This window comes from Streptomyces sp. NRRL S-1022 (assembly GCF_000720135.1).
Taxonomy (GTDB): domain Bacteria; phylum Actinomycetota; class Actinomycetes; order Streptomycetales; family Streptomycetaceae; genus Streptomyces.
The window spans coordinates 112,232-165,769 of record NZ_JOIU01000027.1 but is presented as its reverse complement, the minus strand read 5'-3'; the positions used below and the strand labels follow the sequence as shown (position 1 = coordinate 165,769).

60 protein-coding genes, 1 tRNA gene and 1 riboswitch (2 of these 62 only partly in view) are annotated in these 53,538 nt (G+C 71.7%); of the genes, 37 read left to right on the top strand and 24 right to left on the bottom strand.

From position 1 onward, the window contains the following. Positions 1-722, top strand: partial view of an immune inhibitor A domain-containing protein gene (locus IG05_RS0133185; protein ID WP_030347765.1) — the 3' end only. 1,636 nt of this gene lie to the left of the window's left edge; 722 of the gene's 2,358 nt are visible here — the last part of the coding sequence; its start codon lies off the left edge, out of view; the stop codon is at positions 720-722. A 121-nt stretch (positions 723-843) separates the two neighbouring features. Further along, entirely contained in the window at positions 844-1,164 is a 321-nt protein-coding gene (locus IG05_RS0133180; RefSeq protein WP_030347764.1) for a hypothetical protein, read from the top strand. Positions 1,165-1,299: 135 nt separating this feature from the next. Here the strand turns inward: IG05_RS0133180 and IG05_RS0133175 are convergent, their stop codons facing one another. Beyond that, positions 1,300-1,893 carry an isochorismatase family protein gene (locus IG05_RS0133175; RefSeq protein WP_030347763.1) on the bottom strand — a complete coding sequence of 198 codons (594 nt, stop codon included), beginning with the start codon at positions 1,891-1,893 and terminating at the stop codon, positions 1,300-1,302. 95 nt (positions 1,894-1,988) lie between these two features. Further along, entirely contained in the window at positions 1,989-3,335 is a 1,347-nt protein-coding gene (locus tag IG05_RS0133170) for a nicotinate phosphoribosyltransferase (protein ID WP_030347762.1), read from the bottom strand. 57 nt (positions 3,336-3,392) lie between these two features. Here IG05_RS0133170 and clpS point away from each other — a divergent pair, with 57 nt between their 5' ends. The 8 genes from clpS to IG05_RS0133130 all read left to right on the top strand — a co-directional run bounded on the left by clpS (position 3,393) and on the right by IG05_RS0133130 (position 8,716). Further along, positions 3,393-3,710 carry an ATP-dependent Clp protease adapter ClpS gene (gene clpS, locus IG05_RS0133165; protein ID WP_030347761.1) on the top strand — a complete coding sequence of 106 codons (318 nt, stop codon included), beginning with the start codon at positions 3,393-3,395 and terminating at the stop codon, positions 3,708-3,710. A 10-nt stretch (positions 3,711-3,720) separates the two neighbouring features. Continuing rightward, the gene (locus IG05_RS0133160) at positions 3,721-4,326 is read left to right on the top strand and encodes a DUF2017 domain-containing protein (protein WP_030347760.1); all 606 of its coding nucleotides are present in this window, start codon (positions 3,721-3,723) and stop codon (positions 4,324-4,326) included. Positions 4,327-4,667: 341 nt separating this feature from the next. After that, positions 4,668-6,101 (top strand): amino acid permease, encoded by a 1,434-nt coding sequence (locus IG05_RS0133155; protein ID WP_030347759.1) that lies wholly within the window; start codon positions 4,668-4,670, stop codon positions 6,099-6,101. 137 nt (positions 6,102-6,238) lie between these two features. Beyond that, a complete protein-coding gene (locus IG05_RS0133150) occupies positions 6,239-6,661 on the top strand; it encodes a Mov34/MPN/PAD-1 family protein (protein ID WP_030347758.1) in 423 nt (140 codons plus the stop codon). 79 nt (positions 6,662-6,740) lie between these two features. Then, positions 6,741-6,836 (top strand): putative leader peptide, encoded by a 96-nt coding sequence (locus IG05_RS50330; RefSeq protein ID WP_019065921.1) that lies wholly within the window; start codon positions 6,741-6,743, stop codon positions 6,834-6,836. 101 nt (positions 6,837-6,937) lie between these two features. After that, positions 6,938-7,216 carry a MoaD/ThiS family protein gene (locus IG05_RS0133140; RefSeq protein ID WP_030347757.1) on the top strand — a complete coding sequence of 93 codons (279 nt, stop codon included), beginning with the start codon at positions 6,938-6,940 and terminating at the stop codon, positions 7,214-7,216. Between the two features lie 17 nt (positions 7,217-7,233). Next, entirely contained in the window at positions 7,234-8,184 is a 951-nt protein-coding gene (locus tag IG05_RS0133135) for a PLP-dependent cysteine synthase family protein (protein WP_030347756.1), read from the top strand. Positions 8,185-8,254: 70 nt separating this feature from the next. Further along, positions 8,255-8,716 carry a hypothetical protein gene (locus IG05_RS0133130; protein WP_030347755.1) on the top strand — a complete coding sequence of 154 codons (462 nt, stop codon included), beginning with the start codon at positions 8,255-8,257 and terminating at the stop codon, positions 8,714-8,716. Here IG05_RS0133130 and IG05_RS0133125 read toward each other — a convergent pair. Further along, positions 8,713-9,171, bottom strand: a complete 459-nt coding sequence (locus IG05_RS0133125; RefSeq protein ID WP_030347754.1) for a type II toxin-antitoxin system PemK/MazF family toxin — start codon at positions 9,169-9,171, stop codon at positions 8,713-8,715. The two genes, IG05_RS0133130 and IG05_RS0133125, sit on opposite strands and share 4 nt — an antisense overlap. Before the next feature lie 237 nt (positions 9,172-9,408). Here IG05_RS0133125 and IG05_RS0133120 point away from each other — a divergent pair, with 237 nt between their 5' ends. Then, a complete protein-coding gene (locus IG05_RS0133120; RefSeq protein WP_030347753.1) occupies positions 9,409-10,161 on the top strand; it encodes an MBL fold metallo-hydrolase in 753 nt (250 codons plus the stop codon). Positions 10,162-10,220: 59 nt separating this feature from the next. Here the strand turns inward: IG05_RS0133120 and IG05_RS0133115 are convergent, their stop codons facing one another. Together IG05_RS0133115 and IG05_RS0133110 are read right to left on the bottom strand one after the other, a co-directional pair. Beyond that, positions 10,221-11,486 carry a PTS transporter subunit EIIC gene (locus tag IG05_RS0133115; RefSeq protein WP_030347752.1) on the bottom strand — a complete coding sequence of 422 codons (1,266 nt, stop codon included), beginning with the start codon at positions 11,484-11,486 and terminating at the stop codon, positions 10,221-10,223. 177 nt (positions 11,487-11,663) lie between these two features. Next, on the bottom strand, positions 11,664-12,950 hold the full coding sequence (locus IG05_RS0133110) for a PTS transporter subunit EIIC (RefSeq protein ID WP_030347751.1): 1,287 nt from the start codon (positions 12,948-12,950) through the stop codon (positions 11,664-11,666). Positions 12,951-13,105: 155 nt separating this feature from the next. Here IG05_RS0133110 and IG05_RS0133105 point away from each other — a divergent pair, with 155 nt between their 5' ends. From IG05_RS0133105 to IG05_RS0133095, 3 genes are all read left to right on the top strand, one after another. Further along, positions 13,106-13,339, top strand: a complete 234-nt coding sequence (locus tag IG05_RS0133105; protein ID WP_030347750.1) for a glucose PTS transporter subunit EIIB — start codon at positions 13,106-13,108, stop codon at positions 13,337-13,339. Between the two features lie 76 nt (positions 13,340-13,415). After that, positions 13,416-14,150 (top strand): ribonuclease PH, encoded by a 735-nt coding sequence (gene rph, locus IG05_RS0133100; protein ID WP_030347749.1) that lies wholly within the window; start codon positions 13,416-13,418, stop codon positions 14,148-14,150. A gap of 115 nt (positions 14,151-14,265) precedes the next feature. Then, positions 14,266-14,664, top strand: coding sequence for a hypothetical protein (locus IG05_RS0133095; protein WP_030347748.1), 399 nt, complete (start codon positions 14,266-14,268; stop codon positions 14,662-14,664). Between the two features lie 348 nt (positions 14,665-15,012). Here IG05_RS0133095 and IG05_RS0133090 read toward each other — a convergent pair whose 3' ends face one another. Genes IG05_RS0133090 through IG05_RS0133075 form a run of 4 tightly spaced genes read right to left on the bottom strand, consistent with a single transcriptional unit; the run spans position 15,013 to position 18,330 of the window. Then, positions 15,013-15,717: a DUF1707 SHOCT-like domain-containing protein gene (locus tag IG05_RS0133090; RefSeq protein WP_030347747.1), complete on the bottom strand. Its 705-nt coding sequence runs from the start codon at positions 15,715-15,717 to the stop codon at positions 15,013-15,015. A gap of 9 nt (positions 15,718-15,726) precedes the next feature. Then, on the bottom strand, positions 15,727-16,707 hold the full coding sequence (locus IG05_RS0133085; RefSeq protein WP_051790523.1) for an ABC transporter ATP-binding protein: 981 nt from the start codon (positions 16,705-16,707) through the stop codon (positions 15,727-15,729). Between the two features lie 2 nt (positions 16,708-16,709). After that, positions 16,710-17,537 (bottom strand): ABC transporter permease, encoded by an 828-nt coding sequence (locus IG05_RS0133080; RefSeq protein ID WP_234336116.1) that lies wholly within the window; start codon positions 17,535-17,537, stop codon positions 16,710-16,712. Next, entirely contained in the window at positions 17,530-18,330 is an 801-nt protein-coding gene (locus IG05_RS0133075; RefSeq protein WP_030347744.1) for an ABC transporter permease, read from the bottom strand. Before IG05_RS0133075 ends, IG05_RS0133080 begins: the two co-directional genes overlap by 8 nt. Positions 18,331-19,317: 987 nt before the next feature. On the opposite strand from IG05_RS0133075, the gene IG05_RS0133070 reads away from it, so the two are divergent. Further along, the gene (locus IG05_RS0133070) at positions 19,318-22,188 is read left to right on the top strand and encodes a transglycosylase domain-containing protein (RefSeq protein WP_030347743.1); all 2,871 of its coding nucleotides are present in this window, start codon (positions 19,318-19,320) and stop codon (positions 22,186-22,188) included. Between the two features lie 14 nt (positions 22,189-22,202). On the opposite strand, the gene sugE is transcribed toward IG05_RS0133070, so the two are convergent. The 3 genes from sugE to IG05_RS0133055 form a co-directional block, all read right to left on the bottom strand. Then, positions 22,203-22,523, bottom strand: a complete 321-nt coding sequence (gene sugE, locus IG05_RS0133065; protein ID WP_030347742.1) for a quaternary ammonium compound efflux SMR transporter SugE — start codon at positions 22,521-22,523, stop codon at positions 22,203-22,205. 35 nt (positions 22,524-22,558) lie between these two features. Next, a riboswitch (guanidine-III (ykkC-III) riboswitch) is annotated at positions 22,559-22,629 on the bottom strand. Between the two features lie 50 nt (positions 22,630-22,679). Next, positions 22,680-23,039 (bottom strand): GroES family chaperonin, encoded by a 360-nt coding sequence (locus IG05_RS0133060; protein ID WP_014672972.1) that lies wholly within the window; start codon positions 23,037-23,039, stop codon positions 22,680-22,682. 22 nt (positions 23,040-23,061) lie between these two features. Further along, positions 23,062-23,391 carry a DUF3618 domain-containing protein gene (locus IG05_RS0133055; protein ID WP_030347741.1) on the bottom strand — a complete coding sequence of 110 codons (330 nt, stop codon included), beginning with the start codon at positions 23,389-23,391 and terminating at the stop codon, positions 23,062-23,064. Between the two features lie 92 nt (positions 23,392-23,483). On the opposite strand from IG05_RS0133055, the gene bcp reads away from it, so the two are divergent. The 4 genes from bcp (at position 23,484) to IG05_RS0133035 (ending at position 25,512) form a co-directional block, all read left to right on the top strand. Then, positions 23,484-23,951 (top strand): thioredoxin-dependent thiol peroxidase, encoded by a 468-nt coding sequence (bcp, locus tag IG05_RS0133050; protein ID WP_030347740.1) that lies wholly within the window; start codon positions 23,484-23,486, stop codon positions 23,949-23,951. Between the two features lie 141 nt (positions 23,952-24,092). After that, positions 24,093-24,758 (top strand): HNH endonuclease signature motif containing protein, encoded by a 666-nt coding sequence (locus tag IG05_RS0133045; protein WP_030347739.1) that lies wholly within the window; start codon positions 24,093-24,095, stop codon positions 24,756-24,758. Further along, positions 24,755-25,429, top strand: coding sequence for an HNH endonuclease (locus IG05_RS0133040; RefSeq protein ID WP_037815130.1), 675 nt, complete (start codon positions 24,755-24,757; stop codon positions 25,427-25,429). The genes IG05_RS0133045 and IG05_RS0133040 overlap by 4 nt, the downstream gene beginning before the upstream one ends. Beyond that, positions 25,429-25,512, top strand: a tRNA-Leu gene (locus IG05_RS0133035). Before IG05_RS0133040 ends, IG05_RS0133035 begins: the two co-directional genes overlap by 1 nt. A gap of 49 nt (positions 25,513-25,561) precedes the next feature. On the opposite strand, the gene rdgB is transcribed toward IG05_RS0133035, so the two are convergent. Further along, positions 25,562-26,164, bottom strand: coding sequence for an RdgB/HAM1 family non-canonical purine NTP pyrophosphatase (gene rdgB, locus IG05_RS0133030; protein ID WP_030347737.1), 603 nt, complete (start codon positions 26,162-26,164; stop codon positions 25,562-25,564). Between the two features lie 25 nt (positions 26,165-26,189). After that, complete coding sequence (locus IG05_RS0133025; RefSeq protein ID WP_030347736.1) at positions 26,190-27,524, bottom strand: SGNH/GDSL hydrolase family protein; 1,335 nt, start codon at positions 27,522-27,524, stop codon at positions 26,190-26,192. A gap of 195 nt (positions 27,525-27,719) precedes the next feature. Here IG05_RS0133025 and IG05_RS0133020 point away from each other — a divergent pair, with 195 nt between their 5' ends. Beyond that, positions 27,720-29,033: a DUF445 domain-containing protein gene (locus IG05_RS0133020; RefSeq protein ID WP_234336115.1), complete on the top strand. Its 1,314-nt coding sequence runs from the start codon at positions 27,720-27,722 to the stop codon at positions 29,031-29,033. 60 nt (positions 29,034-29,093) lie between these two features. Beyond that, a complete protein-coding gene (locus IG05_RS0133015) occupies positions 29,094-30,644 on the top strand; it encodes an MFS transporter (RefSeq protein WP_030347734.1) in 1,551 nt (516 codons plus the stop codon). A gap of 149 nt (positions 30,645-30,793) precedes the next feature. On the opposite strand, the gene IG05_RS0133010 is transcribed toward IG05_RS0133015, so the two are convergent. Continuing rightward, entirely contained in the window at positions 30,794-31,297 is a 504-nt protein-coding gene (locus tag IG05_RS0133010; RefSeq protein ID WP_030347733.1) for a membrane protein, read from the bottom strand. Positions 31,298-31,450: 153 nt separating this feature from the next. Here IG05_RS0133010 and IG05_RS0133005 point away from each other — a divergent pair, with 153 nt between their 5' ends. Then, the gene (locus IG05_RS0133005; protein ID WP_030347732.1) at positions 31,451-32,401 is read left to right on the top strand and encodes a GlxA family transcriptional regulator; all 951 of its coding nucleotides are present in this window, start codon (positions 31,451-31,453) and stop codon (positions 32,399-32,401) included. A 75-nt stretch (positions 32,402-32,476) separates the two neighbouring features. Here the strand turns inward: IG05_RS0133005 and IG05_RS0133000 are convergent, their stop codons facing one another. Beyond that, positions 32,477-32,782 (bottom strand): hypothetical protein, encoded by a 306-nt coding sequence (locus IG05_RS0133000; protein ID WP_030347731.1) that lies wholly within the window; start codon positions 32,780-32,782, stop codon positions 32,477-32,479. Between the two features lie 157 nt (positions 32,783-32,939). On the opposite strand from IG05_RS0133000, the gene IG05_RS0132995 reads away from it, so the two are divergent. The 3 genes from IG05_RS0132995 (at position 32,940) to IG05_RS0132985 (ending at position 35,365) form a co-directional block, all read left to right on the top strand. Continuing rightward, positions 32,940-33,365, top strand: coding sequence for an Hsp20/alpha crystallin family protein (locus tag IG05_RS0132995; RefSeq protein WP_030347730.1), 426 nt, complete (start codon positions 32,940-32,942; stop codon positions 33,363-33,365). A 275-nt stretch (positions 33,366-33,640) separates the two neighbouring features. Further along, entirely contained in the window at positions 33,641-34,129 is a 489-nt protein-coding gene (locus IG05_RS0132990) for a DUF2267 domain-containing protein (protein ID WP_030347729.1), read from the top strand. 429 nt (positions 34,130-34,558) lie between these two features. Beyond that, positions 34,559-35,365 (top strand): DUF6551 family protein, encoded by an 807-nt coding sequence (locus tag IG05_RS0132985; protein WP_030347728.1) that lies wholly within the window; start codon positions 34,559-34,561, stop codon positions 35,363-35,365. A 76-nt stretch (positions 35,366-35,441) separates the two neighbouring features. Here IG05_RS0132985 and IG05_RS0132980 read toward each other — a convergent pair whose 3' ends face one another. Both IG05_RS0132980 and IG05_RS0132975 read right to left on the bottom strand, forming a co-directional pair. Beyond that, positions 35,442-35,639, bottom strand: coding sequence for a DUF397 domain-containing protein (locus IG05_RS0132980; RefSeq protein ID WP_030347727.1), 198 nt, complete (start codon positions 35,637-35,639; stop codon positions 35,442-35,444). Further along, a complete protein-coding gene (locus IG05_RS0132975; RefSeq protein ID WP_030347726.1) occupies positions 35,639-36,484 on the bottom strand; it encodes a helix-turn-helix domain-containing protein in 846 nt (281 codons plus the stop codon). Before IG05_RS0132975 ends, IG05_RS0132980 begins: the two co-directional genes overlap by 1 nt. Positions 36,485-36,713: 229 nt before the next feature. Between IG05_RS0132975 and IG05_RS0132970 the strand changes: the two genes are divergently transcribed. Next, positions 36,714-37,346, top strand: a complete 633-nt coding sequence (locus IG05_RS0132970) for an ATP-binding protein (RefSeq protein WP_107051467.1) — start codon at positions 36,714-36,716, stop codon at positions 37,344-37,346. Positions 37,347-37,479: 133 nt separating this feature from the next. On the opposite strand, the gene IG05_RS0132965 is transcribed toward IG05_RS0132970, so the two are convergent. Beyond that, the gene (locus IG05_RS0132965) at positions 37,480-38,496 is read right to left on the bottom strand and encodes a tetratricopeptide repeat protein (protein ID WP_030347724.1); all 1,017 of its coding nucleotides are present in this window, start codon (positions 38,494-38,496) and stop codon (positions 37,480-37,482) included. A gap of 113 nt (positions 38,497-38,609) precedes the next feature. Here IG05_RS0132965 and IG05_RS0132960 point away from each other — a divergent pair, with 113 nt between their 5' ends. Both IG05_RS0132960 and IG05_RS0132955 read left to right on the top strand, forming a co-directional pair. Then, positions 38,610-39,626 carry a permease gene (locus IG05_RS0132960; RefSeq protein ID WP_030347723.1) on the top strand — a complete coding sequence of 339 codons (1,017 nt, stop codon included), beginning with the start codon at positions 38,610-38,612 and terminating at the stop codon, positions 39,624-39,626. Further along, positions 39,623-40,393 carry a TIGR03943 family putative permease subunit gene (locus IG05_RS0132955; RefSeq protein WP_234336114.1) on the top strand — a complete coding sequence of 257 codons (771 nt, stop codon included), beginning with the start codon at positions 39,623-39,625 and terminating at the stop codon, positions 40,391-40,393. The genes IG05_RS0132960 and IG05_RS0132955 overlap by 4 nt, the downstream gene beginning before the upstream one ends. Positions 40,394-40,402: 9 nt before the next feature. Here IG05_RS0132955 and IG05_RS0132950 read toward each other — a convergent pair whose 3' ends face one another. Next, on the bottom strand, positions 40,403-41,875 hold the full coding sequence (locus tag IG05_RS0132950) for a glycoside hydrolase (protein ID WP_030347721.1): 1,473 nt from the start codon (positions 41,873-41,875) through the stop codon (positions 40,403-40,405). Between the two features lie 239 nt (positions 41,876-42,114). On the opposite strand from IG05_RS0132950, the gene IG05_RS0132945 reads away from it, so the two are divergent. Then, positions 42,115-42,903 carry a class E sortase gene (locus IG05_RS0132945; protein WP_030347720.1) on the top strand — a complete coding sequence of 263 codons (789 nt, stop codon included), beginning with the start codon at positions 42,115-42,117 and terminating at the stop codon, positions 42,901-42,903. A 246-nt stretch (positions 42,904-43,149) separates the two neighbouring features. Here IG05_RS0132945 and IG05_RS0132940 read toward each other — a convergent pair whose 3' ends face one another. Continuing rightward, on the bottom strand, positions 43,150-44,541 hold the full coding sequence (locus IG05_RS0132940) for an MFS transporter (RefSeq protein WP_030347719.1): 1,392 nt from the start codon (positions 44,539-44,541) through the stop codon (positions 43,150-43,152). 147 nt (positions 44,542-44,688) lie between these two features. Between IG05_RS0132940 and IG05_RS0132935 the strand changes: the two genes are divergently transcribed. The 4 genes from IG05_RS0132935 to IG05_RS0132920 all read left to right on the top strand — a co-directional run bounded on the left by IG05_RS0132935 (position 44,689) and on the right by IG05_RS0132920 (position 47,424). Continuing rightward, positions 44,689-45,225, top strand: coding sequence for a winged helix-turn-helix transcriptional regulator (locus tag IG05_RS0132935; RefSeq protein ID WP_030347718.1), 537 nt, complete (start codon positions 44,689-44,691; stop codon positions 45,223-45,225). 74 nt (positions 45,226-45,299) lie between these two features. Continuing rightward, the gene (locus tag IG05_RS0132930; RefSeq protein WP_030347717.1) at positions 45,300-45,623 is read left to right on the top strand and encodes a DUF6412 domain-containing protein; all 324 of its coding nucleotides are present in this window, start codon (positions 45,300-45,302) and stop codon (positions 45,621-45,623) included. A 97-nt stretch (positions 45,624-45,720) separates the two neighbouring features. Next, on the top strand, positions 45,721-46,431 hold the full coding sequence (locus tag IG05_RS0132925; protein ID WP_030347716.1) for a YidC/Oxa1 family membrane protein insertase: 711 nt from the start codon (positions 45,721-45,723) through the stop codon (positions 46,429-46,431). Between the two features lie 135 nt (positions 46,432-46,566). Continuing rightward, a complete protein-coding gene (locus tag IG05_RS0132920) occupies positions 46,567-47,424 on the top strand; it encodes a fumarylacetoacetate hydrolase family protein (RefSeq protein ID WP_030347715.1) in 858 nt (285 codons plus the stop codon). Between the two features lie 49 nt (positions 47,425-47,473). Here the strand turns inward: IG05_RS0132920 and IG05_RS0132915 are convergent, their stop codons facing one another. From IG05_RS0132915 to IG05_RS0132905, 3 genes are all read right to left on the bottom strand, one after another. Continuing rightward, positions 47,474-48,340 carry an LLM class F420-dependent oxidoreductase gene (locus IG05_RS0132915; RefSeq protein WP_030347714.1) on the bottom strand — a complete coding sequence of 289 codons (867 nt, stop codon included), beginning with the start codon at positions 48,338-48,340 and terminating at the stop codon, positions 47,474-47,476. A gap of 96 nt (positions 48,341-48,436) precedes the next feature. Continuing rightward, complete coding sequence (locus IG05_RS0132910) at positions 48,437-48,934, bottom strand: heme-degrading domain-containing protein (RefSeq protein ID WP_030347713.1); 498 nt, start codon at positions 48,932-48,934, stop codon at positions 48,437-48,439. Further along, positions 48,934-50,007: a Gfo/Idh/MocA family oxidoreductase gene (locus IG05_RS0132905; RefSeq protein WP_030347712.1), complete on the bottom strand. Its 1,074-nt coding sequence runs from the start codon at positions 50,005-50,007 to the stop codon at positions 48,934-48,936. Before IG05_RS0132905 ends, IG05_RS0132910 begins: the two co-directional genes overlap by 1 nt. Between IG05_RS0132905 and IG05_RS0132900 the strand changes: the two genes are divergently transcribed. From IG05_RS0132900 to IG05_RS0132885, 4 genes are all read left to right on the top strand, one after another. Continuing rightward, positions 50,006-51,238, top strand: a complete 1,233-nt coding sequence (locus tag IG05_RS0132900; protein WP_420707645.1) for an ROK family transcriptional regulator — start codon at positions 50,006-50,008, stop codon at positions 51,236-51,238. The two genes, IG05_RS0132905 and IG05_RS0132900, sit on opposite strands and share 2 nt — an antisense overlap. A 123-nt stretch (positions 51,239-51,361) precedes the next feature. After that, entirely contained in the window at positions 51,362-52,339 is a 978-nt protein-coding gene (locus IG05_RS0132895; RefSeq protein ID WP_234336110.1) for a hypothetical protein, read from the top strand. Positions 52,340-52,630: 291 nt separating this feature from the next. After that, the gene (locus IG05_RS0132890; RefSeq protein ID WP_030347709.1) at positions 52,631-53,410 is read left to right on the top strand and encodes an HAD-IIA family hydrolase; all 780 of its coding nucleotides are present in this window, start codon (positions 52,631-52,633) and stop codon (positions 53,408-53,410) included. Positions 53,411-53,531: 121 nt separating this feature from the next. Next, on the top strand, positions 53,532-53,538 hold the 5' end (the start) of the coding sequence (locus IG05_RS0132885) for a hypothetical protein (RefSeq protein ID WP_030347708.1). It continues 554 nt past the right edge of the window; 7 of the gene's 561 nt are visible here — the first part of the coding sequence; its start codon is at positions 53,532-53,534; the stop codon falls past the right edge of the window.

The window sequence follows — 53,538 nt, the reverse complement described above, 5'->3', positions numbered from 1 at the left end:
ACGCCTACGCGGGCAAGAAGATCGACATCCGCTTCCGCTACGCCACCGACGGCGGTGTCGCGGAGAACGGCTTCACGGCCGACGAGATCACCGTGACCGCCGACGGCACCCCGCTGTTCTCGGACAACGCCGAGACCGCGGACGCCGGTTGGACCGCGGCGGGCTTCTCCCGCATCGGCGCGTCCTTCACCAAGGACTACAAGCAGTACTACCTCGCCGAGAACCGCCAGTACGTGTCGTACGACAAGACCCTCAAGGTCGGCCCGTACAACTTCGGCTTCGCGTCGCGTCCGGGCTGGGTGGAGCACTACCCGTACCAGAACGGCCTGCTGATCTGGAAGTGGGACACCTCCCAGGCGGACGACAACACCAACGCCACCAACGGTCACCCCGGCACCGGTCTGATCCTGCCGGTCGACTCGCACTTCAAGGCGCTCAAGTGGGCCGACGGCACGCTGCTGCGCAACCGTGTCCAGGCGTACGACTCCCCGTTCAGCCTGTACGGCACGGACGGCATCACGCTGCACAAGGCCGACGTCGCGCTCAAGATCAAGGGCTCGAAGGGTGTCCCGGTCTTCAACGACCACGCCAGCACCTACTACGACCCGTCGAACCCGACGGGCGGGGTGAAGGTCACTGACACCAACACCAAGATCACGATCGTCAAGGAGGCCAAGGACGGCTCCACGATCCAGCTCAAGGTCGGTCCCGCGGTGAAGTAGTCCGCATCACCGCAGGTCACAGGCGTATCGGCGGCAACCCCTTGGCGGGTTGCCGCCGGTCGTGTTTAGGTGCGTCCTATGGACCGCTTATTGACACCGACCGGAACGGGGATGTGACCGCATGGCCGCTGGAGGCTTCTGCAAGCTGCCGAACGGCACCGTGGTGGTGGCGCTGAACCTGCCCTACGGCTCCGCCGGGGTGCGGGTGCTGGTGCACGCCCAGAACCGGGCCCGGGCCCTGACCAGGCTCCGCAACCTCGGGCTGCGGGCGGTCTACCTCCGGGGCAACGCCGAGCCGCCCACACCGGACGAGATCACGGCGGTGCTGCACCATCCCGACGGCCTGATATGGCGCACGGCCCCCACCGACAACGGTGTCACCGTGAACGAGCTGTGGCACCCGATCCGGGCGTTGCTGCGCGGCCCCGCGCTGGTGCGGTAGGACGCCTCCGTGGGGGGTGGTGGCGCGGCTACGGCGACCGCGGGCGCATGGTGGCCGGTCGCGCGGATCCCCGCGGCCCGTCAGGCCGGCTGCCGCCCGGCCCGGAGCCGGCCGCGAGCCCCCCGCTCGGCGGCCCTACCCGCCGACCACCGGCTTGCCCGTCAGCTCCACGCCCGCCTGGCGCAGCTCCTCCAGGGCCCGCTCGGTGGTCTCGCCCGCCACCCCGGCCGTCAGGTCGAGGAGGACGTGCGTGCGGAAGCCCTCCCTCGCCGCGTCCAGGGCCGTGGCCCGTACACAGTGGTCCGTGGCGATGCCGGCCACGTCCACCTCGGTGATCTCCCGGGCGCGCAGCCAGTCGGCCAGCGGGACGCCGTTCTCGTCGGTGCCCTCGAAGCCGCTGTAGGCCGCCGAGTAGGCGCCCTTGTCGAACACCGCGTCCACCGCGCCGGAGGCGACCGCGGGGGCGAAGTTCGGGTGGAAGCCCACGCCCTCCGTGCCCGCGACGCAGTGCGCGGGCCAGGAGCGGACGTAGTCGGGGTTGTCCGCGAAGTGGCCGCCCGGCGCGATGTGGTGGTCGCGGGTGGCCACCACGTGCCGGTACCCCGTGCCCGCCGCCTGGCCGATCAGCTCGGTGATGGCGGCGGCCACGTCGGCACCGCCGGCCACCGCGAGGCTGCCCCCCTCGCAGAAGTCGTTCTGCACGTCTACGACGATCAAGGCGCGGCGCATGGTGGGTGTCCTTCGACTGAGAGTGAAGTAACTGAGCCTAGAGACTTCCGGGCCCGTGCGGGAGGGGGCGTTCGAGGGCGGACGGCGGTACCGCTCTAGCTACCCGAGCGCCCGTGTACGTACTCCGTCGGGAGGACGGGTTCCCCCCTGGACAGCTGCGTAGCGGACAGCGGCAGGTTCGCGCGGGCCGCGATGTGCCGGTCCCGGGTCACGTCCAGCGGCTCGCGGGCGACCACCTCGCCGCTCTTGACCAGCTGCACCAGCAACTGCCGGTCGGCCAGCTCGGCCGGCACCGGCCCGGTGCCGACGACCTCGGCCTCCGCGACACCGTCCGCGTCCAGCCGGCGCGCGGCCCACTTGCGCCCGCCGACGGAGACCTTGCCGCCGCTGGACTTCTTCGCCACCGGCACCATGGGCGCCTTCGGGTCGGCGGACTCGGCACGCGCGACCAGCTTGTAGACCATGGAGGAGGTCGGGTGCCCGGATCCGGTCACCAGCTGGGTACCGACGCCGTACGCGTCGACGGGCGCGGCGGCCAGCGAGGCGATGGCGTACTCGTCCAGGTCGGAGGTCACGACGATCTTCGTGCCGGTCGCGCCCAGCTCGTCCAGCTGCTGCCGCACCCGGTGCGCCACCAGCAGCAGGTCGCCGGAGTCGATGCGGACCGCGCCCAGCTCGGGGCCGGCCACCTCCACCGCGGTGCGGACGGCCTCGGCGACGTCGTAGGTGTCCACCAGGAGGGTGGTGCCCCGGCCGAGGGTGTCGACCTGGGCCTGGAAGGCGTCCCGCTCGCGGTCGTGCAGCAGGGTGAAGGCGTGGGCCGAGGTGCCGACGGTCGGGATGCCGTAGCGGAAGCCGGCCGCCAGGTCCGAGGTGGTCGCGAAGCCGCCGATGTAGGCGGCGCGGGCGGCGGCCACCGCCGACAGCTCGTGGGTGCGCCGGGCGCCCATCTCGATCAGCGGCCGGCCGCCGGCGGCGGAGGCCATCCGGGAGGCGGCGGCGGCGATCGCGGAGTCGTGGTTGAGGATGGAGAGGATCACCGTCTCCAGCAGGACGCACTCGGCGAAGCTGCCCTCGACCCGCATGACCGGCGAGCCCGGGAAGTACACCTCGCCCTCGGGGTAGCCCCAGATGTCGCCGCTGAAGCGGTAGCCGGCGAGCCACTCCAGTGTCTCCTCGTCGACGATCTCCCGCTCGCGCAGGAAGCCGAGCACGCCGGCGTCGAAGCGGAAGTTCTCGACCGCGTCCAGGACGCGGCCGGTGCCGGCCACCACGCCGTAGCGGCGCCCTTCCGGCAGCCGCCGGGTGAAGACCTCGAACACGCTCCGCCGTTCGGCCGTACCGGCTTTCAGCGCGGCGCGCAGCATCGTCAGCTCGTACTGGTCCGTGAAGAGCGCTGTCGAGGGAACGTCCACCGGCAGCCCAAGGTCCGCTGTGTTCATGACGAGGGATCGTACTCCCTTTTCGTCGGTGTGACGATTTATGGGGGCCGTGGCAGCATGGGCTGTGTGACGTCACCCGCGCCCGTAGAGATCGAACGCACCGAGTCGGCGGAGGAGGTCTTCGCCGTACCCGAGCCCGACGTCCCCTGGGTCACGATCGTGCACAACGACCCGGTCAACCTCATGAGCTACGTGACGTACGTCTTCCAGGCGTACTTCGGCTACTCCAAGGACAAGGCCACCAAGCTCATGCTCGACGTCCACCACAAGGGCCGGGCGGTCGTCTCCAGCGGCAGTCGCGAGGAGATGGAGCGCGACGTGCAGGCGATGCACGGCTACGGTCTGTGGGCCACCCTCCAGCAGGACCGGAAGTAAACGCATCCAGATGCCCGGACACTTCGAACCGCTCCCCGGCGGCGGCGCGGCCGTCGCCCTCGACGACGTCGAGATCTCCATCATCCGGTCGCTGGCCGTCCAGCTCCTGGAACTCATCGGTCCCGGCCCCGGCGCCGACACCCCGGAGGACCCGCTCGCCGAGCTGTTCGCCGAGGGGCCGAGCGAGCCGCCCGCCGACCCGGTGCTCCGAAGGCTCTTCCCCGACGCCTACAGCGACCCCGAGGAGGTGCCCTCCTCGACGGCCGAGGCCGAGGAGCGGCGGGCGCACTCCGCGGAGTTCCGCCGCTACACCGAGAACGACCTGCGGGCCGGCAAGCGGGAGAACGCGCTCGGCGTGATCCGCACCCTGGACGCCCTCGCCCCGGTGGACGAGGGCGGGGCGGTGCTCAAGCTGGCCCCGGAGGAGTCCCGGCAGTGGCTCGGCACCCTCAACGACCTGCGGCTGGCGATCGGCGCCCGGCTGGAGATCGCCGACGAGGACGACACCGACCTGCTCTACCGGCTCCCGGAGGAGGACCCGCGCAAGCCGATGGTGCTGGCCTATCTCTGGCTGGGCGGACTCCAGGAGACCCTGGTGACGACCCTGCTGCCGTAGCGGGGTGTCCGGTCCGTACGGGTTTGCCCCGATCGAGTGTTCGCTCAGAGGACGCTCAAATCCGGATAACGATCCCGTCACCTTTGTGGCCGGTTTTGGCGCATTTGGGCGCTCTTTGTCCGCTTCTTCCTGTGTGATGCGCCACATAGGCCCCCTGTGATCAGTATTGCGGCCGTGATAAATCTTCACGACCGCCCGGCCGACACCACCCATGTCCGGCCGGGTGCGCCACCGAGCCGACGACCGTCGGCCAGGCAGACAGCTCCAGTATCCGGGGGGATCGAGACCCGATCCGAGGCCGACGAAAGGCCCGGGTCGGCATGGAGAAAGGCGCACCACACATGACCTCAGCGCAGGTCGACCAGCATCGCGACGGCAACGAGGCCGCGCGGGCGGAGGGCAGCGAGGGCGAGGGGTATCAGCGCGGGCTCGGTGCCCGGCAGATCCAGATGATCGCCATCGGCGGTGCCATCGGCACCGGCCTGTTCCTGGGCGCGGGCAAGGGCATTTCCAAGGCCGGCCCCAGCCTGATCCTGGCGTACGCCATCGCGGGCCTGGTCATCTTCTTCATCATGCGGGCACTCGGCGAGCTGCTGATGTACCGCCCGGTGTCGGGTTCGTTCTCGGAGTACGCGCGCGAGTTCATCGGCCCGTTCGCCGGTTTCGTGACCGGATGGACGTACTGGCTGTTCTGGGTGGTCACGGGCATCACCGAGGTCACCGCGGCGGCCTCCTACATGACCTACTGGTTCGACACCCCGCAATGGGTGTCGGCGCTGGTCTTCACGGTCGTCCTGTACGGCGCCAACCTGATCTCCGTGAAGCTCTTCGGTGAGCTGGAGTTCTGGTTCTCCATGGTCAAGGTCACCGCCATCATCGGCATGATCCTGATCTGCGTCGGCATCCTCACCGTCGGCTTCTCCGACGCCGGCGACACGGCCTCCGTCAGCCACCTGTGGAACGACGGCGGCTTCTTCCCGCACGGTGTCGGCAACACGCTGATGACCCTGCAGATGGTCATGTTCGCCTTCCTCGCCGTCGAGCTGGTCGGTGTGACCGCGGGCGAGTCCAAGGACCCCAAGACCGTGCTGCCCAAGGCGATCAACACCGTGCCGTGGCGCATCGCCGTCTTCTACGTCGGCGCGCTGATCATGATCCTGTCGGTCGTGCCGTGGACGAACTTCCACCCGGGGGTGAGCCCCTTCGTGGCCGCCTTCGAGAAGATGGGCTTCGCCGCCGGCGCGGGCATCGTCAACTTCGTGGTGCTCACCGCCGCGCTGTCGTCCTGCAACTCCGGCATGTACTCCACCGGCCGCATGCTGCGCGACCTCGCGCTCAACAGCCAGGGCCCGAAGGTCTTCACCAAGCTGACGCCCAGCGGTACCCCGCTCGTCGGCACCTCGTTCTCCGCCGCGCTGATGCTGGTCGGCGTCTGGATCAACTACCAGTGGCCGGGCAAGGCGTTCGACTACGTGGTGTCCTTCGCGACCATCTCCGGCATGTGGGCGTGGATCGTCATCCTGCTCTGCCAGCTCCGCTACCGGGCCAAGGCCGACCGCGGCGAACTGCCCCGCTCGGAGTTCCGCACGCCGGGAGCCCCGTTCACCAGCTGGTTCGCGCTCGCCTTCATCGGCATGGTGATCGTGATGATGGGCATCGACAAGGACGCCCGGGTCTCCCTCTACTGCGCGCCGCTGTGGGCCCTGATCCTCGGCGTCGCCTACCTGGTGCTCAAGCGCCGCAACCCGGAGGCCGCGGCCTTCCGCAAGCGCTGACCGTCCCCCCGAAAGGACGTCCGGCCGCCGGGAGCACTCGTGGCGCCCCCGGCGGCCGCCGCTCAGGACGTCCGGCATGTGGGCCGTCCCGTACCACTCCTCGGTACGGGACGGCCCCTCTGCTTATCCTGACCCCCATGCTGACCATCACCCAGGCCCTGTACGACCAGATCGTCGCCCACGCGCGCAAGGACCACCCCGACGAGGCGTGCGGCGTGGTGGCGGGCCCGGCGGGCTCGGACCGCCCCGAGCGCTTCATCCCGATGCTGAACGCGGCGATGTCGCCCACCTTCTACGAGTTCGACTCGGGCGATCTGCTCAAGCTCTACCGCGAGCTGGACGACCGGGACGAGGACCCGGTGGTCATCTACCACTCCCACACCGCCACCGAGGCCTACCCCTCGCGCACCGACATCTCCTACGCCAACGAGCCCGGCGCCCATTACGTCCTCGTCTCCACCGCCGACACCGACGGCCTCGGCGACTTCCAGTTCCGCTCCTACCGGATCGTGGACGGCGCGGTCACGGAGGAGGAGGTCAAGGTCGTGCAGACCTACTGATCTCGCCCACCGGACGAAATCCGTCCGGCATGCGGAATCACACTCCGGGACGCGGGCCGGGAATCGATACGATGAGCCCATGGTTCTTCTCGACGTGAGCGACAAGGCGCCGGGCACGCTGCTCGTGGCGCGGCTGCACGTCGACCTGTGCAGGCTGAACAGCGCCATCTGTTGACCGACCCCGCTGCCGCCGTCCGGCCGTGAGCCCCGGCGCGCCGCCCGGTGCCGCGCGCGCCTGACCGAACCGACGACACCTTCCGACAGGAGCCCTGAGCCATGGCCATCGAGGTCCGCATCCCGACCATCCTCCGCCAGTACACCGACGGTCAGAAGGCGGTGGAGGGCAACGGCGACACCCTCGCCGAGCTGTTCGCCGACCTCGAATCCCGGCACGCCGGCATCCAGGCCCGCATCGTGGACGGCGAGCAGCTGCGCCGCTTCGTCAACGTGTACCTGAACGACGAGGACGTCCGTTTCCTGGACGGCATCAACACCAAGCTGTCCGACGGCGACAGCGTGACGATCCTGCCGGCCGTGGCCGGCGGCATGCGCTGATCGGTCACCGAGCAGCGATGCGCTACGACTCCCCGCTGGCCGCGGTGGGCAACACCCCCCTGGTGCGCCTGCCGCGGCTGTCGCCGTCCCCGGAGGTCCGGATCTGGGCCAAGCTGGAGGACCGCAACCCCACCGGCTCGGTCAAGGACCGCCCCGCCCTGCACATGATCGAGCAGGCGGAGAAGGACGGCCGGCTCACCCCGGGCTGCACCATCCTGGAGCCCACCTCCGGCAACACCGGCATCTCCCTCGCCATGGCGGCCAAGCTCAAGGGCTACCGCATGGTGTGCGTGATGCCGGAGAACACCTCGCAGGAACGCCGGGACCTGCTCGGCATGTGGGGCGCCGAGATCATCTCCTCGCCGGCCGCCGGCGGCTCCAACACCGCCGTGCGCGTGGCCAAGGAGCTGTCCGCCGAGCACCCCGACTGGGTGATGCTCTACCAGTACGGCAATCCGGACAACGCGGGCGCCCACTACGCCACCACCGGCCCGGAGATCCTCGCCGACCTGCCCTCGATCACCCACTTCGTGGCGGGTCTCGGCACCACCGGCACCCTCATGGGCGTCGGCCGCTACCTGCGCGAGCACAAGCCGGACGTGCGGATCGTCGCCGCCGAACCGCGCTACGACGACCTGGTCTACGGCCTGCGCAACCTCGACGAGGGCTTCGTCCCCGAGCTGTACGACGCCTCCGTCCTCACCACCCGGTTCTCGGTCGGCTCCGCCGACGCGGTCACCCGCACCCGTGAACTCCTCCAGCAGGAGGGCATCTTCGCGGGCGTCTCCACCGGCGCCGCCCTGCACGCGGCGATCGGCGTCGGCAACAAGGCCGTCAGGGCGGGCGAGAGCGCCGACATCGTCTTCATCGTGGCCGACGGCGGCTGGAAGTACCTGTCCACCGGCGTCTACACCGCGGCCACCACGGAGGACGCCATCGAGACACTGCACGGCCAGCTCTGGGCGTGACGGCGGGGGATCCGGGCACGCCGGTGGTACGTCACATCTGCACCAGGACATCGGCAGAAAGGCGGACCCCATGCGCCGTACGACACCCCTCGCCCTCGCGGCGGCCGCGCTGATCCTCGCCGGCTGCGGTTCCCAGCAGGGCACCGGGAGCAGCGACAAGGTGTCGGCGCCGCCCCGCGCCGGGACGCCGTCGCCCTCCCGGTCCGCCGGCGGCTGCACCGGCCAGGCGGAGCTGACGGCCGCCGATCACGGCCGTACCGTCTGCGTGACCAGGGGCGGCGAGGTCCGGCTGTCGCTGGACGGCACCCGGGCCCGCCCCTGGAAGCCGGTCACCGCGAGCGGTACGGCACTGCAGGCCGTCAACGCCGGCTTCGTACTCCAGCCGGGTGACGCCACGGCCGCGTACCGGGCGGTCGCCGCCGGCACGGTGGAGCTCAGGTCGTCCCGCCCGCTGTGCGCCGAGCCCACCGCACCGGGCCGGGTGTCCTGCAAGGGCATCGAGGAATGGTCGGTCACCGTCCGGGTCGGCTAGCCCGCCAAGTGCCGTACCTGGTCCCACAGGACCGGGTCGACCACGCCCACCCGGCGGCGGAAGCCGGTCACCGGGACCTCGCGCAGCTCGTCGGTCTGCAAGAAGCTGGGCCGGCCCTGGGCGTCGCCGACCGCGCCGGGCGGCAGCGGGATCACCCCGGAACGCTCGTCGTGGTACTTGCTGGTGATCTTCGCGACCGTGGCCCGGTCCCCGCGCACGGCCAGGACCAGGCAGGGCCGGTCCTTCACCCCGCCGCGGTCCTCGAAGGGGACGTTCGCCCACCAGATGTCCCCGGGCGACGGCCGTACCGCGTGCGCGGTTCGCGCGCCCGGCCGGCCCGGGGGCCGCAGCCGCCGGCCGCCGGGGCGGCGGCCCCGGCCCCAGCCGTCGACGAGCGTGGCCACCAGCGCGAGCAGTACCACCGCCGCGAGCGCGAGCCACCAGGACGTGTCCATACGATGACGTTACCGGCGCGCGCCGCACATCGCGCGCCCTTGGCCGATCCTCGTGCGCCCCAGGTCCAGCCGAACCGGTGACAGCACAGGTGAGTTCGCCCACAACGGCCCCTGGCGGAGGAGCGACCCGTGCTTTCGCGCCTTACGCTCGACGGACCGCACGACCCCCGACAGCCCTCATCCCGAGGGGTCCCCCGTCCCGCCCACAGCTTTCCCGCCAGCGGAGGTTTCTGCTTCATGAAGCTCACCGTCGTCGGCTGCTCGGGGTCGTTCCCGTCCGCGGAATCGGCCTGTTCGAGCTACCTCGTCGAGGCCGACGGCTTCCGGCTGCTCCTCGACATGGGCAACGGCGCCCTTGGCGAGCTGCAGCGCCACTGCGGTCTCTACGACCTCGACGCGATCTTCCTCAGCCACCTGCACGCCGATCACTGCATCGACATGTGCGCGTACTTCGTGGCGCGCTACTACCGCCACGACGGCGGCCGCTGCGCCCCCCTCCCGGTCTACGGCCCCGAGGGCACCGAGCACCGCCTGACCACGGCCTACGCGGACACCCCCTCCGCCTCCTCCATGAGCGAGGTCTTCGACTTCCACACGGTCAAGCCGTCCACCTTCGAGATCGGCCCGTTCACCGTGCACACCGAGCGGGTCCGCCACCCCGTGGAGGCCTACGCCATCCGGATCGAGCACGGCGGGAAGTCCCTGACGTACTCCGGCGACACGGGTGTGACCCAGGTGCTGGACGAGCTGGCCCGGGACACCGACCTGTTCCTGTGCGAGGCCGCGTTCACGCACGGCAAGGAGAGCATCCCCGACCTGCACCTCAACGGGCGCGAGGCGGGGGAGACGGCCGCGCGCGCGGGAGCGCGCCGCCTGGTCCTCACCCACGTCCCGCCGTGGACCGACCCGCAGGTGAACCTGCGGCACGCCCGTGAGGTGTTCGCGGGGCCGGTGGAACTGGCCGCGCCGCGCATCACGTACGAGATCTGACGCCGGACACGCGAAAGGGCCCCGGAACCATCGGTTCCGGGGCCCTTTCGGTGCCTGGGCTACTTCGCCTCGGCCTTCTGCAGTTCCGCCAGTTCCTCGTCCGACTCGCGGCCCGGGGTCGGCAGGTTGAAGCGGGTGATCGCGAAGCGGAAGACCACGTAGTAGACCACCGCGAAGCACAGGCCGACCAGGACCAGGCCCCACGGGTTGCTCGCGATGCCCAGGTTCAGCCCGAAGTCGACCGCGCCCGCCGAGAAGCCGAAGCCGTCCTTCATGCCCAGCGCCCAGGTCAGCGCCATCGAGACACCGGTGAGGACCGCGTGGATCGCGTACAGGACCGGCGCGATGAACATGAAGGTGAACTCGATGGGCTCGGTGACGCCGGTGACGAAGGACGTCAGCGCGAGCGAGAACATCATGCCGCCGACGACCTTGCGGCGCTCGGGCCGGGCGCAGTGGACGATGGCCAGGCACGCGGCCGGCAGCGCGAACATCATGATCGGGAAGAAGCCGGTCATGAACTGGCCCGCGTGCGGGTCGCCGGCCAGGAAGCGTGCGATGTCACCGCTCTTGCCGTGGTACTCGCCCGCCTGGAACCACGGGAACGAGTTGAGCAGGTGGTGCATGCCGATCGGGATCAGCGCGCGGTTGGCGACACCGAAGATGCCGGCGCCGACCGCGCCCGACCCGACCAGCCACTCGCCGAAGTTGTGCAGGCCCGTGCCGAGGACCGGCCAGATGTAGCCGAAGACGATGCCGAGGAGCAGGCCGGCGAAGGCCGACAGGATCGGGACGAGCCGGCGGCCGCCGAAGAAGCCCGCCCAGTCGGGCAGCTTGGTGCGGTGGAAGCGCTGGTACAGCAGGGCCACCACGATGCCCATCACCACACCGCCGAGGACCTTGGCGTCCACCGGGGCGTTCTGCAGCACGACCTTGCCGTCGACGACGGTCGCGACCTTCGGCAGGTTCTTGTCGGTGAAGGTGCCGAGCACGTTCTTGAAGACGAGGTAGCCGACGACCGCCGCGAGGGCCGTGGAACCGTCCGACTTCTTCGCGAAGCCGATCGCGATGCCCACGGCGAACAGCAGCGCCATGTTGTCGAGGATCGCGTTGCCGCCGGCCGCCATGAAGGAGGCGATCTTCGTCAGGAACGTGGGGAAGGAGGGGCGGCCCAGCATGTCCGTGTTGCCGAGGCGCACCAGCAGGGCGGCGGCCGGCAGGACGGCCACCGGCAGCATCAGGCTGCGGCCGATGCGCTGCAGCACCGCCATCGCGCCGGCGCCCTTCTTCTTCTCGGCCGCGGGAGCGGCGCTGGCCGTGGTCACAACTTCCTCCATAGGCAAGGCGCCGCCCGGGAACCATGGAAGGGGACGGCAGCGTCTCTGGTCTACACCACTTGTGGTGTAGACCTGTTGTAGCACGATGAAGGCAGCGTAAGGAACCCGCGAATCCGCTACCGCGGCACTACACGCTGTGCGCCCCCGTGCCCGGTCCGGCCCTGGTCAGCCCTTGGTGACGTCCTCGACCTCGTCCACCGGCTCCCGCCCCGGCGTCCTCAGGTCGAACGCCGTGATCGCGAAGCGGAACACGGCGTAGTAGACGGCCGCGAAGCCCAGCCCGATCGGGATCATCGCCCACGGCCGCGTCGCCAGGCGCCAGTTGATCACGTAGTCGATCAGCCCCGCCGAGAAGCTGAAGCCGTCGTGCGCCCCGAGCGCCCAGGTCACCGCCATCGAGGCACCGGTGAGCAGGGCGTGCACGGCGTACAGCCCGGGCGCGATGAAGAGGAACGAGTACTCCAGCGGCTCGGTGATGCCGGTGACGAAGGAGGTCAGCGCCACCGACAGCATCAGGCCGCCGACCTCCTTGCGGCGCTCCGGCCGCGCGCAGTGCGTGATGGCCAGGGCGGCGGCCGGCAGCGCGAACATCATGATCGGGAAGAAGCCCGAGGTGAACTGGCCGGCGTTCGGGTCGCCCTGGAGGAACATGTTGATGTCGCCGTGCACCACCGTGCCGTCGGGCTTGGTGTAGCTGCCGAACTGGAACCAGATGGGCACGTTCAGGAACTGGTGCAGGCCCACCACCAGCAGCGCCCGGTTGGCGACCCCGAAGAGGCCCGCACCCCAGGAACCCGCGTCCCGCAGCCACCCGCTGAAACCCTCCAGTGCGGCACCGACCGGTGGCCAGACGAACAGGCACGCCACGGCGAACGCGATCGCGACGAAGGCCATGATGATCGGCACGAGCCGGCGCCCGTTGAAGAAGCCCAGCCAGTCCACCAGCCGGGTGCGGTGGTACCGGGCCCAGAAGAACGCCGCCAGCAGACCCATGACGATGCCGCCGAAGACGCCCGGGTTCTGGTAGGTGAACGCCGACACCGTGCCGTCGGGCGCCCGGCAGCCCGTCACCGCGACCCTCGTGCCCGCCGGGCAGGTCCGCGGGAACTGGCGCAGCACGCCGTAGTAGACGAGGAAACCCGCCACCGCCGCGAGCGCCGTCGAACCGTCGGACTTCTTCGCCATGCCGATCGCCACGCCCACGCAGAACAGCAGCGGCAGCCCCAACTGCCCGTCGAGCAGGGCGCCGCCCGCCCCGCTCATCACCTTCGAGACGCCCGTCCACCCCAGGCCGTCGGCGCCGAACACGTCCGGCTGCCCCAGCCGGTTCAGGATGCCCGCCGCCGGCAGCACGGCGATGGGCAGCTGAAGGCTGCGGCCCATCTTCTGCATGCCCTGGAACAGGCGGTTCCAGCGGGTCCTGGCAGGGCTTGCCGGGCTCTGGACACTCATGGGTTTGGCGACCTTCCCCACGGTGGTGTAGACCAGTCGACGGACGGTTCCGCTGTCGTGATCGCCATCATCCGGCACGGACGGCTAGACCGCTCGCGAAGATGGGCCAACTGTGGGTTACTGCGACAAAGCGGTTCGGAGCAGGGAGAAGGAACATGGCCAGCAAGGCTGAGAAGATCGTCGCCGGGCTCGGCGGCATCGACAACATCGAGGAGATCGAGGGCTGCATCACCCGGCTGCGCACCGAGGTGTCCGACCCCGACCTCGTCGACGAGACCGCCCTGAAGGCCGCCGGTGCCCACGGCGTCGTCCGGATGGGCACCGCCGTCCAGGTCGTCATCGGCACCGACGCCGACCCGATCGCCGCGGAGATCGAAGACATGATGTGAGCCCACGGGCTCACCGGCAGGGGCTCCTCCCGACGCGGGAGGAGCCCCTGCGCCGTGTACGGCTAGGCTCATCGCCATGTCTCGCATCGACGGCCGTACTCCCGAACAGCTCCGCCCGGTCACCATCGAACGCGGCTGGAGCAAGCACGCCGAGGGCTCCGTCCTCGTCTCCTTCGGCGACACCAGGGTCCTCTGCACCGCCTCCGTCACCGAAGGCGTCCCGCGCTGGCGCAAGGGCAGCGGCGAGGGCTGGGTCACCGCGGAGTACGCCATGCTGCCCCGCGCCACCAACACCCGCGGCGACCGCGAGTCCGTCAAGGGCAAGATCGGCGGCCGCACCCACGAGATCTCCCGGCTCATCGGCCGCTCCCTGCGCGCCGTCATCGACTACAAGGCACTCGGCGAGAACACCATCGTCCTCGACTGCGACGTCCTCCAGGCCGACGGCGGTACCCGCACGGCGGCCATCACCGGCGCCTACGTCGCCCTGGCCGACGCCGTCGCCTGGGCCCAGGGCAGGAAGCTGGTCAAGGCCGGCCGGCAGCCGCTCACCGGCACCGTCAGCGCCGTCTCCGTGGGCATCGTCGGCGGCGTCCCGCTGCTCGACCTGCGCTACGAGGAGGACGTGCGCGCCGAGACCGACATGAACGTCGTCTGCACCGGCGACGGCCGCTTCGTCGAGGTCCAGGGCACCGCCGAGGCCACGCCGTTCGCCCGCGGGGAACTCGACGCCCTGCTCGACCTCGCTGTCACCGGCTGCGCCGAACTGACCGCGGCCCAGCAGGCGGCACTCGCGGCGAGCCGCGCGTAAAGAGACCTTCAAGGCACCGGGCAACCCGCCGGGCCTCCCCGTCGTCCCTCTGGGTACGGGCGCACCGCTCACCGGCGGGCGCCCGGCCAGCCGTACCAGGGGAGGGAACACCGCCATGCCCGCCAGCCGACGCCGAGGCCGGCTCACCGTCGCCGCCGCCGTGGCGACCGTCGCGCTCACCGCCGGCCTCACCACAGGCTGCGACGCCATGAACAAGGCGCTGGACTGCGTGCAGACCGCCGACGCCATCGCCGACAGCGTCACCGATCTCCAGCAGGCCGTGGAGAACGCCGCGAACGACCCCGCTCAGGTGGACTCCTCGCTGGACTCCATCGACAAGAGCCTGCGCCAGATCGGCGACAAGACGGACGACACCGACGTCAACAAGGCCGTCGACGACCTGCGCAAGGCCGTGGGCAACGTACGGACCGCCGTGAAGAACGGCGACGCCACGCCGGACGTGAGCCCGGTGACGGACGCGGCGGGCGAACTCACCAAGGTGTGCACACCGTAGGACACACCTCCGCCCGGGGCGCACGCGCCCCGGCGAGGCACCGGGGGAGCCGCCGGACCCGCCCAGGGGCCGCCACGATCGGCGCGCGACCCGCCGTGAATGGCCCAGGGCCCGCCACGGACGGCGATGATCGGCGTGCGGCTCGTGATGGACGGCGCGTGGACGGAGACGGACGGCGCCCGGCCCGCGATGGACGGCCCGAGGGCCGCCGTGAACGGCGCGCGGGCGGCGGTGCGGTCAGTGCTCCTCGTCCTCCGGCCGCCACCGGCGTCTGCCGCGCCGGTTCTCCTCCCGGTGCGCCCGGTGCGACTCGTGCCGCGTATCCCGGTGGGTGCGATGCAGCGCGCGCTACTCCTCGCGTACCGCCCGCTCCCGCTCGTGCCGTTCCTGCCGGCGCTCCTGCCTCTCCAGCCGGCGCTGCTCCTTCAGCCGGCGCCGTTCGGCGCGCGGGAGCTTGCGCTCCACCCCGACACCGCCCCAGAAGGCGAAACCGCCGATGACCACCCGGGGGGCGCCCGGCTCCGGCGGGGCATCGTCCCTGGGGTGCTCGAAGGCGCCCATCACGCCGACACCCCGGACGACGACCTCCACCCCGGGCGGCACGACGACCTGCACCCCGCCCATGACGGCCACGCAGTTGATCACGACCTCGCGGGCGGCGAAGTCCGCCTCGCGCAGGTCGATCTCACCACCGCCCATGAAGGTGAAGCAGGAGAACCGCCGCGGCACCGTCCAGCGGCCCCGGCGCTCGAACCCCGACAGGATCGCCACCGCCCCCGTCGAGGACCCCTCGCCTCCGGTGATCCGGCCCGCCCAAACCCCGTCCCGCACCGGCTCCTTGACGAAGGACACCGCAGCGGCACCGGACGCCGGCAGATCGCGGGTCAGCGGCGCCAGCTCGCCGTACGTGCGCGCCGTGTAGGCCGCCTCCAGGCGCTCGTCGAACTCCGCCATGTCGAGCCGGCCTTCGGCCAGGGCGTCCCGCAGGACCTCGGCGACCCGCTCACGGTCGGCGTCGGACGCCCGGAGATCCGGGGCTGCGTCGTCGCTCATGACAGCAGCCTACGAGACCGCCTTCCCGGCGTACATCCTGGCGATGACCGCCTCGATGTCCGGCTCCCGCACCGACAGGTCCACCAGCGGGTAACGGTCCGCCAGATGGGCCACCAGCGGCGCCGCCGACTGCCCCGCCGGGAACGCCAGCCACTGCCGCGGCCCCTCCACCCGCACCACCCGCGCCGACGGCACCTCGACCGGCGGCAGCTCCCGCTCCAGGTCCACCACCAGCGTCCGCTCGCTCTCCCCGGCCTCGTGCAGCCCCGCCAGCGCACCGTCGTACACCAGCCGCCCGTGGTCGATCACCATCACCCGGGAACACAACTGCTCGATGTCCTGGAGGTCGTGCGTGGTCAGCAGCACCGTCGTACCCCGCTCGGCGTTCACCTCCCGCAGGAACTCCCGCACCCTGGCCTTCGACACCACGTCCAGGCCGATCGTCGGCTCGTCCAGGTACAGCACCTCCGGATCGTGCAGCAGCGCCGCCGCGATGTCCCCGCGCATCCGCTGCCCCAGCGACAGCTGCCGCACCGGCACGTCCAACAGGGCACCCAGCTCCAGCAGTTCCACCAGCCGGTCCAGGTTCTCCCGGTAACGGGCGTCCGGGATCCGGTACATGCGGTGCGCCAGCCGGTAGGAATCGATCAGCGGCAGATCCCACCACAGCGTGGTCCGCTGCCCGAACACCACCCCGATCCGGTGCGCCAGCCGCGACCGCTCCCGCGCCGGATCGATGCCCGCCACCCGCAGCCGGCCGGCACTCGGGGTGAGGATCCCGGTCAGCATCTTGATCGTCGTCGACTTCCCGGCACCGTTCGGCCCGATGTACCCGACCATCTCCCCACGCGCCACACCGAACGACAGCGAGTCCACCGCCCGCACCTCGCGCCGCTCCCGCCGCAGGAACCCGGTCTTGCGGCGCACCTCGAAGACCTTCTCGACCTGCTCCAGGACGATGAAGCCGTCCCCTGCGGTGAACTCACCCACGCTCAGCTCCCTGTACTGCGGTACGAACGAAGTCCCGCCCGCCAGGCCAGCCCCGCCAGCGCACAGCACGCCACCGCCACCAGCGGCGGGGCCCACGCCAGCCAGAGCGGCAGCTCCAGCGGGTACGGCCGCCCCAACACGTACGTGGCGGGCAGCCAGTTGACGAAGGCCAGCGGCAGCACGAAGGTCACCCCGCGCACCAGCTCCTTCGCGAACACCGTCGGCGGATACTGCAACAGCGTCGTACCGCCGTACGTGAAGGCGTTCTGCACCTCCGAGGCGTCCTGCGCCACGAACTGGAACGCCGCCCCGGCCACGAACACCGCGCAGAAGATCCCGCAGCCGCTCACCACCGTCACCGGCATCAGCAGCAGCCGCTCCGCCGTCCAGTGGATGTCCACCCGGCTCAGCGACCAGCCCAGCACCAGCGCCCCCTGGGTCACCCGGCCCAGCCGGCGCAGCGCGAACCGGTCGGCCGCCACCTGCGCCAGCACCGGCGCCGGCCGCACCAGCAGGGTGTCCAGCGTGCCGTCCCGCACCCGCCGGCCCAGCCGCTCCATCGACCCGATCAGCAGGTCGGCCAGCCCGAAGGAGACCGCCGACAGCCCGTACAGGAACGCCACCTCGGGCAGCGGGTAGCCGCCCAGCGCGTCCACCCGCGAGAACATCAGCATGATCGCCACGAAGTCGAGGAACGTCGCCGCGAAGTTCCCGAACGTCGTCATCGCGAAGGACGCGCGGTAGGCCATCGTGGACCGCATCCACATCCCCGCCACCAGCAGATACGTCCGCACGCCCTCGGCCGGCCGGTGCCCGGTGCGCTCAGCCACCCTGCACCACCACCCGGCGCGTCGCCGCCGACTGCACCAGCCGGCCCGCCCCCAGCAGTGCCACCGCCCACGCGGCCTGGAAGAGATAGGTGGGCAGCGGGTCCGCGTGCCCCAGCAGGATGTCCGCCGGGGCCTGGAGCAGCGAGGACCAGGGCAGGGCCCGTACGACCTCGCCGAGCGCGCCCGGGAACACGTTCAGCGGCAGCAGCATGCCCGAGCAGAAGAAGCCCAGCAGCCACGCCATCTGCACCACACCGGTGCCGTCCAGCAGCCAGAACGCGCTCAACGCCACCAGGTAGCGGATGCCGAACCCGACCAGCATGGCCAGCGCCACCGCGACGAGGAACGCCGCCCAGGTGCTCGCGTCGGACGGCAGCGACACCGGGAAGCACAGCGCCCCGAACACGAACGGCACCAGCCCCCGGCCCAGCAGCTGGAAGAACGCCCGGCCGAGGTCCGCCGCCAGCCACCACAGCTGGAGATCGGCCGGCCGGTACAGGTCGATCGCCACGTCCCCCGTACGGATGCGTTCCATCAACTCGTCCTCGACCCCGCCACCCCCGATCGCCAGGGTCGACAGGAACGCCTGCCCGAGCCAGACGTAGGTCACCGCCTGCGCCTGGTCGTACCCCCCGAGATGCGGCTTCTCGTCCCACAGCGCGCGATACGTGTAGACGAGGATCAGGCCGAAGACGGTGTTCGTGAACACCCCTGCCGCAGTGGCGGCACGGTAGGTCGCGTACCGTCGGAACCCCCCTGCCGCGACGGCCGCGTACAACCGTCCCGCGCCCACGCCAGTCGACCTCCTCGGACTGCTCGACACCGAAGCGCAGGAGCCTAGTCCGGAGGCCCGGCGGACGGCCACGCGTTTTCCGGCCGGAAGCGTGCCGGAATCCGGGAACGGAACGCCGGGTGCGAGAGTCTTCAAACAGGGGGAGCGCAGAAGCGTACGAGGCGTACGGGAACGTACGACGCGAAACAGGAGTCCGTGCACGAGATGAGCGACGAGCCGCAGCCGCAGCAGCCGAACGACGGCGGGGCACCGAAACGGCCGCTGCCGGCTGAAGGGCCCGGCACCCCGGGGGGCCGCAAGCCGCACACACCCGCCCCCGCCGACGAACGGCGGGAAACCACCGGGAGCCGCCCCCGCCACCCCGCCCGTCCGGCACAGCCCGACAACACCGACGGCCGGACCGGCGCGCCCGGCTCGGGCCCGGCGTCCCAGGACGGTTCCGGCGCGGCCTCGCGTGATCGTTCCGGTGCGGCGGGATCCGGCCGCGCGGAGGCGGAGGCGGGGGCGCAGGACCGGACCGCCTCCATGGCCCGGGCCCGCCAGGCGGCCCGCGGCGGCCGCACGGAGCAGACGGGCGCTGCGGGGCACGCCGGGGACGCGGCCGCCGCAGGCGCCCCGGCGCCGGCTCGGAGCCCGGCTTCCGGCGGCGCCTCGGCGTCCGGGCGCGGTGCGGGCTCCGGTGGTGCTCCTGCGTCCGGCCGTGGTCCGGCTTCGGGCGATGCTCCGGGAGCTGGGCGGGGCCCGGCCTCGGGGGGTGCGTCCGCGTCCACGTCCGGGCGTGGCTCCGGTTCCGCGGCCTCGGCGTCCGGCCGTGCTCAGGCTCCCGGCGGGGGTTCGGCGTCCGGCCGTGGTCCGGGGGCCGGCGGTGCCGCGGCCGGCGGTGCGGCTTCGGCCGTCGGGGAGGGCCCCGGCACCGCCAAGGGACCCGGTGGCAAGAAGCCGGCCGGTTCCGGTGGCCCCGCCGAGCAGCCGGCCGAGAGTACTCAGGTGCTCCGGCGTGTCACCCCGCCCAAGGGGCCGAAGGCCGGTGAGGCGCCCGAGACCACGCAGGTGCTGCGCCGGGTCGCGGCGCCCCGCTCCGGCGCGGCGCCGGACTCCGCCGCCCGCAACCCTCGTACCCCCGGCCCCACCGTCCCCCGCCCCGCCGGCCCGAACGGCACGGCCGGGACCGGTGCCGGTACCGCCTCCTCCCCGGCCGCCGCCCGCGCCGCCCGTGCCGCGCGCGCCGCCGGTACCGCTGCCGCAGCCGGCGCCACCGCCCAGGCCGCCAAGGGTGCCGCTGCACCCGCCGCCGGCGTCCCCGCCCAGGCCGCCAAGGGTGCCGCTGCACCCGCCGCCGGCGTCCCCGCCCAGGCCGCCAAGGGTGTCACCGCATCCGCATCCGCAGCCGGCGCCGGCGCTCGGACCGGCAAGGGCGCCACCGCCACCGCATCCGTCTCCGCCGAGGACAAGACCACCGTTCTCGCCGCAGCCGACGGCGACACCGCCGGAGGCAACGGCAACGGCAAGGGCAACGCCAAGGCCAAGGACAAGAAGGGCAAGCGGCCCAAGCGGACCGGATGGCGGCGGATACTGCCGACGTGGCGCATGGTGCTCGGCACCTTCGTCATCGGCGTGCTGCTGCTCTTCGGGCTGTTCTACCTCGGCTACTCCATGGTGAAGATCCCGCCGGCCAACGCCTTCGCGACCAAGCAGAGCAACGTCTACCTGTACGCCGACGGCTCCCAGCTCGCCCGCGACGGCGAGGTCAACCGCGAGAACGTCAGCCTCGCCCAGGTCTCCAAGGACGCCCAGCACGCCGTACTGGCCGCCGAGGACCGCGACTTCTACACCGAGTCGGCCATCGACCCGAAGGCCATGCTCCGCGCCGGGTGGAACACCGCGACCGGCAAGGGCAAGCAGTCCGGCTCGACCATCACCCAGCAGTACGTGAAGAACTACTACCTGGCCCAGGAACAGACGGTCACCCGCAAGGCCAAGGAGTTCTTCATCTCCATCAAGCTCGACCAGAACAAGTCCAAGGACCAGATCCTGGAGGGCTACCTCAACACCAGCTACTTCGGCCGCAACGCCTACGGCATCCAGGCCGCCGCCCAGGCCTACTACGGCCGGGACGCCGCCGACCTCGACCCGGCCCGCGCCGCCTACCTCGCCGCGCTCGTCAACGCGCCGAGCGAGTACGACGTCGTGGCCCACCCCGAGAACAAGAGGGCCGCCGTCGCCCGCTGGAACTACGTCCTCGACGGCATGGTCACCAAGGGCTGGCTGAGCGAGTCCAAGCGCACCGGCATGAAGTTCCCCATGCCCAAGGAGCAGACGATCTCCACCGGCATGTCCGGCCAGCGCGGCTACCTCGTCGAAGCGGTCAAGCACTACCTGACCACCAACAACATCATCGACGCCGACCACCTCGCGGCCGGCGGCTACCGCATCACCACCACCATCCAGAAGAAGCGGCAGGACGCCTTCGTCAAGGCGGTCGACGACCAGCTGATGTCCAAGCTGGACAAGAAGAACCGCAAGGCCGACACCTTCGTCCGGGCCGGCGGCGCCTCCGTCGACCCCAAGACGGGCAAGGTCGTCGCCATGTACGGCGGCGTTGACTACGTGAAGCAGTACACCAACGGCGCCACCCGCGGTGACTTCCAGGTCGGCTCCACCTTCAAGCCGTTCGTGTTCACCTCCGCCGTGCAGAACGGGTCCACCACCCAGGACGGCCGCACCGTCACCCCGAACACGGTGTACGACGGCACCAACCAGCGCCCCGTCCAGGGCTGGAGCGGCGGCGCCTACGCCCCCGAGAACGAGGACCAGCGCTCGTACGGCCAGATCACCGTCCGCAAGGCCACCGACCTGTCGGTGAACTCCGTGTACGCGCAGATGGCCGTCGACGTCGGCCCCGCCAAGGTCAGGCAGACCGCGATCGACCTCGGCATCCCCTCCGACACCCCGGACCTCCAGCCGTACCCGTCCATCGCCCTCGGCACCGCCACCGCCAGCGTCCTCGACATGGCCGAGGCCTACGCCACGCTCGCCAACCACGGCAAGCACGGCACGTACACGCTCGTCGAGAAGATCACCAAGGAGGGCACCGAGCAGGTCAGGCTGCCCGACGAGCCGGCCAAGCAGGCCGTCGACCGGGAAGCCGCCGACACCACCACCTCCGTCCTGCAGAGCGTGGTGCAGAGCGGTACCGCCACCGCCGCGCAGGCCGCGGGCCGGCCCGCGGCCGGCAAGACCGGTACCGCCGAGAGCGACAAGGCCGCCTGGTTCGCCGGCTACACCCCCGACCTGGCCACGGTGGTCTCCGTCATGGGCCAGGACCCGGTCACAGCCAAGCAGCAGCCGCTGTACGGGGCCCTCGGCCAGGCCCGGATGAACGGTGGCGGTCCGCCCACCCAGATCTGGGCGCAGTACACGCGCGACGCGCTGAAGGGCAAGCCGGCCGCCGACTTCGACCTCCAGCTCGAACAGGGCGCCGACCAGATCCAGGAACCGCCCGCCAGCAGCACCGCCACGCCCGGCACCGACGGCGGCGGGAACGACGGCGGCGCGACCGCGACCCCGACCGACGGCGTCACGGCCACCCCCACCACCGGCGGCACCACCGGCACCCCGACCACCGGCGGCGCGACCACCGGCGGAGGCGCCACCACCGACGGAGGTCCGACCACGGACGGCGGCGCGGCCAACGGCGGTGACACGACCGGCGGAGGCCCGACCACCGGCGGCGGCACCACGGGCGGCGGGACACCCGGCGGCGGCACGGCCACCGGGGGCGGAACACCGGGCGGCGACACGACGGGTGGCGACACCTCCGGTGCCGACACCGGCACCGGAGGCTTCCCCGGCACCTAGCCGGCAGCCGGCAGTCAGTGGCCGCTGGTCGCCTTCAGCCCCACCACGGCGACCAGCAGCAGACACACGAAGAAGATCCGGGCGGCGGTGACCGGCTCACCCAGCACCACCATGCCGAGCACCGCCGCCCCGGCCGCGCCGATCCCCACCCACACGCCGTACGCCGTACCGATGGGCAGGGACTTCGCGGCGTACGACAGCAGCACCATGCTCGCGACGATGCCGGCGCCGGTGAACACACTCGGGACCAGCCGGGTGAAACCCTCGCTGTACTTCATCCCCACCGACCAGCCGACCTCCAGCAGACCGGCGACGACGAGCAGAACCCAGGCCATGACAGGCACCTTCCGAGACGTGACGGCTCTTCTCCGGTGCGTCGTCTTTGCCTTCGACCCGGTACGGCGCGTCTCGTCGGGTTCCTTCCGAACCTAGCAAGAACACGACGGAGAGGGCCGGTGACCATCGTCACCGGCCCTCTCCATCGCGCGTCCCTACAGGTACAGGCCCGTGGAGTCCTCCGACCCCTCGAACCGGTCGGCGGCCACGGCGTGCAGATCGCGCTCGCGCATCAGCACGTACGCCACGCCCCGTACCTCGACCTCCGCCCGGTCCTCCGGGTCGAACAGGACACGGTCGCCGGGCTCCACCGTCCGTACGTTCTGGCCGACGGCGACGACCTCGGCCCAGGCCAGCCGCCGCCCCACCGCCGCGGTGGCGGGAATCAGAATGCCGCCCCCCGACCGCCGCTCGCCCTCACCGGTCTCCTGCCGCACGAGAACCCGGTCGTGCAGCATCCGGATGGGAAGCTTGTCGTGGTGGGGAGTGCTGTGCTCGTTTCTGTTGGCGCTCACGGCTCGAACCTACCTGCCCCGGTCAGTCCCTGCGCCGCCGGGCCCCGAGGGCGAGCAGCCCCACGACCCCCACGACGACGAGCGCGACGGGCACGACCCGTTCCAGACGGGGCGCCCCCTCTTCATCCACGAACCGGGCCCGCACCTCGGTGACGGCTCGGTTGACCTGCACATACGCCCGCCCGACCGTGTGATCGGCATGGGCGATCACCTTGGCCTTGGCATCCCCGACGATGGTCTTCGGATGCACCCGCACCCCGATCTCGTCGAGCGTCTCGGCCAGCACTTCACGGCGGCGCCTGATGTCCGCCTCGATCTGCGCCGGGGTTCTGGTGTCCGACGTGTCCGCCACCGTACGGCCTCCGAAGTCTCTGATGCTGTTCCGAACAGTTTGTCAGCTCCGGGCCGCGCCGCACCGCAAGGCCCCCCGGTTACGCTGGCCCGATGAGCGAGCGACTCCAGCCGGGGGACGTGGCCCCCGCCTTCACCCTCCCCGACGCCGACGGCACCGAGGTGTCCCTGTCGGACCGCAAGGGCCGCAAGGTCATCGTCTACTTCTATCCAGCCGCCCTTACCCCCGGCTGCACCAAGCAGGCCTGCGACTTCACGGACAACCTGGAACTCCTGGCCGGCGCCGGCTACGACGTCATCGGCATCTCCCCCGACGCCCCGGAGAAGCTGGCGAAGTTCCGCGAGAAGGAGTCCCTGAAGATCACCCTCCTCGCCGACCCGGACAAGAAGGTCACCGAAGCCTACGGCGCGTACGGCGAGAAGAAGAACTACGGCAAGACCTACCTGGGCGTCATCCGCTCCACGATCGTCGTGGACGAGGAGGGCAAGGTGGAACGCGCCCTCTACAACGTCCGCGCCACCGGCCACGTAGCCAAGATCATCAAGGACCTGGGCATCTGACCCACCCCCACCCACCACGACGGCCCGCACCGGAATCCCCCCGGCACGGGCCGTTCTCCACGATTCCGGGCGTGACTGTCCGATAGTCGGTTCGTTGCTCCATGCGGGCTGCGAACTCGTGCCCGGAACGGAGAAGGACCGATGGGGAAGGCCGGCGCATACACCAGGGAGCGGCTGGAAGAGGCGGCCCGGGGAGCGCGAACGTTGTCGGAGGCGATGGAGAGGCTGGGGGTGGAGCCGCGGAGTCCGAGGCGCGACTACATCAGGCGGCGGATGAAGAAGCTCGGGGTCGATACGTCGCACTTCGAGCGGGAGGGAGTGAAGTGGACGCGCGACGTTCTTGAGCCGGTCGTCGCGGTATCCGTCAGCATCAACGAGGTCGTGCGTCGCCTCGGGCTCGACTCCGTGGGCGGTCACCAGGCCAACATCGCCCGGCGGATCAAGGCGTACGGCATCGACACCTCGCACTTCACGCCGGTGGTTCGAACCGAACGGATGCGGCACAACCGGCGCCGGCGAACGCCCGAAGAGATCCTTGTCGAGAGCACGTCGGTGCATGCTCCGCGCATCCCGAGTCAGCGACTCAAGAGGGCCATGAACGAGCTGGGCGTGGAGGAGCGCTGCGCCCTGTGCGGTACCGAGCCGGTCTGGCTCGGCGAGCGACTCGCACTTGAGGTCGACCACGTGGACGGCAACTGGCGGAACAACCGCGTCGACAACCTGCGGCTCCTGTGCCCCAATTGTCACTCGACCACCGACACTTACCGAGGGCGTGGCAAGAGCCGGGCCCGGGCGGCTGCCGTATGAGCGGCGGAACGCAGTACACGCGCGAGCGGTTGGCCCAGGCAGCCGCGCAGTGCTCGGACCTCGACGAGGTCATCGCTTTCTTCGGCACCCGGCCATACGGCCACCTGCGGAGATACCTCGTGAAGCGATTCGCCCACTTCGGCATCGACATCTCGCACTTCTCACCCACCGGCAGGCAGGCGCGCCCCGCGCCGGAGGAGCTGCGGGCGGTGGTCGAAGAGGCGGTGTCCATCGCCGAGGTGCTCCGCCGCATCGGTCGTCCGAACAACGGCGGTCAGCGCGCGATGCTCGGCAAGTGGATCGCCGAAGACGGCCTCGGCACCTCCCACTTTCTCGGCCAGGCACACCAGCGGGGGAAGCCGGGCAGGCATGCCAAGCGGCCGGAAGCCGTCCTGGTGCGGCACGAGCGCGGGCACCGGATCGCGACAGAACGCCTCCGGCGTGCACTCCGCGAGGTGGGCGCACCCGAGCAGTGCGCCAGGTGCGGGGTCGGCCCTGAGTGGCGCGGCAAGCCGATGACCCTGGAGATCGACCACATCAACGGCGACTGGCGCGACAACAGGCGGGAGAACCTGCGGCTGCTGTGCCCCAACTGCCATGCGATCACGAGTACCTGGTGCAGGGGCGGCCGAAGGCGGCGAGCAACTCCCGGTACGATGGCAGGCGGCTAGCGGCGGTGGCGCAATGGCGACGCAGCAGACTTAGGATCTGTGGCCCTTGATCGGGCTTGAGGGTTCGAATCCCTTCCGCCGCACAAAGACGACCTGCGAATCGAAGGGTGACTCGCAGGTCGTTTCATGCCCTCAGCCCAGCAGCTCCCGTACCACCGGCACCAGCGCGCGGAACGCCTTCCCCCGGTGGCTGATCGCGTTCTTCTCCTCGGGGGTCAGTTCGGCGCAGGTGCGCGTGTCGCCGTCCGGCTGGAGGATCGGGTCGTAGCCGAAGCCGTTCGTGCCGGCGGGTGCGTGCCGCAGGGTGCCGGGCAGCCGGCCCTCCACCACCCGTTCCGTGCCGTCCGGGAGGGCGAGCGCCGCCGCGCAGGCGAAGTGGGCGGCGCGGTGTTCGTCGGCGATGTCGGAGAGCTGGGCCAGGAGCAGCTCCAGGTTGGCCTGGTCGTCGCCGTGGCGGCCGGACCAGCGGGCGGAGAAGATGCCGGGCGCGCCGTTCAGGACGTCGACGCACAGGCCGGAGTCGTCGGCGACGGCGGGCAGCCCGGTGGCCTGGGCGAGTGCGTGGGCCTTGAGCAGGGCGTTCTCGGCGAAGGTGACGCCGGTTTCCTTGACGTCGGGGACGTCGGGGTAGGCGTCCGCGCCGACGAGCTCGTGGGGGAGCCCGGCGTCGGCCAGGATGGCCCTCAGCTCGGTGATCTTTCCGGCGTTGCGGGTGGCGAGGATCAAGCGGGTCATGCCGCCAGTATTCCTCGCCTCCCGGTCAGAGCTCCGCCTGGCCCGCGCCCCGCAGGGTGCCCAGGTCGAACACGTCGCCCATGGTGCGGTAGCCCAGGTCGCTGGGGTGCAGATGGTCGCCGGAGTCGTACTCGGGGCGCAGCCGGCGCGGGTCGTAGGGGTCCCGGAGGGCCTTGTCGAAGTCGACGACCGCGTCGTACACGCCGCCGGCCCGGATCCCGGCGTTGACCTGCTGCCGTATCGCCTCCCGGGCCGGGGTGTAGCCGCGGTGGCCCTGGAAGGGCATGAGGGTGGCGCCGATGACCTTCAGGCCGCGGGCGTGGGCCTGGCGGACGAGGGTGCGCAGGCCGGTGAGGATGCGGTCGGGGTCGGCGAGGCGGGGGTTGCGCAGGATGTCGTTGACGCCGAGGTCGATGACGACGACCTTGACGTTGGTGCGGGAGAGCGCGTCGCGGCCGAAGCGGCCGAGGCCGCTCTGGTTCTCGGCGGGCCGGCCGAGGCCGTCGGCGAGGACCTGGTTGCCGCTGATTCCTTCGTTGACGACGCTGTAGCGCGGCAGTCGGCCGCCGTTCTCCAGGGCGCTGCGCAGCCGGCCGGAGAGGATGTCGGGCCAGCGGCGGTTGGTGCCGGTGGTGGAGGTGATGCCGTCGGTTATGGAGTCGCCGAGGACGACGACGGTGCCGGTGGCCTCGTTGCTGAGCAGGTCGAGGGCCGTCACGTAGCGCCAGTAGGGGGTCTGTCCGGTGTACGGGGTGCCGGTGGCGTCCTCGGTGCGGTCGCCGGTGGCGAGGTAGGACAGCTGGCGGGCGTGCGGGTGGTAGGTGACCGGCCCGGAGGGGGTGGGGGAGTAGGTGGTGATCAGGACGTCGGCGCCGTGCGGGACGGTGAGGTGGACGGCGTCGCTGACGGCCTGTCCGCCGGCGGGTATGACGGTGCCGGTGCTGCCGCCGAAGGTGAGGCGCCGCATGCTTTCCGCGTCGGCGGCGGCGGTGCCGTCGCCGCTGGAGAGGGCGAGGGAGGCGTGGCTGATGGTGAGGGGGGACTGGCCGTAGAGATTGGACAGTGTGACCCGGGCACTCGTACCGCCGGTGCTGGTGTGCACCACGTTGCGGACCGAGCGGCCCGCCAGGCCGGTGGTCTCGGTGCCGGGTTCGCCGCCGACGGGGGCGGTGGCCCAGGCGCCGACCCAGGTGCCGGTGGAGGCGGGGGCGGCGTGGGAGTCGCGGTGCGGGCGGTTGTCGGCGAAGGTGCTGCGGGGGGTGCCGTCATCGGCCGCGACGGTGACGTAGATGCCGGCGGACAGTGCGATCACCAGGGCGACCAGCGCACCGAGCACCGCATAACCATGACGCTTGGCCACTCTTGTGTTGTTCTCCTCGACAGAGGGGAGCCCGAGGCTCCGGTCCTGCTCGCCCATGATGCGTCATGGGCCGGAGAGGTCTGACAGGCCCCTGCCATTGCTCCCCTCCGGACAGACGCCGGGAACTCCTGTTTCGTTCCGGGAGTCGGTCAGGAAGGGACAATTGTGTGCGGGATCACCGAACGGGTGGAGCTGATGGAACCTACCGAGACGGGAACACCGGGGCGGGTCGCGTCGTACAAGACGATGACGGCGTTCACCCCGGCCGACGAGGAGCGCCGGCGCGGGGTGCGCCGGATGAAGCTGACGGCGACGGGCATGCTGCTGTTCGTCGCGGTGGTCTACGTCCTGGCGAAGACCGCCGGGAGCGCGGGCGCGGGGAGGTGGACGGACTACGTGGCGGCGGCGGCCGAGGCCGGCATGGTGGGCGGGCTCGCCGACTGGTTCGCGGTCACGGCGCTCTTCCGGCATCCGCTGGGGCTGCCCATCCCGCACACCGCGATCATCCCCACGAAGAAGGACCAGCTGGGCGTCTCGCTCGGTGAGTTCGTCGGGGAGAACTTCCTGTCCGAGGACGTCGTACGGCAGCGGCTGCGCGCGGTCGGCATCGGCAGCCGGCTCGGGGCCTGGCTGGCGGAGCCGGAGCACGCGGACCGGGTGACGGCGGAACTGGCCACCGCCCTGCGCGGCGCGTTGACCGTGCTGCGCGACTCGGACGTGCAGGCGGTCGTGGGCGAGGCGATCACCCGGCGGGCCGACGCGCAGGAGATCGCGCCGGGGATCGGCAAGACGCTGGAGAGGATCGTCGCCGACGGCGGGCACCGGCGGGTGGTGGACCTGGTGGTGGCGCGGGCGCACGACTGGCTGGTGCTGCACCGGGACGACGTGATGGTGGCGGTGGAGGGCGGCGCGCCCGGCTGGACGCCGCGGTTCGTGGACCGGAAGGTCGGTGAGCGGGTCTACAAGGAGCTGCTGCGGTTCGTCACGGAGATGCGGGACATGCCCTCACACCCGGCGCGTGGTGCGCTGGACCGTTTCCTCACCGACTTCGCCTCCGATCTGCAGTCCGACACGGACACCCGGGCGCGGGTGGAGCGGCTCAAGGGTGAGGTGCTGGGCCGTGGCGAGGTGCAGGACCTGATCGCGTCCGTGTGGACGGCCGTACGGTCGATGATCGTGGCGGCGGCGGAGGACGAGCGCAGCGAGCTGCGGACGCGGGTGCGGGCCGCGCTGCTGTCCCTGGGCTCGCGGATGGCGACGGAGCCGAAGGTGCAGAACAAGGTCGACTCGTGGGTGGAGGGCGCGGCGGTGCACGTCGTGACGACGTACCGCGCGGAGATCACCTCGTTGATCACGGACACGGTGGCCGGCTGGGACGCCGAGCACACCACCCGGAAGATCGAGGCGCACATCGGCCGTGACCTGCAGTTCATCCGGATCAACGGCACGGTGGTGGGTTCCCTGGCGGGGCTGGTGATCTACGCGGTGTCGCGGGGGCTGGGGGCCTGACCGGAGTGTTCCGGTGCGCTGCGGGCACCCGGTATCCCGCCTCGACGTGGAGGGAGCCCCATGAGCGCAGCAGCCGAAGCGCCGTCGCCGGAGACCGGCCGGACCATCACCACGAACATCCCCGCCCGACTCGACCGTCTGCCGTGGTCCCGCTGGCACTGGACGATCGTGATCGGTCTGGGCACCGTGTGGATCCTCGACGGCCTGGAGGTCACGGTCGTCGGCAACATCGCCAGCCGGCTGTCGGAGCCCGGCAGCGGTCTGTCCATCTCTTCCGGGCAGGTCACCGGCGTCGCCGCGGCCCTGTACGTGGCGGGTGCCTGCCTGGGTGCCCTGTTCTGGGGGCGGCTGACCGACCGTTTCGGCCGGAAGAACCTCTTCATGATCACCCTGGCGGTGTATCTCGCGGCGACGGCGCTGACGGCGGTGTCCTGGGAGGCCTGGTGGTTCTTCCTGTTCCGCTTCCTGACGGGTTTCGGTATCGGCGGTGAGTACGCGGCGATCAACTCCGCGATCGACGAGCTGATCCCGGCGGACTACCGGGGCCGGGTCGACCTGATCATCAACGGCAGTTTCTGGCTGGGCGCGGTCGGCGGATCGCTGCTGTCGATCGTCGCGCTCGACACCGACCTGCTGGCCGCGAACGTCGGCTGGCGCCTGACCTTCGCGCTCGGCACCGTCCTCGCCCTGGTCATCCTGCTGGTACGCCGGCACGTCCCGGAGAGTCCGCGGTGGCTGCTGATCCACGGCAGGGACCGGGAGGCGGAGGAGATCGTCACCGGTATCGAGCGCCGGATCGAGGAGGAGCGGGGCGAGCGGCTCCCGGAGCCCGAGGGCGAGCTGGAGATCCGCCAGCGCAAGAACGTCACCTTCCTGGAGATCGCGCGCACGGTCTTCGGCCAGTACCGCAAGCGGGCGGTGCTCGGCTTCTCCCTCTTCATCGGCCAGGCGTTCCTGTACAACGCGATCACGTTCGGTTTCGGCGCCATCCTGACCAAGTTCTTCGACGTGCCCGCCGACCACACCGGCTACTACTTCGCGGTGATCGCGGTCGGCAACTTCTGCGGTCCGCTGCTGCTGGGCAAGCTGTTCGACACGGTCGGCCGCCGCGTGATGATCTCCTCGACGTACCTGCTCTCCGGCCTGCTGCTGTTCGGCACGGCGTGGCTGTTCGACCGGGGTTCGCTGAGCGCGGGCACGCTGACGGCCTGCTGGTGCGCGGTGCTGTTCTTCGCCTCGGCGGGCGCCTCCAGCGCCTATCTGACGGTGTCGGAGATCTTCCCGATGGAGACGCGGGCGATGTCGATCGCCTTCTTCTACGCCCTGGGCACCGCGGCCGGCGGTATCAGCGGCCCCCTGCTCTTCGCGGACCTCACCGGTACCGGCCGGGTCGGCGACACGGTGCTGGCCTTCTCCATCGGCGCGGCGCTGATGTGCGCGGCCGGTCTGGTCGCCGCGTTCCTGGCGGTACGGGCCGAACGCCGCTCCCTGGAGGACATCGCCCGTCCGCTGACGGCGGTGGCGGGCCGGGCGAAGGCGGCGGCGCGGAACGGCCGCCCCGGCCCCCGGGGCGGTGGCTCCGCGGCACCGCCGGCGGCGAGCACGCCGTGACGGGGGCAGGCCCTGATGGGGGCAGGCCGTGTGGCGGTGAGCGGGCCCTGGTGGCGGCGAGGGGGTCGTGATGGCGGCGAGCCGGCCGTGACGGGGGCGAGCCGGGCCGTGACGGGGGCGGTGCCGGTGGTGCCGGCCGGGGTCCGCCGTCAGGCGCCGGTGGTGGAGCCCGGCCGGACGATCATCAGGACCGTCACGGTGGCCCACAGCAGGTTGAACAGTCCGGTGGCCATGGCGAGCCGCGCCGTCTGCGCGGACCCCCCTCCGCGTTCGAAACGTTCGGGGCGTTCGGGGCGTTCGAGGAGGGCGGTCTGGCCCGGCAGCACGAGGGCGACGAGGACGAGCGCGGCGAGTGCGGTCAGGGCGATCGACACGATCAGCCAGGCACTGCCGAGCACGCCCATCTCGCTCGCGGTGGCGAACCCGAACACGGGGACGACGACGCCTACGACGGCGTAGACGCGGCAGATCCGGTGCAGCAGGCGGAGTGTCCCGTCGGCACCGGTGCCGGCACCGGCATCAGCACCGATACCGTCGGCCCCGTCGGCCAGGGCCCGGCGTGCGGCGGGCGGGAACATGCTGGCGGCGACGGCCACGGGCCCGACGGCGAGGATCGCGGCGATGACGTGGACGGCGAGGAGGAACTTGGTCACAGAGGGACGCTAGGGGCGGCGGGGGTCCCGGAGGAGTGGCAGGACTGCCAGGCTCCGACGGATTCTCGCCAGGCGCCCGTACGCTGCTGACGACGGCGTTCCCGCTCCCACCCCCCTGTTGGCGAGAACTCCTCGCACCCCTACTCTCTCGCCATGCACACCGTGGCCGTACTGGCGCTGGACGGCGTCATCCCGTTCGACCTCTCCGCCCCCGTCGACACCTTCGGCTGGGCCCGGCTGCCCGACGGCCGGCAGCCGTACCGGGTGCGGGTGTGCTCGGTGCGGGAGGAGGTGAGCGCGGGCGCCTTCACGGTCCGGGCACCGTACGGCCTGGAGGCGCTCGCGGAGGCCGACACGATCATCCTGCCCGGGGTCGCGGAACCACCCGAGACGCTGCCCCCCGGGGTCGCCGAGGCGCTGCGCGCGGCGGCGGCGAACGGCACCCGGATCGCGTCGATCTGCGTGGGCGCGTTCCTGTTCGCGGCCACGGGCCTGCTGGACGGGCTGCGCGCGACGACCCACTGGATCGCGGCCCCCGACCTGGCCCGGCGGCACCCGGAGGTGACGGTCGACCCGAACGTGCTGTACGTCGACAACGGCCGGTTCCTGACGTCGGCGGGCGCCGCGGCCGCCCTGGACATGTGCCTGCACATGATCCGCAAGGACTTCGGCTCCGCGGTCGCCGCGCACGCGGCCCGGATGTCCGTGATGCCGCTGGAACGGGAGGGCGGGCAGGCCCAGTTCATCGTCCACGACCTGCCTCCGGCCCCGGCCGGCACCACCCTGGAGCCCCTGCTGGCCTGGCTGGAGGACCACTGCGGCCGGGACCTGACGCTGGCGGAGATCGCGGCGCAGGCCGGCATGAGCACCCGTACCCTCAACCGCCGCTTCCGGGAGCAGACCGGTACGACCCCGCTGCAGTGGCTGCACCGGGCGCGGGTACGGCGGGCCCAGCATCTGCTGGAGACCACGGCGCACCCGGTCGAACGCATCGCCGTACAGACGGGCTTCGGCTCCCCGACGGCCTTCCGGGAGCGCTTCCGGAAGGTGGTGGGGACGAGCCCGCAGGCGTACCGGAGGGCGTTCCGGGCGGGGGCGGCGTGAGGCGGGGAGGCTCAGACGCCGGTGCGTGGTGAGGACGCAGGCTCAGGGCGCCGGTGTCGTGAGCAGGACCGGGGCTCAGGCGGCCTTGCGGTCGGCGACGGCCCAGGAGGCGACGGCGACGGCACCGGCGACACCGAGGACGGACGGCCAGGCGCCGACCTTCTTGGCGAGCGGGTGGGACCCGGCGAACGCGGCGACATAGGCGGCGGTCAGTGCGCCGGCCGCCTTGCCGCCGGCTCGGGCGCGCCACTGCTGGGCCGCCGCGGCACCGGCGACGGCGAGGACGGCCCCGCCGAGCTGCCGCTTCTTGGTCCAGCGGGCGACGCCGTAGCCGCCGACGAGCCCGGTGGCGGCTACGACCGCGCTGGGAACCCTGGCCATGAGTGCCTCCTCATATCCCGAATGTCTGTCCCGAGGCTAACGCGCGGCCGGACCGTACCCCCGAACCTGAGTCGAAGCTTGTCAAGTTTCCAGCGGAGAGTTATATAAGAAGTCGTAGGGCATCGCACACAGTCCCTGAAGAGAGGAGTGACCCGTGATGCTCATGCGTACCGACCCCTTCCGCGAATTCGACCGACTCGCGCAGCAGGTGCTGGGCGCGAACGCCCGCCCGTCCGCGATGCCGATGGACGCCTACCGGTCCGGTGACGAGTTCCTCGTCCACTTCGATCTGCCCGGCATCGACCCCGAGACGATCGAACTCGACGTCGAGCGCAACGTCCTCAACGTCCGCGTCGAACGCCGCACCCCCGCACCCCAGGACGCGGAGATGCTGGTCGCCGAACGGCCCACGGGCACCTTCACCCGCCAGCTGTTCCTGGGCGAGACCCTCGACACCGAACGGATCGACGCCTCGTACGACGCCGGCGTCCTGACGCTGCGCATCCCGGTGGCCGAACAGGCCAAGCCCCGCCGCATCCAGATCACGGGTGGCGACACGGGCCGCAAGCAGATCAGCGGCTGACCACCCAACGACGGGCCGCGCCGGCCATTCCTGGTCCGACCGGCGCGGCCCACGCACGCGTCCCGCGGCCCGAGCGGGGCCCGACAGGCGGCGGCCCCGTCACAGGTGCCGCGCGACCCACACGTCCCCCAAACACTCGCGAAAGGCGGCGGAACGCCCACACGCCGCACGACCCCCACCAGCCACATGTTGGCTGAACTGCCGCCCATGCCCGCTGCATTACGGGGTACCGGGCTTGCGGTGCCCCGAAGTGTCCCGGAGGAGGAGCCACCACGATGACCGTGACCACCCCGCAGCCGAGAATCGCCATCCCTGCCCCGGCCCCGACCGCGTCCCGCCCGCGTGCCAAGGGCACGGCGGACAACGCCGACTGGCTGGAGCTGACCGAGGCGGTACGCGAGGCGGGCCAGTACCCGACGAGAGCGGAGGCGGAGCGCGTCACCCGAATCGTCCTCTCGGCCCTGGGCGGACACGTCACCGGCGACGAACGCGTGTCCCTGGCCCAGGCCCTCCCCCGGGAGGCGGGCCGCGTCATCGCCTCCCAGATTCCCGCCACCCAGCCCCTGACGGCCCGCGAGTTCGTCGAGTCGGTGGCCACCCGCATAGAGGGCTCCACCCCCGCGACGGCCCGCTGGGACGTCAGCTCGGTCCTGAGCACCCTGTCCGCCCACATCGGCGAACCCCTGACCACCCGAGTCCTCACCCAACTCCCCCCGGGCTACGCGCTGCTGTTCGGCCGGGCGGAACTGGCCCCGACGGCCTAGTAGGTGATGGGCGCCGCACACCCTGCTGCGGCGCCCGGCCACACCCTCTCCGACGATACGAACGCAGCCGACGCCAGCGCTCAACGGGCCTGAGCCGGCCACTTTCCTTGGGCTGCCCCACGGCACCTTGCCTAGGACGTCCCCCATCCCGTTGGCGCGCTGAGATGGTGCGGCTCGGCACTATCCGGCACGATGCCTGATCAGTGCAAAGTAGCGGAGTCGGGGCCGAGGGCAGAGGTAGTGACCACTCTGCGGGGTGGAACAGTTGACCTAGCTATCAACCGCGTGAAGCAGGTCGTTCCTGCATGGATCCAAAGACAGTGCAACTCGCTGGCAGGCCATGCGATCAGATGATTGAATTGCCTTTCGACGCCCATCCCCCAATCCGGCATCAGCCTACATCCCTTGACGCGGCGTCAGGAGACCTCCATGCCCAAGTACAGCTACGACCTGCCCAAGCACGCCGTTGATCACGGTGTAGAGGTCAAGATCGCCGAGCTCCTCATCGATCCGCAGGCTCAGCGCACCCTGAATGAGCGTCGCGCTCAGTCGATCGCGAACAATCTCGTCCGCGAGGCGATCGGAACCATCATCGTGTCGGAGCGCGAGGACGGGGCGAGGTACATCGTTGATGGTCAGCACCGCAAGCGTGCCTCTGAGCTGGCCGGGTTGGAGACCATCAGAGCCGATATCCACTACGGACTCACTCAGGAGCAGGAAGCCATACTCTTCCTGATCAAGAACCGTGAGTCTCACAAGCCGCGTCCGATCGACGAGTACCATGTCGGCCTCACCGGTGGTGTGCCGCTGTTTGTCGACACTGACCGCGTTCTGAAAGCCCACAGGCTCAGCCTTGGTTCTTCCTCGACCAACAGTGTCGGAGCTGTGTCGGGTGTCCTGCAGATCACGGATCGTTACGGGGCTGAGGTGCTCGATCGCACGCTCACGATCGCGGAAGAGGCATGGGGGCGCAGCGCCGAATCGTGGGACGGCATGCTTCTGGGCGGTATCGGGATGTTCCTCGGTCGCCACGGCGACCTTGTCAATGACCCCGAGCTTGCGAAGAGGCTTGAGCGCACGGCCACGGCGGCGAAGTGGCGTTCTCAGGTGTTGAGCGCCTCGTCCAATGGGGGCTTCAACAACAGCGGTACCGGGTCAAGGATCAGCGTGTGCTACCGCCTTGTCCTGGACGCTTGGAACAAGGGGCGTCGGCCGGCCAACCGAATCGAGGGCTGAGCCCCCAGCCGCCAGCAGTGCTCGGCGAGAACGGAGGGGCCTGACCGGACGCGCCGGGGCCCCTCTTCCGCCTGCGCTACTTAAGCGTGCCCCGCACCAAGGCGCCAATGAAGAGGTGCCAAGCACCAGGCTGGACGGCAATCGCGGAGTTCCCAGCCGACTTTGAATCGCGTATGAGCGTGTCGTCAGCCGTGTACGCGCACTCCACGCACTCGGTACCGCTGCCACCGCTGTAAGAGGACTTGAACCAGTGAAGGTCGGGCGATGCTCTCATCAGGGCTCCCTGCTGATCTGATCAATGAGCTCGGCTGAAGACTCGAAGTCGAGTGCTTGAGCGCTGAGGTATTCGAACGCCAACTTATAACGGTCCAGTTCCTGCGGCTTCTCCATGAAGAGGCCGCCACCGATGAGGTCCACGTACACCACGTCGAGTTCTCGGGTCTGCCCGCGCAAGACGGCGAAGCTGCCGACGGCGGCAGCGTGCGCACCTCGTTCGAACGGAAGTACCTGGACGGTGATGTGTGGCCGTTGCGCTTGTGTGAGCAAGTAATCCAACTGCTCCCGCATGACCTCTCGACCCCCGACCAATCGCCTGATAGCCGCCTCGTCAATGACACACCAGATGTGCGGGGCGTCCTCACGATCCAGCAGCTCTTGACGCTTCATGCGGATGTCGACCATGTGCTGGATCTCGCGTTCGGGACACTGCACCTCCGAAGCGCGGTGCACAGCTTCGGCGTACGTCCTTGTCTGCAGCAGGCCAGGGATGTACATGCAGGCGTAGTGATCCTCACGTACGACCTCGTCTTCGAGGGTCAGCATAAGGTTCATGGATTCGGGGATGGGGTCGGCCAGAGAACGCCACCAGCCCTGGATCCTTGCGCCCTTGGCCAACTCGACCAGCGCCGACCGCTCCTGGTCCGAGGCGCCGTACTCGCGGCACAGAGCGTCAACGGCGGGCCACTTGACCGTGCCTTCCTTGGTCTCGTACCGGCTGAGTGTTGCCTTCGAGATGCCGACGCGAGCTCCCGCCTCCTCCAGGGTCAGACCCGCCGCCTCCCGGAGTCGACGCAGATCAGCTCCTAGTTGGCGCCTGCGAGTGGTGGGTCCAACCGCCATGCCACTGACCCTTCCTGTCGTTGTCGTAGATCGTCCTCGACCCCTCAAATGAACCGCAAGGGGGCGTGCGCTCGGGGCGTGCAGCCTATGGGCGTGCACCGTTTCGACTGTGATGAGAGTTCCATTTTGGAACTCTCATCACCATCCTAGAGGTGCTAGGCATCAGGGGTGCAGACGGCCCTTGATGGGCCGAGAGAGAGTCGAGTAGGTCATGCACTGCACCGGTTGTATGCCGCGGAAGAAGTGGACCCTGCCGTTTTTGGCCGAAGCCCAAGAAGTCGCCTCTCTGCGGCGGGTCTTGCGACTTCACCTTGAACTTTGGGGATTGCCGGAAGTCAGCGAGGCTGCCCAACTGTGCGTCAGCGAGTTGGTTGCGAACGTCATCAAACATGTGGGCCCCGGCACCCCGACCACTCTGGCGGTCTCCATGAGCGGAAATCGCCTGCGCCTCGAAGTGCACGACCCCGATGCCCGTGCCCTTCCCATCCTGACCGATGCGGACTCGACAGCCGAGGCCGGGCGGGGGATGTCCCTCATCGACGCGATCACCGAACGTTGGGGCGTCGACTTGCTCCCCGGGCGCAAGGCGACATGGTGTGAACTCCGCACCAGCCTCACTTCGGCTGATGGGCACTCCACAGGTCCTCGTGTGTCCCGAGCAGCGAAGGTGATCGGGTTCTACGCGAACGCGAGGGAACTGCCGACGGGGTCCCGCAAAGGTCGGTTGAGAATCACAGCGGCGGAGGACGCGGCGATCAGCGTGATCGCCGATCTCCTGCACTGGCTCGGCGTACACGGCAGGGACGCGGACGAGGTGCTGGAACGCGCCCAAGCCCGCTTCGAAGCCGATCTGACCCACTGATCGTCAGTGTCGATTGCCGTCGGTCAGCCACGGTGATAACCGAGTGCCTCCACACATTGGCCGGTAACCATGCTTGAGGCGCCAAGTGACCTTGCAGCTAGTACTCACGACGTGGGAGGCGGAAGGCTGTACGTCAGACGGTCGTGCCGTGACAGTCCCCATAGACACGGTTCGCCCCGCACCAGCACCCCGCCCCCCTCCCCGGAGGCCAGGCCACCGCCCGTCCCCGCGCAGCGAGGGTCGTCGCGTACTGGGGGAGCAGGGTGGGGTCCGTCGGGGAGGTGCCCTCCGAGGCTGCGAAGGCCTCGTAGGAGGGGACCGTGCCGGTGACGATGCCGAGGTTGGCGGTGCCGGAGGCGGAGAGTTCGCGCAGGGAGGACTCTATGGTCGCCAGGTGCTCGGCGTGGGAGGGGTACTCCGAGGACAGGGTGGGATACGCCGACAGCAGCTCCGACAGTTCCGGGGCCGGCCAGTGCAGGACCGCCACCGGGAACGGGCGGGAGAGGGCCTCGCGGTAGGCGCCGAGTTCGGCGCGGAGGCGGGAGATCTCCGCCTGGAGTTCCGCGGGGTTGTCCGAGCCCAGGGACCACACGCGCTTGGGGTCGTGCAGTTCGTCCAGGGAGACCGGGGACGTGTGCAGGGTGTCGGCGAGGGTGTCCCGGTCGTCGTGCGGCAGGCCCAGCATGCGGCGGACGCGGTGGCGGCCGTAGAGGAGGGGGTGGGTGGCGGCCGGGGGCTCCTCCGAAGGGACCAGCAGGAGGTCGGCGGCCTCGGTGAACGTCTTCGCCGCCGCCTCCAGCTCGTCGTGGGCTTCGAGGGCCTCGGCCACGATCACCCAGGGCGCCGGGTCCCGGGGGGCCGTGGTGCGGATGCCCTCGATGATCGCCCGTGCCTCCGCCTCATGGCCGTACTCCCACAGGTTGGACGCCTTCAGGGCGCGGACCAGGGCGGGGTTGTCCAGCCCGTCGGCGGACGACAGCAGGCGGTCGTAGAGGGTGGTCGCCGCGGGGCGGTCACCGGACAGTTCCAGGTGGGCCGCCGCCCGCAGGAGGAGGGTCTCGGCGTCCTCCGGGTACAGGCCGGCGGTCCGCTCCAGGCGTGCCGCTTCGGTGGTGTGGTCGACGTTCTCGGCAGGCGTGTCGGGGCGCATGGGGGACACCGTACTGCCGGGCGGTGACAAACGTGAGATGCCCCCGGGGGGTGTGCACCGCGGTAGGACGATCCGGATATCTTCGGTGCCGACAGCTACGGGGCGGAGCCGGCATGCAGAAGACGGGTGCGCTGGTCGCGGACGATCCGGTGACCGCCGCGGACGAGGGGCGCGAGCCGCCCCGGCACTGGCCGCTCCTCCTCGTCGGCGCCGCCGTCGTCCCCGGTACGGTCCTCTTCCTGCTCGGGCGCTGGGGGGACGCCCCGGCCGTGCAGGCCTGGCGGACCGTGTGTCTGGCCGTGACCGTGCAGGCGCTGCCGTTCCTCCTGCTCGGTACGGCCCTGTCCGGGGCGATCAACGCCTTCGTGCCGGAGGGCGTGTTCCACCGGATCCTGCCCCGCCGGCCCGTGCTCGCCGTGCCCGTGGCCGGGGTCGCCGGGGTCGTCCTGCCGGGGTGCGAGTGCGCCTCCGTGCCGGTCGCGGGCAGTCTGATCGGGCGCGGGGTGCCGCCGGCCGCCGCCTTCGCGTTCCTGCTGTCGGCGCCCGCCGTCAACCCCGTCGTGCTCACCGCCACCGCGATCGCGTTCCCCGGCGACCCCGCCATGGTGCTGGCCCGGCTGCTCGCCTCCCTCGCCACCGCCCTGGTGATGGGGTGGCTGTGGCTCCGGTTCGGCCGGGCCGAGTGGCTGAAGCCCGTCGTACGGCACACCGGGCACCGGCCGGGGCACAGCCGCCTGGACGAGTTCCGGCGCGGGTTCCAGCACGACTTCCTGCACGCCGGCGGCTTCCTGGTGCTCGGCGCGATCGCCGCGGCCACCTTCAACGTCGCCGTCCCGCGCTCGGTGCTGGACACGTTCGCCGGGGCGCCCTGGCTGTCCGTGCTGTTCCTCGCCGGGCTCGCCGTGCTGCTCGCGGTGTGCTCCGAGGCCGACGCCTTCCTGGCCGCCTCGCTGACCGGGTTCCCGCCGGCCGCGCGGCTGGCGTTCATGGTGGTGGGGCCCATGGTCGACCTCAAGCTGATCGCCTTGCAGGCGGGGACCTTCGGGCGGGCGTTCGCGGTGCGGTTCTCCGCCGCCACCGTCGTCGTCGCCGTCGCGTGCAGCGCGCTGACCGGATGGGGGCTGCTGTGAAAACTGCCGGTGGGAACCCGGGCCCGTACCGTCCGCTCAAGGCGGGGCTGCTCGTCCTGTGCGGGCTCGGGCTGCTGCACGTCTCGCTCTTCACCGACCTCTGCCTGCGCTACGTCAAGGAGGGCATGCGGCCCCTGCTCATCGCCTCCGGCGCGGTCCTGCTCCTGCTGGGCGTCGCGAGCGCCGTCCTCGACCGGGGGGAGGGGGCTGGGGAGCACCACCACGACCGGGGGGAGGGGACCGGGGGGCACCACCACGGCCACTCCGGTGTGCCCCGCGTCTCCTGGCTGCTCCTGCTGCCCGCCCTCAGCCTGCTTCTCTACGCCCCGCCCGCCCTCGGCGCCTACACCGCCGCCCGGCAGCCGGCGAAGGCCGTCGTCCACGACAGCGCCTTCGACCCGCTGCCGCGCACCTCGCCGCTGCCCATGACCCTGTCCGACTTCACCAGCCGGGTGCGGCAGGACCGGGGACAGGCCGTCAAGGGGCGCACGGTCCGGATGACCGGGTTCGTCACCCCCGGGCACGGCGGGAGCTGGGACCTGACCCGGATCATCCTCAACTGCTGTGCCGCCGACGCCCAGTCGGTGAAGGTGCGGATCCACGGCGGGCCCGCCCTGCCCGCCGACACGTGGGTGACGGTCACCGGGACCTGGCACCCGGGCGGGACCCTGGGCACCGGCTCGGCGGCGGTCGCGCTGGACGCCCGTACCGTCACGAAGGTGCCCCGGCCGGCGAACGGCTACCAGGACGCCCTGCCGCTGGGCTGAGCCGGCGCGTCAGGCGGTGACGCCGTCGATCTGGAGGGTCTGCACCGACTTGGCCGCGAAGGGCACGGACACCGACCTGCCGTTCAGGTAGGTGTCGGAGCGGGCGGTGTAGCGGTCGCCGCCGGTGGTGACCGTGGTCCAGCGGGGGACCAGGCCGCCCGGGCCGCCGCCGGCGGCGGAGAAGCGGGAGAGGTCGAAGGTCAGGGTCTGGGCGGAGGCGGCGGTGTTCGCGGCGACGATCACGAGCCGTTTCGCCGGCCGGTCCAGGGCCGCGACCGCGTAGCTCACGCCGGTGTCCAGGATCGTCATGCCGGGCCGGATGTGGCGGGTGAACTGGGCCAGGACGTAGTACTTCGTCTGGACCGCGCCCGGCTGGAGCGTGTCCGGGTCGTACGCGATCGCCGCCCAGCCGGCGCTGGGGTCCATCACCTGCCAGTACACCCAGGCCGTCGGGTGCAGCCAGCGGAAGTCGTAGAGCAGGTTGCTCGCGGTGGTCAGGCCGGTGGCGTCGCCGTCGCCGGTCTCCGAGTTCCACAAGGACTTGCGGGCGGTCGTCACCACGTCCGTGTACAGCAGGTCCCTGCGGCCGCCTGAGCCCTGGTAGCCGTGCACGTTGACCCGGTCCACGTAGCCCTTGGCGGTGGCGGAGAAGGAGTTCCAGGTGGTGCGGGCCAGGTCGTAGCCGGTCTCGTCGGACGCGGCGATCCTCGTGCCGGTCAGCCCGCGCTTGTCGAGTTCGCCGCGCAGGTACGGCAGTACGGCCGCTTGCACGCTCGCGTCGATGTGGCAGCCCTCCTGGGTGCCGGTCGCCGTCCACCAGGAGGAGGAGGGTTCGTTGAAGGCCTCGACGGTCGCGAAGTCCACGCCCCAGTGCTGCTTCGCGTACAGGGCGACCGCGGCGAGGTGGGCGGCGTGCCGGCGCTGGTTCCAGGACTGGAGGTTGTTGCCGCCGTCGGCCGCGCCGGACGGGTTGTGGTTGGAACACATCCACCACATGGGCGAGTTGGCGAAGAGTTCGGTGATCGCGCCGCGCTGGGCGGCCTTCACCAGCATGGCCCGCTGGGTGGCGTCCGCCGTCCACTTCCAGGCCGCGGAGGCCGGGTCCTCGTTCGTCCAGTCCTGCCAGTAGCCCTCGATCTGCTTGAAGGAGGGGATGTTCGGGGAGACGGCCATCGACTCGCCGCCGACGCTGTTGCGGCTGCACGCGCCCAGGTTGTAGCGGGCGATGTTGAGGCCGAGGCCGGGCAGCGTGGTGCCGTTGTACGCCGTGTTCCTGGTCGTGAAGAAGATGTCGGCGAAGTCGTCCCGGGTGCCGAAGACGTTCGCCCACCATGCCAGGGAAGTGCCCCAGCCTTCCCAGGTGCCGTACGTGGCCGACGGGTTGACGGCGATCGTCGCGTCGGCCCGGGCGGTGCCCGTGGCGAGCGTGCCGCCGAGGAGTCCGCCGCCCGCGGCGGCCAGCAGTGTTCTGCGTCGGATCATGGGTCGTTCGCTGCCTCTCCGTGCGGCTCCGGCGCCGCGTCCCGGACGCGGCGCCGTCTCGTCCCCCCCGGCATGCCAACAGGAAGCATCGGGGGTGCCGGACGGCGTTGTCGAGAGTTGTGACGGCCCTTTCTCAAACCCGTTGAGGAAGCCGGTGCCCGGCTCGGTGCCCTTCTGTCCCTGGCCAGTTGAGGGCGCCGCGCCTATCGTGCGGGCGGCTCCGGTGGAGGTGGGCGCGGATGCGGACTGCGGCGGGCGTGCGGGTCGTACGGCACAGCGATCGGCGCAGGAGCGCCCGGCGCAGGCGGGCGCTGTGGAGCGGGGGCGAGGTGCTGGTGACGGCGGGGCTGGTCCTCCTGCTGCTGGTCGTGCACCAGCTGTGGTGGACCGACCGGGAGGCGCGGCGCGGGGCCGCACGCGAGGTGGCTGCGCTGGAGAGGGAGTGGGGCAGCGCCACGACGGCCGGCCCCGGCGCCGCCCCCGGCGGTCCCGGTACGACCCCGGCCCCCGAGCCCGCCGCCCCCGCTACCTCCCGCGCGCCGCGGCCCTCGTCCACCCCCGTGACCGCGCCCCGGCGGTCCCAGGCGTACGCGGTGCTCACCATCCCCCGGCTGCACCTGCGCGTCCCCGTCGCCGAGGGCGTCGGCAGGGCGGACGTGCTGGACAAGGGGTACGTCGGTCACTACCGCGGCACCCAGCAGCCGGGCCAGTCCGGGAACTTCGCGCTCGCCGGGCACCGGAACACGCACGGCGAGCCCTTCCGGTACCTGCCCCGGCTGCGGCGGGGGGACGCCGTCGAGGTGGAGACGCGGACGGCGACGTACACCTACGCCGTCGACCGGATCCTGCCGCGCACGTCGGCGCTGGACTCGGGGGTCGTCCGGCCCGTCCCGCGCTCGCTGGTCCGGCCCGGGTACGGCTACCACGAGCCCGGCCACTACCTCACCCTCACCACCTGCACCCCCGAGTTCACCTCCCGGTACCGGCTGGTGGTGTGGGCCCGGCTGGTGTCCGTGCGGCCCAGGTGAACCACCGGCCCGGCGCCCCTCACGCCCCTTCCCGCAGCCCCGGCACGCTCACCGCGCGGGCTTCCTACGGCCGTCCCCATAGCCCCGGCACGCTCACCGCGCGGGCTTCCTACGGCCGTCCCCCGCAGCGTCAGCATGCTCACCGCGAGGGCTGCTCACGCCCCCTCCCGGCAACCCCGGCACGCTCACCGCGCGGGCTTCCTACGGCCGTCCCCCCAGCCCCGGCACGCTCACCGTGCAGGCTCCCTACGCCCGTTCCCGCAGCGCCAGCACGCTCACCGCGCCCGCCACCGCCAGCCCCGCCGACACCAGCAGTGCGAGGTTCGCGCCGCGGGCCGGGCCGTCGGCCGAGGTGGCGATGGCGATGGTCAGGGCCACGCCGGCGCAGGAGCCGATGTAGCGGAAGGTCTGCTGGGCGCCGGAGCCCATCGCGGCCCGCTGGGGCGGCACCGCCTCGACGGCGAGCAGCGGCAGCGCGCCGTTGAGCAGTCCGCTGCCGATGCCGCCGACGATCAGACCGGGCAGCAGGCGGGACCAGGAGCCGGAGCCGATGGCGCCGAGCATCGTCACCATGGCGATCGTGTGCAGGGCGAAGCCGAGGGCGAGCTGGGCGCGCGGGGCGACCCGGCCGGCCAGGTGCTTGACCTGGAGGGCCACGGCGAAGCTCAGTCCGGACCAGAGCAGGAACAGCCAGGCCGTGGCCAGCGGGGACAGCCCGAGCGCCTGCTGGAGCAGCGCGGGCAGGAAGCTGAACAGGCCGATCACGGCCAGGCCGGTGAACAGGCCGCCCGCGGAGGAGGCCAGGAAGGGGGCGTGCCGCAGCAGGGTGAGGTCGATCATCGGGGTGGCGGTCCGGCGTTCCACCACGGCGAACACGGCGACCAGCGCGACGGCCGCCGCCAACAGCACGGCGACGGGGGCGCGCAGCCAGCCGTCCCGGCCCAGGGTCAGGGCCGCGACCAGGGCCACCAGCGCCAGGCCGAAGGTGAGCGCGCCGAGCACGTCGGGCCGGCCGCCGCGCGGAACGCGTGATTCGGTCAGTGCCCGGGTGCCGAGCGCGGCCACGACGAGGGCGGCGGCGCCCAGCACGAGGTAGCCCGCCCGCCAGCTCGGCAGCGAGCCCGTGAGCAGCGGGCCCGCGGCGATGCCGCCGCTGACGAAGGCGCCCCACACGCCGGTGGCGTGCAGCCGGCCGCGCGGGCTGGGGAAGGCGTGCACGATCAGGCCGAGGGCGCTGGCCAGCAGGGCGGCGCTGGCCGCGCCCTGGGCGATGCGCGCCAGGGTGAACTGCCAGGTGGACGTGGTGAAGGCGCCGAGGGCGGTGGTGAGGCCGAGGGCCAGTGTGCCGGAGAGGAAGATCCGGCGCCGGCCGTGGTCGTCGGCGAGGCTGCCGGCCACCAGGAGGAGGGCGGCGAGGCCGAGGGGGGCGCCGTTGAGCAGCCAGGCCTGGGCGGAGAGCGGGGTGTGCAGGGCGGCCGCGGTGTCCGGCAGCGTGACCATCGGGGCCGTGTAGGTCATGAGGGCCACGGCGGTGGCCGCGCTGGTCAGGGCGAGAGTGGCGCGGGGGCGTACCGGGGTGTCCCGGGGGGTGGCACCGCGTACGGGCGCGGGGGTGGTGGCGGAGTCGAGCCGGGTCATGGCCTGTCCTGTCCTTCCGGGGCCCCGGCCCTGTCCACCGGGGTCTGCCGCATTCGGTTCGGTCACTGAATCGACCGCTCACCGCCACCGTAGCACCACGGGTTCGTTCATTGAACCCGTGTCCGGCAGGTGGTTACAGTGGAGGGCATGGCACTGGGCAAGGACTACGTGACGCAGGAGTGCTCCATCGCCCGCGCGCTGGAGGTCGTGGGCGAGCGCTGGACGCTGCTCGTCGTCCGCGACGCGATCTACGGCGTCCGGCGCTACAACGACTTCCTCGTCCACCTCGGGATCCCGCGCGCCGTCCTGTCCGCCCGGCTCCGGATGCTCACCGAGGAGGGCATCCTCGAAAAGCGCCGGTACCAGGAGTCGCCGCCCCGGGACGAGTACGTCGTCACCGAGCGCGGCGCCGCCCTCTGGCCCGTGCTGCGCGCCCTCGGCCGCTGGGGCCGCGACAACGTCGACGCCGTCCGGCTGCGCACCTTCCGGCACGCGGACTGCGGCGGGGACATCGAGCAGGGAACCTGCGCGGCGTGCGGAACTCTCGTGCCGGTCGCCGACGTTGTCATGGTGCCGGGGCCGGATCTGGACCCCGCCCCGGCGGATCCGGTCAGCAGGGCGCTGCTGCGGCCGAAGCGGCTGCTGGAACCCCTGGAGACCGATCCGGTGCACCTGGCACACTGATCACGTGATCATGTGACACACAGTCGTACGACAGGCAGTCATACGACAGGCAGTCATGCGAAGGGGGAGTGCTGATGGCCGGCCGTGTCGCCGTCGCGCGCCCCGTCGCCCTCCTGCTGCTCCTGGCGCAGCTGCTGCTGCTCCAGGCCGCGCTCCTCGGTGCCGGCGGCCTCAGCACCGCCGTCGCCCTCGCCGCGACCGCCACCGTGGCCACCGCGCTCGCCGCCTGCGCCCTGCTGGCCGCGCGCAGCGTGCCCGCCGTACCGCCCACCCGCGTCCGCACCGCGATACGCGACCGGGCCCGCCGTACGGCGTTCCTGCCCCAGCGCGATCCCGACGCGCCCGGCCGGCGGCGGCCCCGAGCACCCGGACACGCCGGTCCGGCGACCGCCGCGTAGGGCACGTCCTCGCACCTCTCCCGTACGTGACCTCGCGCGGGTCGTCCTGCCGTTCTCCGCTTCTTTCGGCACGACGAGACCCCCGGAGGGCTCACCCATGTCCGTTTTCGCTCATCTGGTCGAGCACTTGGCCGACCTGCTCACCCCGCTCTTCCACGCCTCCGCGGCAGCCGCCGCGATCGTCCTGTTCACCGCGCTCGTACGGCTCCTCGTCCACCCGCTGTCCCGGGCCGCCGCCCGCGGCCGGCGGGCCCGCGCCGCGCTCCAGCCGAGAATCACCGCACTGCGCGAGCGGCACGCCGGCGATCCGCAGCGGCTCCAGCAGGCGGTGCTGGAACTGCACGCCGAGGAGAAGGTCTCACCGCTCTCCGGCTGCCTGCCCAGCCTGCTCCAGCTGCCCGCCTTCTTCCTGCTCTACCACCTCTTCTCCAGCTCCACGATCGGCGGCGAGGGCAACGCCCTGCTCGGCCACCGGCTGCTCGCGGCACCGCTCGGCGGACGCTGGGCGGACGCGCTGACGGACGGCGGGGTGTTCGGCCCGGCCGGAGTCGTCTACCTCGGTCTCTTCGCCGTCGTCGCGGCCGTCGCCGCCGTCAACTTCCGGCGCGCCCGGCGGACGATCGCCGAGCAGCCCGCCCCGGCCGCCGCAGGCGACCAGGTGCCCGGTCTCGCCGCGGTCACCCGGGTCACCCCGTACCTGTCCTTCTTCACCCTCGTCACCGTGGCGGTCGTCCCGCTCGCCGCCGCGCTGTACGTCGTCACCAGCACCGCCTGGAGCGCGGCGGAACAGGCCCTGCTGTCCCGCTGAAAGGTGCCGTCCCTCCCGTTACGGTCCAGTACGTGAACAGGGTCTTGCGGACTGGACCGCGCAATTGGAGGATCGTCCAGTCCTCCGATGGCTGCACCCACCGGCGGGCGCCCGCGATCGAGGGAGATTGTGACCATGAAGCTGCTGCGAGTCGGTACGGCAGGGGCCGAGCGCCCCGCGCTGCTCGACGCCCAGGGGACCCTCCGGGACCTGTCGGGCCTCGTGGACGACATCGACGGCGCGCTCCTCGCCGACGACACCGCGCTCGACCGGGTGCGGGCGGCGGCCGAGTCCGGCGCACTGCCCGCGCTGGACGCGGCCGGGCTGCGGATCGGCCCCCCGCTCGGCCGCATCGGCAAGATCGTGTGCATCGGGCTCAACTACCACGACCACGCCCGCGAGATCGGTGCCGCGCCGCCACCGGAGCCGGTGGTCTTCCTCAAGGCGCCGGACACGGTCGTCGGGCCGTACGACACGGTGCTGGTGCCGCGCGGCTCGGTGAAGACCGACTGGGAGGTCGAACTCGCGGTCGTCATCGGCCGTACGGCCCGCTACCTGGACTCCGCCGAGGAAGGCCTCGCGCACGTCGCCGGGTACGCGGTGGCGCACGACGTCTCCGAGCGGGAGTACCAGATCGAGCGCGGCGGCACGTGGGACAAGGGCAAGAACTGCGAGACGTTCAACCCGCTGGGGCCGTGGCTGGTGACGGCCGACGAGGTCCCGGACCCGCAGCGGCTGGCGCTGCGGCTGTGGGTGAACGGGGAGCTGGAGCAGGACGGTACGACGGCCGAGCAGATCTTCCCCGTGGGCGAGGTGGTGCGGTACCTCAGCCGGTTCATGACGCTGTACCCCGGGGACGTCGTCAGCACGGGGACGCCGGCGGGGGTGGCCATGGGGCGGCCCGAGCCGAAGCCGTACCTGAGGGCCGGGGACGTGGTCGAGCTGGAGATCGAGGGGCTCGGCCGGCAGCGGCAGGAACTGAAGGACGCCTGAGGAGCGGGGCGCGTGTCGGACACGGCCCCGCGCCCCCGGGGCGGCGGACTCACCCCAGCAGGGAAGCCAGCCGGCGCCATTCCTCCCGGGGGAGGGTGGTTCCGGTGGCCGGTGTCACCACCTGGAGGGCGACGTGGTCGGCGCCCGCCTCGTGGAAGGCGGTGACGCGCTCGCGGATCCGTGTCTCGTCGCCCCAGGCGAAGACCGCGTCGATGAGGTGGTCGCTGCCGCCGTCCGCGACGTCGTCCTCGGAGAAGCCCAGGCGGAGGAAGTTGTCGGTGTAGTTGGGCAGTTCGAGGTAGCGGGCCAGGTAGGCGCGGGCCGTCTCCCGGGCACGGGCCGGGTCGGCCTCCAGGACCACCTTGAACTCCGGCGCCAGCAGCGCCTCTTCGCCCAGGATCTCGCGGGCCTGCGCGGTGTGCTCCGGCGTGACCAGGTAGGGGATCGCGCCGGCCGCGCGGTCGCGGGCCAGGCCCAGCATCTTCGGGCCCAGCGCGGCGAGCACGAGGCGGCCGGCGGGCACGCCCGCCTTGTCCAGCTCGTCGAGGTAGCCGGTCATGGCCGTGTACGGGCGGCGGTAGCCCTCCACCCGCGGGCCGTGGCTCACGCCGAGGCCCAGGGCGAAGCGGCCGGGGTGGGCCGCCTCCACCACGGCGAAGGAGGCCGCGGTGGTGGCGGCGTCCTGCTGCCAGATGCTCTGGATGCTGGTGCCGACGGTGATGCGGCGCGTCGCGCCGATGAGCGGGGCCGCGTGGTCGGCGGTGCTGTTGCCGCCCAGCCAGAGGGCGCCGTAGCCGAGTTCCTCCAACTCGGCAGCGGCCTCGTCCAGTTCGCCGCGCCGGGCCGGGTCCTCCGAGCGCAGCTCGATGCTCCAGACGCCGTGGCGGCCGACGGTCTCCTTCAGCGAGGTGGTCATTCGGTGTGATCCCTCCGGTGGTGGGCGATGCCGTGATCAACACGTCTTCCGTCACTGCCAACCGGAGGGGGGACCCCAGTGATTCCCGCTGTTCACTCAGCCGGTGGAACGGCCGAGGAACTTCTCCAGCCCCTCCACCGCCAGCCGGTGGTCCTCGAGCTGGGGCAGCCCGGAGACGGTCACCGCGCCGATCACGCCCACGCCCTCGACCGTGATCGGGAAGGACCCGCCGTGGGCGGCGTACTCGTCGGGGTCGAGGCGGGAGGCCTCCTCGAAGGTCGTGCCCTTGGCGCGGAATCGGGCGCCGACCAGGTAGGAGGCGGCGCGGTAGCGCTCCACCACCCGGCGCTTGCGGACGATCCAGGCGTCCTGCTCCGGCGCGGAGCCCGGCAGGGCGGCGTGGAAGAGCTGCTGGCCGGCGCGGTGGATGTCGATGGCGACCGGCAGTCGGCGCTCCCGGGCCAGCTCGACCAGCAGGGAGCCGAGGGCCCAGGCGTCCTCGTGGGTGAACCGCTGGAAGACCAGCCGACGTTCCTGGTCCTCCAGCTCCTCCAGGCTCGGGGTGAGTTCGGGCGTGTGCCGCGAGTGCTGCATCAGAGGGTCACCGTCACCTTGTCTCGGGCGGACCTGCGGGCCGCTTCCAGTACGTCGAGCGCGGCGGCCGCCTCCAGGGCGGTCACCGGGTTGGGGCCGGCGCCGCGCAGGGCGGCGGCGACGGCCGCGTAGTACGCGGGGTAGTCGCCCGGCAGGGTCGGCACCGGGGTGCCGCCGCCGGACAGCGGGGACTCGCCGGAGCCGATACGGCCCCACAGGGACTCGTCCTCCGCGCCCCAGTCGGCGACGGTACCGGGACGGCTGCCCTCGCGCAGGGCCGCCTCCTGGGGGTCCAGACCGTACTTGACGTAGCCCGCGCGGGAGCCCAGCACCCGGAAACGGGGGCCGAGCTGGGCGGTCGTGGCGGAGACGTAGAGGTGGGAGCGGACACCGCTCGCGTGGGTGAGCGCGATGAAGGTGTCGTCGTCGGTCTCGGCGCCGGGGCGGCGGACGTCCGTCTCGGCGTAGACCTCGGTGGCCGGGCCGAAGAGGACCAGCGCCTGGTCGACGACGTGGCTGCCCAGGTCGTAGAGCAGACCTCCGATCTCTGCGGGGTCGCCCGACTCGCGCCAGCCGCCCTTGGGCCGGGGGCGCCAGCGCTCGAAGCGGGACTCGAAGCGCCAGGCGTCGCCGAGTTCGCCGTCCGCGAGGAGGCGGCTCAGGGTCCGGAAGTCGTTGTCCCACCTGCGGTTCTGGAAGACCGACAGGAGCAGGCCGCGCTCCTCGGCGAGAGCGGCCAGCTCGCGGGCCTCGGCCGCGCTGCCGGCGACCGGCTTGTCCACGACCACCGGCAGACCGGCCTTCAGGGCGGCCGTGGCCAGCGGGACGTGCGTCTTGTTCGGGGAGGCCACGACGACCAGGTCCAGCTCGTCCGCGCGGGCGAACAGCTCCTCGGCGCCCGCGGCCAGTCGCACCCCGGGGAACTCGGCGCGGGCCTGTTGCTGCCGCTCCGGGCGGGAGGTGACAACGGTGTCCAGGTCGAGGCCCTCGGTGGCGGCGATCAGCGGGGCGTGGAAGACGGAGCCGGCGAGGCCGTAGCCGATCAGGCCGACGCGGAGAGGGGTAACAGTCATGCCTCCACTTTGGCAACGCTGTTGCGAAAGTGCAAGCGGCGCGGACAATGGAGGTGTGAAAAGGGTGAGTGCGACGACGGGGACGGGGCCGGGCAGTGGGGTGTCCGCGGGGGCGAACCTCGGGGTGCTGCGCAGCCACAACACCGCGCTGGTGCTGGGGCTGCTGCGGGACGCCGGGGCCGAGGGCATCAGCCGGCTGGAGATCGCCGAGCGGACCGGGCTGACCCCGCAGGCCGTCAGCAAGATCACCGCACGGCTGCGCGAGCAGGGGCTCGCCGCGGAGGCCGGCCGCCGGGCGTCGACCGGGGGCAAGCCGCGGACCGTACTGCGGCTGGTGCCGGAGGCGGGGCACGCGGTCGGGGTGCACCTGGACCGCGACGCACTGCGGGTGGTGCTGGTCGACCTCGACGGGACCGTGGTGGCGGAGCGGTGCGGGGAACTGGATCTCGGGGCGGGCGCGGAGGCCGTGCTGGGGGCGGTGTGCGCGGGGGTGCGGGAAGTGGCCGGGGGGCTGGGAGCCGGTGCCCCGGCCGGGGGCGGGCTCGACCGGGCTGTCTCGTTGCTGGGGGTGGGGGTCGCGCTGCCCGGGCCCCTGGACCACGCGCGCGGGGTGCTGCACCGGGTCACCGGGTTCCCCGAGTGGGACGGCTTCCCGCTGCGGGACGCGCTCGCGGAACGGCTCGGGCTGCCGGTGGCGGTGGACAAGGACACCAACGCGGCGGCGCTCGGACTGGCGGTCGGGAGCGAGGAGGGCGCCGCCGGCGGATCCTTCGCCTACCTGCACCTCGGTACGGGGCTCGGGGCCGGACTGGTGATCGGCGGGAGCGTGCACCGGGGGGTCCGCACCGGGGCGGGCGAGTTCGGGCACCAGGTGATCCAGCTGGACGGGCCGCTGTGCGAGTGCGGGAACCGGGGGTGTGTGGAGGTGCTGTGCCTCGGGGCCGCGGCACGGGGGGAGGTGGCCGAGGCGGCGCGTGTCCTGGGGGTCGCCGCCGGCAACCTGGTGGGCCTGCTGGACATCGACACGGTGCTGCTCGGCGGGCGGACCGTCGCCGGGGCGCCCGAGGCGTACGTCCGCGGCGTGAGCGAGGTGCTGGGCGCGCGGGCTCACCGCGAGGGCACGGCCGAGGACCCTGTCCCGGTACGGGTCGCTCCGCGGGGGGAGCGGGTGGTGGCCGAGGGTGCGGCACAGCTGCTGCTGGCACCGCTGTTCGGGCGGGGGGACGCGTGACGGGCCCTTTGCCGTAGCCGGGCAGGGGGCGCGGGGGACCGCGCGATCAGCCACCGCGGACCCGCACGGTGACGACGCGCGGCACCGCCCACCCCCCGCCCCGCCCGGCATGCTCATGTGTTCATGCGACTATGCGCGTCCCCGTCCCTCCGCCTCGCAGCGGCCGTCGCCACCGCGGCCGTCGTCCCCGTCGTCGCTCCTCTGTCGCAGGACACCGCCCACGCCGGCACGACGACGCCCCCCTCCTGCGCCGCCGCCGACACGCGGAGCTTCCCGCTGGCCACCCGCATCCGCGGCGGCCCCGGCTCCTACGAGGCCGGCGGCGGGTACGGCACCTGGTACATCGACCTGACCAACACCACCCGCCGGACCTGCGCCGGCATCCACCCGGTCGTGGTCCTCGTCGACGACGAGCGCTCCCTGCGGCCGGACCAGCCCCAGCTGGACTTCTACGACGGCTCCACGCCCCGGCCGGTGACCTTCGAGACCACCGACGAGCAGGAACTGGTCGGGGTGCTGGACGGCAGCGGATTCCCGGGGTTCACCGTGCCGCCGGGCAAGACCGTCAGCGTCCGGCTCCGGCTGGCGCTCCCCTCCGACGCCGTGGCCGGCAAGGTCACCGCCAACGCGGCCGTCGTACAGCGGCGGGGCCAGGACGGGGACTGGGTCGGGGAGTCCAACGCGTACCGCTTCGGGATCGGCCGGGAAGGCGAGCAGGACACCGCGGAGCCGGAGGCGTCCGAGCAGGTGCAGGAGGCGGAGGCAGCGCAGGAGACCGGGGCCGCGCAGGAGACGCAGGGTGTGCGGGAGGCCGGTGCCTCGCAGGAGGCCGGTACCGCGCAGGAGACCGGGGGAGTGCCGGCCGTCCCGTCCGGCACCGCGTCGCCCCCCGCCTCCGGCACCGCGTCGCCCCCCGGCTCCGGCACCGGCGCCCCGGACGACTCCTCGCTCGCCCTCGCGCGGGAGGCCGAGGACGCCGGCGAGCGGGCGCGCGAGCTGGCCCGCACCGGTCCTGACCTCGCCCACGGCCTCCTCGCGGCCCTGGCCGCCCTCCTCGGCGTGGGCGCCGGCGCCTACCTCCTGCTCCGCACCCGCCGCTGACCCGGCTCCCCCGGCTCCCCGCCCGCGGAGCCGGGGCATCGCCGAACCGGTGGTGAGCGGGGCCGCCCGGAGCGCACGTACGCCGTCCTTCGCGTGCGTGCCCGGGCCGGGCCCGGCCTTCTCCGCCGTCCGTCTGCCGGCCCCGTCGCCGCGCCCATCGGCCCCGCTCCGCCAGGAGCGTGTGATCGCCGGGGTCGGGACCGGGTCCTCCTGACTAGGCTGGGGGCGTCGGTACGCCGTGGTTCCGGCGCCCCCGCTCCCCGACCGTACGTACGCCAGGAGACGCACAGCATGGCAGACCGCAAGCCCATCGAGTCATGGCTCACCGACATGGACGGCGTCCTGATCCACGAGGGTGTCCCGATCCCGGGCGCCGAGGACTTCCTGAAGAAGCTGCGCGAGTCCGGGCGGCCCTTCCTGGTGCTCACCAACAACTCCATCTACACCGCCCGTGACCTGCACGCCCGGCTGCGCCGGATGGGTCTGGACGTGCCGGTGGAGAACATCTGGACCTCGGCCCTGGCCACCGCCCAGTTCCTGGACGACCAGCGGCCCGGCGGCACCGCCTACGTCATCGGCGAGGCCGGCCTGACCACCGCCCTGCACGACATCGGCTACATCCTCACCGACCACGAGCCCGACTTCGTGATCCTCGGCGAGACCCGCACGTACTCCTTCGAGGCCCTGACCAAGGCCGTCCGGCTCATCAACAACGGCGCCCGGTTCATCGCCACCAACCCCGACAACGTCGGCCCGTCCACCGAGGGCGACCTGCCCGCCACCGGCTCGGTCGCCGCCCTGATCACCGCGGCGACCGGCAAGAAGCCGTACTTCGTCGGCAAGCCGAACCCGCTGATGATGCGGGCCGGGCTGAACGCGATCGGCGCCCACTCCGAGACCTCGGCGATGATCGGCGACCGCATGGACACCGACGTGCTCGCCGGCCTGGAGGCGGGGATGCGCACGTTCCTGGTGCTGAGCGGCGTGACCCAGCCGGACGACGTGGACCGCTACCCCTTCCGCCCGTCCCAGGTGGTCGACTCCATCGCGGACCTGGTCGACCTGGTCTGAGCCCGCCTGGTTCCGGCCTGGCCGGAACCGACCGGGCGTCACCCGTTCGGAGCAGCAGGGCGCCCCCTGAGGATGCGGGGGCGCCCGGTCCGGGGGAGTCTCCAGGTACTGGAGGTTCACGATGGGCT

Excerpts from the sequence above, each read along its gene's own strand:
- IG05_RS0133180 (WP_030347764.1), top strand. The coding sequence starts at position 844 with ATGGCCGCTGGAGGCTTCTGCAAGCTGCCGAACGGCACCGTGGTGGTG.
- IG05_RS0133175 (WP_030347763.1), bottom strand. The coding sequence starts at position 1,893 with ATGCGCCGCGCCTTGATCGTCGTAGACGTGCAGAACGACTTCTGCGAG.
- IG05_RS0133170 (WP_030347762.1), bottom strand. The coding sequence starts at position 3,335 with ATGAACACAGCGGACCTTGGGCTGCCGGTGGACGTTCCCTCGACAGCG.
- clpS (WP_030347761.1), top strand. The coding sequence starts at position 3,393 with ATGGGCTGTGTGACGTCACCCGCGCCCGTAGAGATCGAACGCACCGAG.
- IG05_RS0133160 (WP_030347760.1), top strand. The coding sequence starts at position 3,721 with ATGCCCGGACACTTCGAACCGCTCCCCGGCGGCGGCGCGGCCGTCGCC.
- IG05_RS0133155 (WP_030347759.1), top strand. The coding sequence starts at position 4,668 with ATGACCTCAGCGCAGGTCGACCAGCATCGCGACGGCAACGAGGCCGCG.
- IG05_RS0133150 (WP_030347758.1), top strand. The coding sequence starts at position 6,239 with ATGCTGACCATCACCCAGGCCCTGTACGACCAGATCGTCGCCCACGCG.
- IG05_RS50330 (WP_019065921.1), top strand. The coding sequence starts at position 6,741 with ATGGTTCTTCTCGACGTGAGCGACAAGGCGCCGGGCACGCTGCTCGTG.
- IG05_RS0133140 (WP_030347757.1), top strand. The coding sequence starts at position 6,938 with ATGGCCATCGAGGTCCGCATCCCGACCATCCTCCGCCAGTACACCGAC.
- IG05_RS0133135 (WP_030347756.1), top strand. The coding sequence starts at position 7,234 with ATGCGCTACGACTCCCCGCTGGCCGCGGTGGGCAACACCCCCCTGGTG.
- IG05_RS0133130 (WP_030347755.1), top strand. The coding sequence starts at position 8,255 with ATGCGCCGTACGACACCCCTCGCCCTCGCGGCGGCCGCGCTGATCCTC.
- IG05_RS0133125 (WP_030347754.1), bottom strand. The coding sequence starts at position 9,171 with ATGGACACGTCCTGGTGGCTCGCGCTCGCGGCGGTGGTACTGCTCGCG.
- IG05_RS0133120 (WP_030347753.1), top strand. The coding sequence starts at position 9,409 with ATGAAGCTCACCGTCGTCGGCTGCTCGGGGTCGTTCCCGTCCGCGGAA.
- IG05_RS0133110 (WP_030347751.1), bottom strand. The coding sequence starts at position 12,950 with ATGAGTGTCCAGAGCCCGGCAAGCCCTGCCAGGACCCGCTGGAACCGC.
- IG05_RS0133105 (WP_030347750.1), top strand. The coding sequence starts at position 13,106 with ATGGCCAGCAAGGCTGAGAAGATCGTCGCCGGGCTCGGCGGCATCGAC.
- rph (WP_030347749.1), top strand. The coding sequence starts at position 13,416 with ATGTCTCGCATCGACGGCCGTACTCCCGAACAGCTCCGCCCGGTCACC.
- IG05_RS0133095 (WP_030347748.1), top strand. The coding sequence starts at position 14,266 with ATGCCCGCCAGCCGACGCCGAGGCCGGCTCACCGTCGCCGCCGCCGTG.
- IG05_RS0133090 (WP_030347747.1), bottom strand. The coding sequence starts at position 15,717 with ATGAGCGACGACGCAGCCCCGGATCTCCGGGCGTCCGACGCCGACCGT.
- sugE (WP_030347742.1), bottom strand. The coding sequence starts at position 22,523 with ATGGCCTGGGTTCTGCTCGTCGTCGCCGGTCTGCTGGAGGTCGGCTGG.
- bcp (WP_030347740.1), top strand. The coding sequence starts at position 23,484 with ATGAGCGAGCGACTCCAGCCGGGGGACGTGGCCCCCGCCTTCACCCTC.
- IG05_RS0133045 (WP_030347739.1), top strand. The coding sequence starts at position 24,093 with ATGGGGAAGGCCGGCGCATACACCAGGGAGCGGCTGGAAGAGGCGGCC.
- IG05_RS0133040 (WP_037815130.1), top strand. The coding sequence starts at position 24,755 with ATGAGCGGCGGAACGCAGTACACGCGCGAGCGGTTGGCCCAGGCAGCC.
- rdgB (WP_030347737.1), bottom strand. The coding sequence starts at position 26,164 with ATGACCCGCTTGATCCTCGCCACCCGCAACGCCGGAAAGATCACCGAG.
- IG05_RS0133020 (WP_234336115.1), top strand. The coding sequence starts at position 27,720 with ATGGAACCTACCGAGACGGGAACACCGGGGCGGGTCGCGTCGTACAAG.
- IG05_RS0133015 (WP_030347734.1), top strand. The coding sequence starts at position 29,094 with ATGAGCGCAGCAGCCGAAGCGCCGTCGCCGGAGACCGGCCGGACCATC.
- IG05_RS0133005 (WP_030347732.1), top strand. The coding sequence starts at position 31,451 with ATGCACACCGTGGCCGTACTGGCGCTGGACGGCGTCATCCCGTTCGAC.
- IG05_RS0133000 (WP_030347731.1), bottom strand. The coding sequence starts at position 32,782 with ATGGCCAGGGTTCCCAGCGCGGTCGTAGCCGCCACCGGGCTCGTCGGC.
- IG05_RS0132995 (WP_030347730.1), top strand. The coding sequence starts at position 32,940 with ATGCTCATGCGTACCGACCCCTTCCGCGAATTCGACCGACTCGCGCAG.
- IG05_RS0132990 (WP_030347729.1), top strand. The coding sequence starts at position 33,641 with ATGACCGTGACCACCCCGCAGCCGAGAATCGCCATCCCTGCCCCGGCC.
- IG05_RS0132985 (WP_030347728.1), top strand. The coding sequence starts at position 34,559 with ATGCCCAAGTACAGCTACGACCTGCCCAAGCACGCCGTTGATCACGGT.
- IG05_RS0132980 (WP_030347727.1), bottom strand. The coding sequence starts at position 35,639 with ATGAGAGCATCGCCCGACCTTCACTGGTTCAAGTCCTCTTACAGCGGT.
- IG05_RS0132975 (WP_030347726.1), bottom strand. The coding sequence starts at position 36,484 with ATGGCGGTTGGACCCACCACTCGCAGGCGCCAACTAGGAGCTGATCTG.
- IG05_RS0132970 (WP_107051467.1), top strand. The coding sequence starts at position 36,714 with ATGCCGCGGAAGAAGTGGACCCTGCCGTTTTTGGCCGAAGCCCAAGAA.
- IG05_RS0132965 (WP_030347724.1), bottom strand. The coding sequence starts at position 38,496 with ATGCGCCCCGACACGCCTGCCGAGAACGTCGACCACACCACCGAAGCG.
- IG05_RS0132960 (WP_030347723.1), top strand. The coding sequence starts at position 38,610 with ATGCAGAAGACGGGTGCGCTGGTCGCGGACGATCCGGTGACCGCCGCG.
- IG05_RS0132950 (WP_030347721.1), bottom strand. The coding sequence starts at position 41,875 with ATGATCCGACGCAGAACACTGCTGGCCGCCGCGGGCGGCGGACTCCTC.
- IG05_RS0132945 (WP_030347720.1), top strand. The coding sequence starts at position 42,115 with ATGCGGACTGCGGCGGGCGTGCGGGTCGTACGGCACAGCGATCGGCGC.
- IG05_RS0132940 (WP_030347719.1), bottom strand. The coding sequence starts at position 44,541 with ATGACCCGGCTCGACTCCGCCACCACCCCCGCGCCCGTACGCGGTGCC.
- IG05_RS0132935 (WP_030347718.1), top strand. The coding sequence starts at position 44,689 with ATGGCACTGGGCAAGGACTACGTGACGCAGGAGTGCTCCATCGCCCGC.
- IG05_RS0132930 (WP_030347717.1), top strand. The coding sequence starts at position 45,300 with ATGGCCGGCCGTGTCGCCGTCGCGCGCCCCGTCGCCCTCCTGCTGCTC.
- IG05_RS0132925 (WP_030347716.1), top strand. The coding sequence starts at position 45,721 with ATGTCCGTTTTCGCTCATCTGGTCGAGCACTTGGCCGACCTGCTCACC.
- IG05_RS0132920 (WP_030347715.1), top strand. The coding sequence starts at position 46,567 with ATGAAGCTGCTGCGAGTCGGTACGGCAGGGGCCGAGCGCCCCGCGCTG.
- IG05_RS0132915 (WP_030347714.1), bottom strand. The coding sequence starts at position 48,340 with ATGACCACCTCGCTGAAGGAGACCGTCGGCCGCCACGGCGTCTGGAGC.
- IG05_RS0132910 (WP_030347713.1), bottom strand. The coding sequence starts at position 48,934 with ATGCAGCACTCGCGGCACACGCCCGAACTCACCCCGAGCCTGGAGGAG.
- IG05_RS0132900 (WP_420707645.1), top strand. The coding sequence starts at position 50,006 with ATGCCTCCACTTTGGCAACGCTGTTGCGAAAGTGCAAGCGGCGCGGAC.
- IG05_RS0132905 (WP_030347712.1), bottom strand. The coding sequence starts at position 50,007 with ATGACTGTTACCCCTCTCCGCGTCGGCCTGATCGGCTACGGCCTCGCC.
- IG05_RS0132895 (WP_234336110.1), top strand. The coding sequence starts at position 51,362 with ATGCGACTATGCGCGTCCCCGTCCCTCCGCCTCGCAGCGGCCGTCGCC.
- IG05_RS0132890 (WP_030347709.1), top strand. The coding sequence starts at position 52,631 with ATGGCAGACCGCAAGCCCATCGAGTCATGGCTCACCGACATGGACGGC.